Raw genomic sequence first — 57,671 nt, 5'->3', positions numbered from 1 at the left:
CTCCTCTTCGGCGCAAAGCGGCTTCCCGAGATCGGGAGTTCTCTCGGCCGCGGGATCCGTGAGTTCAAGGGCTCGATCAAGGAGGTCGAGGGCGACGTGCGGGCCGAGATCACGGGGGACACCGCGCCTCCGTCGACTGCTGCCGCCAACCAGGAGACCGCGCAGGCTCGTCCCGCCAACACGGAGAGCTAGCCCGAACCGGGCGGGATCCGGGGGACCCGGGCGGCCGCAGCCCCGCGCCGGGCAGTGGCCCGGCGGGTCTTTCTGCGGCTCGGGATCAGCGGCTCGGGCTCAGAAGCCCGGAATCATCGGCTGGGCGTCCTGCTGCAGGAGGAGCCTCGCGCGGTGATCCTCGACCACCGTGTCTTCGCGAAGCGCAACCAGCCACTTCTGCACGTACTGCTGGGAACGCTCGAAGCTCAATTGCCCCAGCACGGCATCCCTGACCTCGTCGAACCCCTCCCGCGTGGTCTCTTCACGCTCCAGTACCTCCACGACGACCACCGCATCACCGGCGTCGAGGACGCCGCTGAACTCGCCGACCTCGGCCCCGAATCCGAATCCGACCGCCTCGGTGCCCTGGCCGAGTCCCGGGACGAAGTCGCCCCGGCGGAATAACCCGGTCTCCTCGACCGACCACCCGAGTTCCTCCGCCGCCTCGTCGAGAGAACTTCCCGCCGCGACTGCGGCGAGCAGACCGCCGGCCACTTCCGCGGCACGTTCCTTCTTCTTCTCCACGAGCAGTTCCGCGCGAATCCCGACCCCGGCTTCCTCGAACGGAATCGTGCTCTCGTCCCGCCGTCCGAGAAGCTCGAGCAGATGGAACCCCGACGGGTTCTCGAACGAGTCGGACAGATCCCCGATCTCGCTCTCGGGACCGAGGGCCCACTCCCTCGCCACCCCCAGCTGGCCGGCGCCCGGAATGAAGTCCACGCCGTCCAGGAGTTGTACGTCGGTGCGGATCGTCACTCCCAGGGAATCGCCGGCGGTCAGGAGGTCCGTGCGCAGCGCAAGATCCTCCAGGTCGTCGAGAAGCGTGAACACCGAGTCCTCGGTGGCGCCGGAAATCTCGAAGGGAACGTAGATCTGGCGTAGCGCCAGGGAGTCCGCGGTACGCTCGTCGACCTGCAGGACGTGCAGCCCGAACGGCGTCTCGACCGGGTCCGTGGCCTGTCCCAGCGGGGCGTCCGCGGCTACCTCGGCGAGCCGCGGGTCGAAGGCGCTCGTCGGACGCTTGCCCATGAAGCCGCCCTCGACGCCGGAGATCGAATCCGCGGACTCCGCCATCGCCACCTCGGCGAAATCCTCGCCCCCCCGCACACGGTCTGCGAGGGCGGCGGCCCGTTCGCGGGCGGCGAGCGAGTCGGCGACGGAGGGTCGGAGAGAGATGCTGACCAGGTTCACGCGGGCGCTGGCGGGTCGGATGAGCTCATCCACGCGTTCGTCATAAACCTGCCGGACTTCGTCCTCCGAAACGGAAACCTCGGAGTCCTCCACGGTCAGGGCCGGGTCTACCCGCACGAAACGGACGCGGGCCCGCTCGTTCGTGTCCCGATAGAATCGCCACGCTTCCTCCTCGGACACGTAGATGCCGCTCTGGACGAGCGTCTGCAGCTTCGCGCGCGGAAGGATGGAGCGGTAGTAACCCTCGATCTGCAGCAGTTGCGTCTCGTCCGTCGCGGGGTCCGTGAAGAACCGGCGGTACTTGTCGATGTCGAACTGCCCGTCCGTCTGGAACCCAGGATAACTCAACATCTCCTGCGGTGGCTGCGTCAAGAACGCCTGGCGCACCTCCGCGTCGGAGACGCTGACGCCGAGCCGGTCCAGCTCCGCCTGAATCAGCGTCGCGCTGATCAGGCTCTCCCAGGCCCGTTCGGTCACGACGCGTACGTCCTCATCCGTCATGCCGCGATCGGCCGCGCGGCTCACCGCGAGCTGGTTCTGGAGGAAGATGTTCCACTCGTTGTAGCGAATGTCCTGTCCTCCGACCTGCCCCACGACGGGGTTGATCTGCCCGCCGAGGTTCCCTCCCTGCATCGCGTTGATACCGTCGAACACCAGCCAGCCCACGAAGGCCGCGGCCATGATGCCCATCACGAGGCTCGCGCTGCCGCGCATCTTCCGCATGAACATGAGACGCCGAACCCACCTTGTCGTCTTGAATCGAGTCGCCCGAGCGCGGCCGCGCCGGGGCCGGAAACGCGACCGAACGCGTCGGTCCCGTGATCGGTCGAAAACGTACGCCGGCCCGGCGTTCCGGGCAACGAAAGACAGGAGCCCCACCGCATTCCCGCGACGTTCGTTGACAACCAAAAAAAACGGTCGGTATGTTGCCGGGGACTGGGTCGGAAGGCCCGAACCTGCCGCTTTTCTCCCTGCGAAGCCTGTGGCCGCCGACGACCAGACCGTGGAGATCGAACAGCTCCTGCGCCGCGGAGAATCGGAGCCGCGGACCCACACGTTCGCGCGCCTCGCCGATCTCTACCGGCAAGCGGGGGAGCGCGAACGCGCCCTGGCCGTGATCCGGGATGGCTTGAGGGAACACCCCTACTATCTGGACGCGCGCCTGCTCCACGCCCGCGTGCTGCTCGAACTCGGTGACGAGGAGGCCGCGCGGATCGAATTCGAGCACATCCTGACGCTCGATCCCGCGAACCCGCTCGCCTGCATCGCGCTGGGCGTCGAGCGCGTCGAGACGAAGGCGGACGGTTCCGGCGGCTCCTCGACGGACGACTGGCTGGAGGTGCTCGAGGAAACGTGGCGGGGCGCTGAAGCCGCTGGGCGGGCCGCGCCGATGGGCGATGCGGCGGGCGCCGCACCCGTTCCGACGAAGAGCATCGAAACCTCGACGCTCGCCGGACTGTACGCGAGCCAGGGTCTCTTCGACCGCGCCATTGTCGTGTACGAGCAGATGCTCTCCCGCAACCCGGACGACGCCGAACTCATCGCTGCGATCGCCGAGATGCGCCGCCGCGCGGGGGAGGCAGGGGAGCCTCGGGAGGTTCCGCCCGCGCCCGAGGCGACGGAGGCAGCGGATCCGGCCGTCCCGGAGTCGATCGGCGAGCAGCTACGCCGAATCCTCGACGGCGAAGCTCCCGCGGGATCGGACTGAGCGGGTGCGCGAATCCATCCGCATCGGCGTGTTGAACGGACCGAACCTCAATCTCCTGGGGCGCCGCGAGCCCCACCACTACGGAACGCGGACACTGGCCGAGATCGAGTCGCTCCTGCGCGAGCGCGCGGACGCGGGCGGCGCCTCGCTCATCTTCCTCCAGTCCAATGACGAAGGCGAGATCGTTGACTGGGTGCAGGCGAACACCGGCGCGGTGGATGCGTGGCTCGTCAACGCCGCCGCCCTGACCCACACGAGCGTGGCGCTCCGCGACGCCCTCGCCGGCTCCGGTCGTCCCTTCGTCGAGGTCCACCTGTCCAATGTGTTCGCTCGCGAGCCGTTCCGGCACACGTCGCTCCTCTCCGACCTCGCGATCGGCGTCATCACGGGATTCCGGGTCTCCAGCTACCTGTTCGGTCTCGAGGCGCTCATCCAGCATCTCCGCGGGAGCGCCGAGGCGGAAGCGGAGTGACGCCGCCGGGAGCCCGGCGCCTTCGGCTCGAAGCGACGACGAGGGCCGCCGATCGCCGGTCGGTCCTCGTGACCGCCCGATCCAGCGTACGTTACCTCAGCGGCTTCACGGGCTCCGCCGGGGCTCTGTGGATCCCCCTCGAGAGTCCGCCGGTGCTCGTCACGGACTTTCGCTACGAGGAGCAGGTCGACATCGAGGTGGCGGACTCGATCCGCACCCACATCAGCCGCGAGGGGTGGATCCGCGGCGTCGCCGAAGTCGCGGCGGACGCCGCGGGCCCCATCGCGTTCGAGGCCGAGGGGCTCACGGTCGCCGACTACGAGTCTCTCCGCGGCATGCTCCCCGATATCGCCTTCGTTCCGCTGCGAAATCTCATCCGGACGTTGCGGCAGGTGAAGACCGCCGACGAAGTCGATGCCATCGAACGGGCGATTGCGGTGGCGGAGAGCGCGTTCAACCGGTTGCTGTCGACCATGGAATGGTCCGCCTCACCGAGCGAACGCGAGATCGCGACCGCGCTCGAGATGGAACTCCGCCGCGGAGGCTCGGGTCCGCTGCCGTTCGACCCCATCGTCGCGGCGGGCGAACGCTCCGCGCTTCCCCACGCGACGCCCACGGACCGACGCGTCGAGCCCGGGGATCTCCTCCTCATCGACTTCGGCGCCCGCGTGGACGGCTACTGCAGCGATCTCACGCGCACCTTCGTGAGGGGGACACCCGAACCCTGGCAGGCGACCCTTCACGAGCAGGTGCTCGAAGCTCAGAGGAGGGCGCTCGAGGTGATCGGCGACGGGGTCGCGTGCCGCAAGGTGGACGAGGTCGTACGGGGGACGTTCGCGCGCCACGACATGGACGGCTTCTTCGGTCACAGCACGGGACACGGGATCGGACTCGACGTGCACGAGGGCCCAAGCCTCTCGTCCCGCTCCGACGATGTTCTCGAGCGGGGAAACGTGGTGACAGTGGAACCGGGCTTGTATCTTCCCGGACGCGGCGGCGTGCGCATCGAGGACGATGTGCGGATCGGGGAGGCCGGTGCCCGCACGCTGACCCGCCTTCCACGCGCCCTCGTCCGGCTCTAGCAGGATACCTGGCAGATACCATGGCAGATACTTCGGATTTTCGTCGAGGGATGGTGATCGAACTCAACGGCACCCTCTACTCGATCACGTACTTCCAGCACGTCAAGCCGGGAAAGGGCGGCGCCTTCGTCCGCACGAAACTCAAGGACGTGATGGAGGGAGGAGTGATCGACAAGACCTTCCGCGCCGGCGAGAAGGTCCGGGAGGTGCGTCTGGAACGGCGACCCGTGCAGTACACGTACACGGACGGCCACCTGTACTACTTCATGAACATGGAGACCTTCGAACAGATTCCGATGTCGGGAGACCAGATCGGAGAGGACCAGCTCCAGTATCTGGAGGAGAACATGGAGTGTCAGAGCCTCAACCGTGACGGCGTCGTGCTCGCGGTCGAACTGCCGCAATTCGTCGAGCTGGAGATCGTCGAGACGGACCCCGGAGTGCGGGGGGACACGGCCCAGGGCGGAACGAAGCCGGCCCGGCTGGCGGCCGGCGCCGTGATCCAGGTGCCGCTCTTCCTCGAAACCGGCGACGTGGTGCGCGTCGACAGGACGGAAAACAAGTACATCACGCGGGTGACCTGACCATGGACCTGGATTGGCTGAAGGGACTCATCGAGTTGGTCGAGGACTCGGGCGTGGACGGCCTCGACGTCGAGCTTGTGGGTTCGGAGACGGGCGACCCGACCCGAGTCAGGATCAGAAAGTCCCCGCGCGTGGCGGCGGCCGTGCCCGCAGCGGCCGTGCCGGCGGCGGCGGTCGGCAGCGGGGAGGTCGCGCCGACGCCGGCGGCCGCGCCCGACTCCCTGCCGGCCGAGGCGGCGCCCGCGTCCGGGCTGTTCGAGGTGCTGTCTCCCATGGTCGGCACCTTCTACCGGGCGCCGGCAGCCGACGCCGACCCCTTCGTATCCGTGGGGGACCGGGTAGAGGCCGGCCAGACCCTCTGCATCCTCGAAGCGATGAAGCTCATGAACGAGCTGCAATCGGACGTCGCGGGCGTCGTGCGGGAGATCGCGGTCGAGAACGCCGAGCCGGTGGAGTACGGCGCGCTGCTCTTCCGCATCGAGCCCGACTGAAGCCGCGGCCGGGCCCATGTTCCGCAAGATCCTGATCGCCAACCGCGGCGAGATCGCGCTCCGCATCCTGCGCGCGTGCCGTGAACTCGATATCCGGACGGTCGCCGTGTATTCGGAGGCCGACCACGACTCGCTCCATGTCCGCTTTTCCGACGAGGACATCTGTATCGGTCCGCCGGTGGGGCGCGAGAGCTATCTGAACGTCCCGCAGATCCTCGCCGCGGCCGAGATCACGGGCGCCGACGCCATCCACCCCGGCTACGGCTTCCTGGCGGAGAACGCCGAGTTCGCGGAGATCTGCGGGCGGAGCGGTCTCGTGTTCATCGGGCCCACGCCGGAACAGATCCGCCGCATGGGGGACAAGGCGGAGGCGCGAAAGACGATGATCGCCGCGGGCGTTCCCGTCGTCCCGGGCTCGCCGGAGCCTCTCGACGATGAGAACGAGGCTCTGGAGGAAGCCCGCCGCATCGGGTTCCCCGTCATGATCAAGGCGGCCGCCGGCGGCGGGGGGAAGGGCATGCGCGCCGCATTCGAGGAAGCGGAGTTCCAGAACCTCTTCGCCATGGCGCGAAACGAGGCCGAGGCCAACTTCGGCGACCCGACCGTGTATCTCGAGAAACTCATCGAGCGGCCCCGTCACGTGGAGATCCAGGTCGTCGGCGACCGTCACGGGCGCGTGATGCACCTCGGGGAACGCGACTGTTCGAGCCAGCGGCGGCACCAGAAGCTCGTCGAGGAAGCGCCGAGTCCGGCCGTCACGCCGGAGCTCCGCGAGGCGATGGGAGAGGCGGCGATCCTGGGGGCGAAAGCCATCGGATACCAAAGCACCGGGACGGTGGAGTTTCTGCTCGCGCCGGACGACCAGTTCTATTTCATGGAGATGAACACGCGGATCCAGGTCGAGCACCCCGTAACCGAACTCGTGACGTCGGTCGACCTCATCAAGGAACAGATCCGGATCGCGGCGGGGGAAAAGCTGGCCATCCCTCAGCCCATCGAGTTCCAGGGGCACGCGATCGAGTGCCGAATCAACGCGGAGGATCCCGAGCAGGGCTTCCGTCCGTCGCCCGGCACCGTCACGGCGTTTCACGCGCCGGGGGGGCCCGGCGTACGCGTGGACACGCACATCTACGGCGGCTACGTCGTTCCGCCGTTCTACGACTCGCTGCTCGCCAAGCTCATTGTTTGGGGCCGGACGCGCGAAGAGGCCCGGATCCGCGCCTACCATGCGCTCGAGGAGTTCATCCTCGAAGGCGTTCACACGACGGTTCCCTTCCTCCGCAAGGTGCTCGCCCACCCCGATTTCATCTCGGGGAGCATCGACACGGGGTTCGTCGAGCGGTTCCTGACCCGCTCGTGAGCGGCGATCGCCCGTGAGCGCGATCGATGTGCTGTGGCTTCCCGAAGAACTCGAGATCGGCCCCCCGCGCGGACGAGTGACGATCGTCGTCGATGTGATCCGGGCGACGACGAGCATCGCAACCGCCTTTGCGGCCGGAGCGGCGCGCGTGATTCCCGTGCGGACCGTCGAGGAGGCTCGCGCGGAAGCGGCCCGGGATGGAGGGGCGCTCCTGTGCGGGGAACGCCGTGGCCTCCCGCCGCGCGGCTTCGATCTCGGGAACGCGCCCGGCGAGTTCGAACGCGGATCGGTGGCCGGCCGTACGCTGGTGTTCACGACGACGAACGGGACGGCGGCGATCGAAGCGGCGCGCGCCGCCGGCGTCGGCTCGCTCCGGTTGGGCTGCTTCCGGAACGCCGGCGCCGTGTCGCGCCGGGTTGCGGCGGACGCGAACGCGGCCGGGCGCGACGTCGCGATCGTGTGCGCCGGGCGGCGAGGGCGCGTGAGCATGGACGACGCGTGGTGCGCGGGCCATCTTGTAGAGCGGCTGGTCCGGACAGTGACGGAGGCCGAACTGACCGATGGCGCACGGGCCGCGCAGGCCCTCTCCGCCCGCCTGGGACCGCCGACAGCGACCGGTCTCGCCGGTACCGCGGCCGGCCGGCTGCTGCACGCGATTGGCCGGAGCGCGGATCTTGCGGTTTGCGCGGGGCTGGATGATCTCGAGGTCGTGCCGATCTGGCGGGACGGTGCCCTCGTTGGCAGTCGGGGCGGGGAGGATGCGTGATGGTGGATGAACGGCAACGGCGCGAGGTGCTCGGCGTCGCGCTGATCTTGCTCGGCCTCCTGGTGGCCTTCGCGCTGCTGTCTCCCCTGGTCGCCGGGAGGGCCAACTGGATCGGGCCGGCCGGGGAACTGCTTCACGACAACCTCGAGAGGGCCGTCGGAGTCCTTTCGCCGCTCGTCGCGGTCCCGGCGTTCATGTGGGGCCTGCATTTCCTCGGATGGGGCGATCCGACCCGGGCCCTCCGCTGGTCCGTCCTCTCGGTCGTTCTGCTTGCGGTCCTCCCGTCGCTCTACCGGCTCATCGCGGGGCCGGGACCCGGGAGCGCGGGCGATATCGGCTGGCTGGGCGCGACCGCCGGGGACGGCCTCGCGCAGGTGTTCGGCCGCGTCGGCGGGGTGCTCCTCGCCGCGGGCGTCCTCGTGCTCACGCTCTTCGTCACCATGCGGTGGTCGCTGACGAGCGCCGTGACGGCGGGAGGGCGCTCGCTCCGCCGCGGCGTCGCGGCCGCCGGCGGCGCGGTCCTCGGGCTCGGCCGCTCCTTCGCCGGCCGCGCGCGGCCTTCTCGTTCTCCCCGGCCGCCCGCAAAGCCCGATCCGCCGAACGAAGCGAAGGTGAAGGCGGCGACCGGACGCGGCCGCGCCGCGAAGAAACGGAAGCCTGCGAAACCGGCGAGCGCGCCGCCCGAGCCGGATCCGGCACCGGAGGATGAGACGCCTCCCGTCCCGGAACTGAAGGAAGCCGGCGATCCGGGCTCCTCGGAGGTCCCGCCGATACAGCTGTTCGATGAGCCGACGGGGCGGGGCAGCGGCCTCGGCGTGCGCGATCTCGACCGCCTCGGCGAGATCCTCATCGAGAAGCTCGCGACCTTCCGCGTGGCCGGTGAGATCGGCGGCTGGACTACGGGCCCCGTCGTGACGCAGTTCGAGGTCGTCCCGGCGCCGGGCGTGAAGGTGGGACAGATCTCCGCTCGCGCTGATGACATCGCGCTCGCCCTCAAGGCGCCGTCCGTCCGGATCGTGGCGCCGATCCCCGGCAAGGGCGCCGTCGGCGTCGAGGTGCCGAACCCCGCGTCGGAGATCGTGCTCGTGCGCGAGATCCTCGAGAGCCCGTCCTATCGCAGGGGACGCCATGCTCTCCCGCTCGCGCTCGGCCGCGACCTCTCCGGCAAGCCGACGTGCGCGGATCTGACACGGATGCCGCACCTTCTCATCGCGGGCCAGACCGGGTCGGGGAAGTCGGTGTGCATCAACGCCCTCATCACGAGTCTCGTGTGCCGGTACACGCCCGCCGAACTCCGGCTCCTGATGGTGGATCCGAAGATGGTGGAGCTGTCCGTCTACGGAGACCTCCCGCACCTCCGCCACCCCGTCATCACGGACAACGAAGAGGCGGCGTCCGTCCTGAAGTGGTCCGTCTACGAGATGAAGCGCCGTTTCGGACTGCTCTCGGCGAACGGATGCCGGAATGTCGCGGAGTTCAACGGCCGGATCGCGGGCGGGCGCGAGGTGTTCCTCCCGAAGCGCGGCGTCATGGATGACCCGGCGCTCTACGACGAGGGGCCGCTCCCCTACATCGTCCTCATCATCGACGAACTGGCGGACTTGATGATGACGGTGCAGTCCGAGGTCGAGACGCCGCTCGCGATGCTGGCCCAGAAGGCCCGGGCGGTCGGGATCCACCTCGTGCTCGCGACGCAGCGCCCCTCGGTCAACGTCCTCACCGGCCTCATCAAGGCGAACATCCCGAGCCGAATCGCGTTCCGCGTCGCGTCGAAGATCGACAGCCGCACGATCCTCGACCAGAACGGAGCGGAGAGCCTGCTCGGGAACGGGGACATGCTCTTCCTGCCGCCGGGCGAATCCGATCCTGTCCGCATCCAGGGCGCCTACATCTCCTCCAAGGAGACGGAACGCCTCCTCGACTGGTACCGGGAGCAGGCGAAGGCGCGTGCGGAGGCCGAGAGAGCCGAGGAGGAGGCCGCTTCGGAGCGCGACATCCTCGACCTGCTGAAGGAACTGGAGGAGGAAGAGGGTGGATCGGGGGTCTCGGACGAGGGTGCGGAGGACCGGGACCCGTTGTTCCGGCAGGCCGCCGAGATCGTGATCTCGCACGCGGCGGGTTCGACAAGCCTGCTTCAGCGCCGGCTCAAGATCGGGTACGGACGGGCGGCGCGCATCATCGACCAGCTGCACGCGGCGGGGATCGTGGGACCCGCGGAGGGATCGAAGCCGCGGGAGGTGCTCGCGACGCTGGGCGATCTGGACGCCGGGAACGTCGACGAACCATGAGACCCTTCCGTTCGCCGCCGTCCGGTTCGCGGGGCGCCGGCTTCCTCGCGGCCGGATTCCTCGCGAGTGCGTTCACGCTGGCGTGCTCCGATGCGGATTCCGCGGAGGTCGCGGAGGCACGTGCACGGATCGAGGCGGAGTTCGGCCCGCGCGACGCGCCGGCGCGACCTGCGGCCACGGGGGATGCCGCGACCGGGCAGAGCGAGCCCCGGGTCGAGGAGCCGGAAGAGGCCGACGGCGCGGCGCCGAGTGAAGACGCACCCGTTCCGGCCCCGGAGCTTCCCGACCCGGAGCTTCCCGACCCGGAGGGCACGGGGCCGGTGGATGTGGCTGACGGGCCCGCGCCGGCGGACGACGACCCCGGACCGGTGGACGACGAGGCTGGCCAGGTGGGCGTCGACTCGCTCCTCGCCCTTGCGAATTCGGCCTACGCTTCGCTCGACCGGCTCAAGGCGGCCTTCGCCCAGCGTATCGAGAACCCGCTTCTCGGCCGCACCCGCGAGGGCCGCGGAACCTGGTACCAGGCGGGACGGAACCGGTTCCGGATGGACTTCGACGAACCGGCCGGCGACATCTACGTGGCGGACGGATCCTGTCTCTGGCTCTACGAACCCTCGCTCCACGATCAGGTCATGGTCTCATCCCTGGAGGAGGGCGTGGAAATCGGCACCGTCGACATCCTCGGACGTCTGCTCTCGCAGGCGCGGACGACCTACGACGCGGTCGATGAAGGTACCGGGGAGATCGATGGAGTGGAGACGCGAATCGTGTCGCTCACGCCGCGGGAACTCCCGGCGAGATACGTGGAGGTCCGCCTGTGGATCGGTGTGTCCGATCGCTACGTGCGCCGCTTTCGCATTCGCGAGGAGAACCAGACCCTCCGCACGGTGACGCTGAGCCCCCTCGAACCGCAGGCCCGGATCGACCCCGGCGTCTTCGAGTACGCGCCCCCGGAGGGGGTGCCCGTCTTTCCCGACGACGTGCGATGCGACTAGGGCTCATCAGCCTCGGCTGCGACAAGAACACCGTCGACTCCGAGCGCATGCTTGCCGAACTCGTCGGCCACGGAGCCGAGCGCACCGGTGTGGAGGAAGCGGAGGTCATCCTCGTCAACACGTGCGGGTTCATCGACGCCGCGAAGGAAGAGTCGATCGAGACGATCCTCGAGGCGGAGCGGCTGAAGCGCGAAGGGGCGTGCCGCAGCGTCGTGGCGGTCGGGTGCATGGTGGAGCGGTATCGGGAGGAAATGGAGGCGTCGCTGCCTGAGGTCGACCTCCTGCTTGGGCTGCGAGACCTCGACCGCCTCGTGCCGGAGTTGCGCGAGCGCGGACTCCTTCAAGGACCGGCGCCGGCCGGGGGCGCGCACCCGGGGGAACGGATCCCTGTCGCGGCGCGCCATGTCCGCTACCTGAAGGTGAGCGAAGGGTGCAGCCACGCGTGCGCCTTCTGCGCGATCCCCCTCTGGCGGGGGAAGCACCGCTCCTTCGAACTGGAGCGTATCGTCACCGAGGCGCAGCGCCTCGAGGCGCAGGGGGCCGTGGAGGTGAACCTGGTGGCCCAGGACCTTGCGCACTGGGGGCGGGAGCAACGGGACGGGACGGACATCGCGACGCTCGTGGAGGCGCTGCTGCGCGAGACATCGATCCCCTGGTTCCGTCTCCTGTACATCTACTCCGCGGGCCTGCGCGAACCGCTCGTCGAATTGATGGCGTCCGAGACGCGGCTCCTCTCGTACATCGACATGCCGATCCAGCACGCGAGCGACACCGTGCTCCATCGCATGCGCCGGCCGGAGCGGGCCGCGACGCTGCGATCGAAGGTCGCCCGGCTGCGGGAGGCGATCCCCGAACTCACGCTGAGGACGACGGTGCTCGTCGGGTTCCCGGGCGAGACGGACGCGGAGTTCCGCGAACTCGTGGATTTTCTCGATGAGGTGCCGTTCGACCGGCTCGGTGCCTTCGCGTTCTCGCCGCAGGAAGGGACGCGCGCGGCCGACATGGAGGAGAGCTTCGTTCCGGCGGAGGTGGCACGGGACCGTCTCGAGGAGGTGCTCGAGGTCCAGCGCGCCGTGAGCCGCGAGCGGCTTGCGGCGGAGGTCGGCCGCGAACGCGTCGCCGTCGTGGACGCGCCCGCGGCCCCGGACGAGCCGACGCTCGAACTCCTCTATGACGACCCTCCGGGCGCGGCGCATCTCGGCCGCATCGAGAGCCAGGCGGACGACGTGGACGGCGTGACCGTGCTCGTGGGCGGAAACGGCCTCGCCCCCGGTTCGCTGGTGCGGGTCGAGATCCAGCGGGCCGCCGACTTCGACCTCGCGGGGCGCGTCCGTGAAGTCGTGCGCCGGGCGTCCGAGCGGGGAAGGGCCGCGCCGTCTGCGGCCGCGCAGCCGGGGCGGGGGCTTCCCGTCCTGGGACTCGACAGCGCCTGGGGCCGGTGAGCCGCGGGCCTCGCCGGCCGGCCGTCGCCTCCGACTGGATTCGGCGGGCGCGCAGCGTCATGCCGGGCGGCGTGAGTTCGCCCGTGCGGGCGTTCCGCGCCGTCGGGATGGAGCCGCTGTTCGCCGTCCGCGGCGAGGGCGCGAGGATCTTCGACGAGGCGGGGCGCGGCTATCTCGACTACGTCCTCTCATGGGGTCCGCTCATCCTCGGCCACGCCGCGCCGCCGGTCGTGGAGGCCGTGGCGCGCGCGGCCCGCGACGGCATGAGCTTCGGGGCCTGCCAGGCACGCGAGGTCGAACTCGCGGAACGCGTCGCCGCCCGGGTACCCGGCGTGGAGATGGTGCGCTTCGTGAACAGCGGGACCGAGGCCACGATGTCCGCCGTGCGGCTCGCCCGCGCCGCGACCGGCCGTGAGCTGATCCTGAAGTTCGAGGGTTGCTATCACGGCCACGCGGACGCTTTTCTCGTCGTGGCCGGATCGGGCGTCGCCACGCTGTCGCTCCCCGATTCGCCGGGCGTGCCGGCGGCGACCTCCGGCCTGACGCTGACGGCGCCCTACAACGACCTCGGGGCGGTGGCGGCGATGTTCGCGGAACACGGCTCGCGGCTCGCGGCCGTCATCGTCGAGCCGGTCGCGGGCAACGCGGGCCTCATCCCGCCGCGCGAGGGTTTTCTGGAGGGTCTCCGCGAGAGCTGCGACCGCGCCGGAACGCTCCTCATCTTCGATGAAGTCATGACCGGGTTCCGGGTCGCGCGGGGTGGCGCACAGGAGCGCTACGGGGTCGCCGCGGACCTCGTCACGCTCGGAAAGGTCCTCGGCGCGGGGTTGCCGGTCGCGGCCTACGCGGGTCCCCGCGAGCTGATGCGGCGGATGGCTCCGGAAGGGGACGTGTACCAGGCCGGGACGCTGTCGGGGAACCCGCTCGGCATGGCCGCGGGGATCGCCCAACTCGACGAACTCGAGCGGACGGACCCTTTCGACGGTCTGGAGCGGCGCGCCGCGACGCTCGTGGACGGCATCCTGGCGGCGGCGAGCGCCCGGGGCATCCCTGCCTGCGGGACCGCGCTCGGCTCGATGTGGGGCGTCTTCTTCGCCGAGGGTCCGATATTCGACTTCGATGGCGCGCGGCGCGCGGACACGGACTTCTTCGCCCGCTACTACCGGGCGTGCTTCGAGCGGGGCGTCTTCTTCGCCCCCTCCGCCTTCGAGGCGGGTTTCCTCTCCACTGCGCATACCGACGCGGACGTGGCGGCAACGCTCACGGTCGTGGGCGAGGCGCTGGACGTGGCACTGGACGCGGCGCCGGAGGGCACGGGTTGAACTGGCGCGCGCGGATCGTCCCCGAGCGGGCCGGTCCCCTCCTCCTCGGCGGGGTGTTGATGGGGCTCGCCCACCCGCCCTTCCACCTTCTCGTGACGTCCTTCGTCGCGCTCGTCCCCTTCATCGTCTGGCTCGAGGGACTCCCGGCGACGGCGGAGGGCCGCAAGCAGGCCCGCAAGGGGGGATTTCTCTTCGGGCTCGTCTACTACACGCTCGTCCTGTACTGGCTCCTCGTGGCGCTCATCTTCTACACGTGGTGGGCGTTCTTCGCCTTCCTCGCCCCGATCCTCATCCTCGCAACCTTCATGTCGTGGGTGGCGGGAGGGATCCACCTGGTACGGATGCGCTTCCGGTGGCCGCTCCAGGTCGTCTTCCCCGTCTTCTGGACCGCCGGGGAGGTGCTGCGGGCCCATCTGCTGGACGTCTCCTTTCCCTGGATGCAGTTCGGCGACACGCTCTCGGCCTATCCCATCCTCGTGGGCGCGGCCGACCTCGTGGGCTCGCGGGGGCTCTCCTTCTGGCTCGCGCTCGCGAACGCCCTCGTCGCGTCGGGGTTCCTGGCGTACCGGTCCGGGGGGCGGCGTGCGCTGCGGCGGCCGGCGGCCGGACTCCTGCTCGTGCTCGCCCTCCCGATCGCCTATTCGGTCGTGCGCTGGCAGACGCTGGACGTGCGTCCGGTGGCCCGGGTGGGGGTCGTGCAGCCCAACGTCCCGCAGCACCTGCGCAACACGGATCGCGCCGCGTCGGCCGACAGCGCCTTCCGGTCGGCCGCGACGCTGATCTCCGAATGGCCGGGCCGGGAACGCATGGACCTCGTGCTCTTCCCGGAGACGATGCTCGGGGCCGGCATCTTGGATTCGCTCCCCTCCTATCCCTATTCCGGGTGGCAGCAGGCGCGCGTCTGGGCGGAGGGGATGGCCGAGGCACTCGACGCCGAGGTGGCGGTCGGGGGGCGCGGGGCGGACGATCTCGGGGATGGGGAGTACGAGCCGTTCAACTCCGCCTTCCATCTCCGCCCCGGAGAGGGCGTCGTCAACCGCTATGACAAGCGCTTTCTCGTGCCCTTCGTGGAGCGGGTGCCGTTCATGCCTCCCGAGTGGTTCCAGGCCATCCCCTATGCGGGTGGCAACTTCGGGATCGGCGAGTGGCAGGCCCCGATCGAGATCGCCACGGAGGATGGGAGCGCAGCGTACGGGACGATGATCTGCTACGAGTCCATCTTCTCGCCGCTGGCGCGGCACTACCGGCGCAACGGCGCGGACTTCCTCGTCAACATCACGAACGACTCGTGGTTCGGGCGCGACGCCTGGTGGAGCCGCTCGAGCGCGCTGTGGCAGCACCCGGCGCACCTCGTCATGCGTGCCATCGAGACGCGGATGGGAGCGGCGCGCTCCGGGAACACGGGGATCTCCAAGGTCGTGGATCCGCTGGGGAGAGTGTCGCACCGCACCGAACTCTTCGATCCGGCGTCCTTCGTGGCGGATGTGTCGACGACGGACGGGTTAACCGTGTACGTGCGCTTCGGCGACGTCGTGGGGACGCTGGCCGCCCTGGCAGCGCTTCTTGCTCTCTGCGCGTCTTTCCTGAAGGATCGCAACCCGCGCGGCCGGGCGCCGCGCGGTGATTCGGGAGAGACGGTGGAGCCGGCGAGCGGGAGCGCATGACTCGAAGGATGGACCGGAAGGTCGAACGACGCATCGCCCGGCGTGGCGCGTGGCCGCTTCTCGCCGCACTCGCGAGTCTCGCGGGGGTGGAGAGCGTGGCGGCGCAGGTGCCGGATACCGTGTCCCGGGATACGGTCTCCTTCCGGCTCCGCGAACTCCGAATCGAGGCGCTGCGACCCGTCGCCAGCGTCTCGGGCGCGAGCGCCGTGCGCCTCAGCCTTCAGTCCCCGCGCGTGGCCGCGGTCCCCCTGCTCGAGGAGGCGTTGCGGGAGATTCCGTTCCTGCAGGTGCGCGAGAACTCGCGCGGCGAGGCCCAGCCGACGCTGCGGGGGACCGAGGCGCGTCAACTCGCCGTGCTCGTCGACGGCGTGCCGCTGACCCTCGGCTGGGACGCGCGCACGGACCTTTCGCTCATTCCGGTCGACGCGGCGCGCGAGATCCAGCTCTTCCGGGGCATCTCCTCGGTTCTCCACGGTCCCAACGTGCTCGGCGGCGTGGTCTCGATCGAGATCGGACACGGGAGCGTGGACCCGGACCGGCGGCTCAACGGGATGCAGGGCGGCATGGACGCCACCGGCGCGGCGTTCGGTGGCGTGCGCCTCGGACGCACGTGGAGCTCGGGGGAGGGCGGCGTCTCCGTGCAGGCGGGCGGCGCCTATCGGACGCGCGACGGCGTGCCCCTTCCCGGCGGCGTCGTGCAGCCGGCCGCGACCGACCCGAACCGGCGTCTGAACAGCGATCTCGATCACGCGAGCGCCTTCTTCACGGGCCGGGCCGAATCCGAAGGGGGTGCGTGGGTCTCCACCTCCGCCTTCGGGTATCGCGCGGCGAGGGGGGTTCCGCCGGAACTCCACACGACGAATCCGCGCCGCTGGAGGATGCCCGAGACGAAACGGGTCGTGAGCACGGTCTCGGCGGGTACCGGGTGGGGTCGCACGCCCTTCGGCACGGGAGATTTCGAGGTCAGCATCGGAATCGACACCGGCGACGCGCAGATCGACGAGTTCGAGACGCTGGCCTATGAGGATATCGCGGGGCAGGAGTTCGCGGACGACCGCACTCTCACCTTCCGCGGCCTGTCCGACCATGAACTCGGCGACGGGGTCCTGCGGACGGCGCTTACGGTGGCCGAGACCCGCCACGTGGAGCGCATCGCGCCCGGCGGGGAGTCCACCTTTCGCCAGCGCCTGTTCAGTCTCGGCGGCGAGGTCGAGTTGCCGCTCGCGAGTGCGGGCGCGGGGTTCTGGTCCGGCGCCCGCGTCAGCCTGGGGGCGAGCTGGGACCGCGGCAGCACGCCGGAGACCGGCGGGCGCGAAGCGCGCGAGACGATCGACGACTGGGGCGCGCGCGTCGGAGGATCCGCGCAGATCGGACGGCGCGTTCGCTTCCACATGGGGGCGAGCCGCCGCGTCCGCTTCCCGTCGCTGCGGGAACTGTATTCGGGCGCGCTCGGTCGCTTCGAACCCAACCACGAACTCGCGCCGGAGGTCCTCCGCGCGGCAGAGGGGGGCGTCACCGGGACGGTGGAGGCGTTCGGGGCGGAGGTCGAGGCTCAGGCCGTGCTTTTCGTCCAGAGTTTTTCGAACGCGATCGTGCGTACGGGGCTCGGAGATGGGAGGTTCCGGCGAGAGAACCGGCGGCGCGTGGACGCGGCGGGGATCGAGCTTCTCGGCGACGCGCGGTGGGGCGGGGTCTCCGTCGGCGGCGACCTGACGTGGCAGCATGTGGAGGTCACGGACCGGCGGCTCGAGGGCCGCACGCTGCGTGCGGAGTACCAGCCCGGGATCGCCGTGGGAGCGCACATGGAGGGCCCACTCCCCGCGGGTCTCCGGGCGCGGGCCGCGGTGGAGGCGATCGGACGCCAGTACTGCGTCGATCCGGATCTCGACGCCGATGTCGCCCTCGATCCGACGGCCCGCGTCGACCTCGTCGTGAGTCGGGAGTTTGCGGTCGGCGGGCCCTTCCGGACGCTTCAGACCTCTCTGTCGCTGGACAACCTCGCGGACGCGACGGTCTTCGATCAGTGCGGACTGCCGCAGCCCGGCCGCCTGCTGCGGCTCCAGTTCCGGCTCTTCTAGTGCCGAGGCTCCGCGTCGCCTACAGCGCCGGGTACACGGTGCCGCTGCCCGCGGGCCACCGCTTCCCGATGGGGAAGTTTCTCGCGCTGCGGCAGATCCTCGAACGCGACGGGATCATCGGGCCGAAGGACATCGTCGAGCCGGAGGAGGCCCCGTGGGAGGACTTGGCGCTCGTGCACACGCCGGAGTACCTCTACAAGCTCCGGCACGGCGCCCTCAGCCGCGCGGAGGAGCGACGCCTCGGGCTCCCGTGGTCGCCCGCGCTCGTGCGCCGGTCGCGACTTGCCGTCCGGGGCACCGTCAATGCCGCGTGGATGGCGCTGGAAGATGGCGTGGCGGCGAATCTGGCCGGAGGGACGCACCATGCGTTCCCGGATCACGGAGAGGGATTCTGCGTCTTGAACGATGTGGGCGTCGCCGTCAGAGTGCTTCGCCGCGGCGGGTGGATTCGCCGCGCGCTCGTCGTGGATCTCGACGTCCATCAGGGGAACGGCACCGCCGCCGTGTTCGCCGATGACCCCGAGACCTTCACCTTCTCCATGCACGGGGCGGGGAACTACCCGTTCAGGCCCACTTCGTCGGATCTCGATGTGGCCCTGCCCGATGGCGCGGGAGACGAGGAATACGAGGAGGCGCTGCGACGATTCCTGCCCGAGGCCGTAACCCGGTCGCGTCCCGACCTCGTGTTCTACCTCGCGGGCGTGGATGTCGTCGCCGGCGACCGTTTCGGGCGTCTCGCGCTCACGCGCGCCGGTCTGGAGCGAAGGGATCGGTGGGTCATCGGCACGTTGCGCGGGGAGGGGCTCCCGCTAACGCTCCTCCTGTCGGGCGGGTATGCGGCCACGCCCCGACAGACGGCCGAACTGCACGCGATCGCGCACAGGACGGTGCGCGAGATCGAAGGGCGACGGCATGAGGGCGACGGCATGAGGGCGACGGCATGAAGGCGTCGCGGCCCTCCCGCGAGAAGCGGGCGGAGGAGGCGGTCGAGGCCGCGCGCGGGGCGGGGTATTTTGCCAGCGTGACGCTGCGTTTGCCGAGCATCGAGCCCGAGGCCGTGCTCGCCTCGCCGACGGTCGGCGTCCGCGGCTTCTGGCAGAGCGGCCCGCACTGGATCGCGCACGCGGGCTCCACCGCGGAGATCGACAGCCGGGAGGGCGTGCCGGGACCCCCGCCCGCAGATCTCATCGCCTGGACGCGGGAGCGCGCGGCGACACTGTTTTCTGAACCGTGGGTCCTCGACCTGGACGGGGAGGCGCGGCGGCCGCGCATGCACGGCGGCTTCGCCTTCGACCCCGCGCGCCGTGCGGATCGGGAGCCGGGTTTCTGGGAGGCGTTCCCGGGTGCGCGATTCGTGCTGCCGGCCTACGAGGTCGAGGCGGACGAACGTGGTGCGTGGCTGACGGTGACGCGCCGCTTCGCGGCCGGCACCTCCGGCGATCAGGCCATCGATCGGCTCCGCCGGCGCGCGACGCGCACGCGCGAGCAACTGGCCGGGCTCGAGCGCCGCGGGGCGACGCCGGGGCCCGTCCCGTCCGCGACCGCGATCGAGGAACTTGTGGATCGCCGGCAATGGCAGCGCGCCGTGAACGAGATCCTCGACGAGATCCGGTCCGGCCGCGTGCGAAAGGTTGTGCTCGCGCGCTCGATCGACATCACGCTCGGGAGACCGCCGGACTCCGCCGCGGTTCTCACCGCTCTGCGCACAGCGAACCCGCTCGCGCACCTCTACCTGATGCAGTTCGCGCGCGACCGCTTCCTCGTCGGCGCCGCCCCCGAACTGATCGGTTCGCTGCGCGGCCGGCGTTTTCGCACGATGGCGGTCGGGGGGTCGACGCCGCGCGGCTCGGATCCGGCATCGGATGCCTGGCTTGGGCGCCAGCTGCTCGATAGCCGCAAGAACCGGGAGGAACACCTCGTCGTTGTCGAGGACATCGTCGAACGGCTGCGCCACGGCGGCGTCCGGATCGGGGCGATCCCGGAGCCCGCCCTCCTGCGCCTGCCGCGGATCCAGCACCTGCGCACGGATCTGGAGGCGGAGACGCGACCCGGGACGCACATCCTGTCGCTTGTGGAGAAGCTCCATCCGACCGCGGCCGTGTGCGGCGATCCGCGCGCCAACGCCCTCGAAATGATCCGCGCGCGCGAGACGGAGAGTCGCGGCTGGTACGCGGGTCCCGTTGGCTGGTTCGACGAAGAAGGTGACGGGGAGTTCGCTCCGGCGTTGCGCGGCGGGGTCGCCAGGGGCCCGCTCTTTCGGCTCTACGCTGCCGCGGGCCTCGTGAGCAACTCCCGGGCTCGGGCGGAATGGGACGAGACCCGGGTGAAGCTGCAGACGATGCTCGCGGCGCTCGGTGTCGCGCGGATGCGGTGAGCCGGACGCCGGCCGCGCCCAATCGGAACGCACTGTGGGCGCGGGCGCTCGTCGACGGGCTCGGCCGCCGCGGAGTGTCGCACGCCTGCATCGGTTCCGGGTCCCGCTCGGCCCCCCTCGTGGAGGCGCTGGCTGCGGACGACCGGTTCACCCTTCACGCGCACGTGGATGAACGGAGCGCCGCCTTCTTCGCTCTGGGCGTGGGCGCGGCGAGCGGCCGGCCGGCTGTGGTCGTCACCACCTCCGGCACCGCTGCGGCCAACCTCTTCCCGGCAGTGGTGGAAGGGAGCCGGAGCGAGATCCCGTTCCTCGCGCTGACGGCGGACCGGCCCGCGGCGCTGAGGGGCACCGACGCGAACCAGACGATCGACCAGCGGGATCTCTTCGGCCGCTACGCCCGGCGATCCATTGACGTCGCGCTTCCGGAACCGACCGCCGCAGGGCTCGCCCGGCTCGGGACCGCGGTGGAGGCGGCGTGGCGCGCGGCGCTGGGGCCCCCTGCGGGGCCGGCGCATCTGAACGTTCAGTTCGCGAAGCCGCTCGAGCCGGTCCACGTCCCGGGCGATGTCCCCCCCGGTCTGGAGCCGCGTCTCCCCGGCTCCGCGACGCTCGGCGAGGCGCCCGGAGTTTCGCCGCCGGATGCCGGTGGCGAACTCGCCCCCCTGCTGCAAGGCGCTCGCCGACCGCTCCTCGTCTGCGGTCCCAACCAGCGGTCCGGGATCGGCCGCGCCGCCCTGGCGCTGGCGGCCCGGGTTCGCGCTCCGCTCATTGCCGATCCGCTCTCCGGCGCCCGTTTCGGCGCCGGCGCGGAGCGCTGGACGATGAGCGGCGCCGATCTCTCGCTCCGGGCCGATGACGTCGCCGCGGCGCTGCGCCCCGATCTGATCGTTCGCGTCGGACGCGCGCCGACCTCGGCGGTGGTCTGTCGCTACCTGGAGCGGCACGCGGACGTGCCCCAGTTCGTACTCGACGCGACGCACGGCTGGCGGGATCATCTCGCCACGGGCGCGAGACCGCTGACCGGCGATCCCGTCGCGACCCTCGAGCGTGCGGCCGCGGCCGACTCCGGGGAAGCGGAAGGGGCCTGGGTCGAGCGATGGCGGGCAGTGGACCGCGCGGCGCGCCTCGCGGTGGACCCGTCGCTGGCGGAGACGTGGTTCGAGGGCGCCGTCGCCTACACCATGGCGCGCAGTCTCCCGGAGGGGACGCCCTGGTTCATCGGCAACTCGATGCCCATTCGCGACGTGGACGCCTTCGCGCGTGCGACGGATCGACCGCTGCACGCCCTCGGTCTTCGAGGCGCGAGCGGGATCGATGGCAACGTGAGCGCGGCACTCGGTGCCGCGGCCGCCTCGGGACGGCCCGCAGCGGCCCTCATCGGCGATCTCACACTGCTCCACGATGTGGGGGCGCTGCTGGTGGATCGCCCGCCCGGCATCTCGCTCCACCTCGTGGTCATCCAGAACCGCGGCGGCGGCATCTTCCACATGCTGCCGATCCGCGAGCATGACCCGCCCTTCACCCCGTACGTCGTCATGCCCCAATCCGTGGATCTGGGCGCGGTTGCCGCCGCAGCCGGAATCCCGCACCGTCCCGTCTCGTCGGTCGCCGAATTGCGGGAGGCGGTGCAGGCACCGGGTCCGGAGTCGGAGGGCCGCGGCCTTCGCCTCACGGAGGCGCGCGTCGAGCGTGAACACAACTGGCAGCAGCGCACCGCCGCGATCGAAAGCGCGAAGGAGGCGGCGCGCCGCGAGATCTGAGGGAGACCCCGAGATGGCAGAGACCTTTTCCCCTCCGGAAAGCGGCGTCGACTGGAAGCCGGCCGGCGAATACGGCGACATCACCTATCACAAGAGCGACGGGATCGCCCGCATCGCCTTCAACCGGCCCGAGGTTCGCAACGCGTTCCGTCCCGACACGCTGTTCGAGATGTACGAGGCGTTTCAGGACGCGAGGGATGACGAGGAGATCGGCGTCGTTCTCCTCACCGGCAACGGACCTTCGAGGGACGGGAAATGGGCCTTCTGCTCCGGCGGCGACCAGAGGGTGCGCGGTACGGCCGGGTACGTGGGGAAGGATGGGGTCGCGCGCCTCAACGTCCTCGATCTCCAGCGCCTCATCCGCTCGATGCCGAAGCCGGTCATCGCGCTCGTCGCCGGATATGCGATCGGCGGAGGGCATGTGCTGCACGTCGTGTGCGACCTCACGATCGCTGCGGACAACGCCGTGTTCGGACAGACGGGGCCGAAGGTGGGAAGCTTCGACGGGGGGTTCGGTTCCTCGTACCTGGCGCGGTCGGTGGGCCAGAAGAAGGCACGGGAGATCTGGTACCTGTGCCGGCAGTACGGAGCGGAGGAAGCCGAGCGGATGGGGCTCGTGAACAAGGTCGTGCCGCTCGCGCGGATGGAAGCGGAGGGGGTCGACTGGGCGCGCGAAATCCTCGGGAAAAGCCCGCTCGCGATCCGGTGCCTGAAGGCGGCGATGAACGCGGATTGCGACGGGCAGGCCGGGCTCCAGGAACTCGCGGGTCACGCGACGATGCTCTTCTACATGACGGAGGAGGGCCAGGAAGGGAAGAACGCGTTCCTCGAGAAGCGCGCGCCGAACTTCCGACAGTACCCTTGGCGTCCGTAACGCCCGGCAGCCCGGGCGCGTGGATCGCCGGCGCGCGCCTGCGCACGCTTCCGGCCGCGGCAGGGCCCGTGCTCGCGGGCGGCGGGCTGGCGTGGAAGGACGGCGGTTTCGCCGTCGCGCCCTTTCTGGCGGCGCTCGGCGCCGCGCTGCTGATTCAGATCGGCACGAACTTCGCGAACGACTACTCCGACTTCGCGCGCGGGGCGGACACGGCCGACCGGCTCGGCACTCCGCGGGTCACGCAGGCCGGCCTCCTGACCGCGTCCGCCGTCCGGCTCGGAGCGGCGGTCTCGTTCGCACTCGCCTTCGCGGTGGGCATCTATCTCGCGATCGTGGGTGGATGGCCGGTCGTGTGGATCGGCGTGGGCTCGATCCTTCTGGCTGTCAGCTACACGGGTGGGCCGTGGCCGTACGGCTACCACGGGCTGGGCGATCTCGCCGTGTGGATCCTGTTCGGTCCCGTCGCCGTGACCGGCACGTATTACGTGCAGCTCCTCCGCTGGGTGCCCGAGGCGCTGATCGCGGGACTCGGCGCGGGGGCGCTCGCCACGGCGGTCCTGGTGGTGAACAACCTGCGCGACATCACGACGGATGCGGCGGCGGGAAAGCGCACGCTGGCGGTGCGGATCGGCCCGGCCGCGACGCGGGTCCAATATTCGCTGCTCATCACGGTCGCCGCGGCCGTGCCGCCCGTCGGCGTCATGGCGGGATGGTGGCCTGCGGGGACGCTGCTCGCGTCGGGCGCGGTTCTGTTCGCGGCCGCGCCGCTACGGGTCGTGTGGACGTACGAGAACCCGCGGGCGCTTAACGCCGCCCTCGCCGCCACGGCGCGGACGACCGGGGCCTGGGGTCTCCTGTTCGCGGTGGGCTGCCTGTGGTGAACGAACCCGCGACTTCCGTCCCGGCCCTGTCCTACGCGCTCGTGTCGCGAGACCGGGCGTGGCCGGCCGCCGAGATCCGCGCCGCGGGCGACACGGTGGCCGGGGTACTGCAAGAAGAGGGGGTGGAGGCGGGGGCTGTCGTCGCTCACCAGTTCCCGCTGGATCCGGCCGGCGCGGCCGCCCTTGCCGCGGTCGCGCCGCAAGCCGCGCCCGGGGGCGCCCGGGTGCTCGCGCCCGCACACGGGGAGTGGACGTCGTATGAGCGGGACGCTTTTGTCGCGGCGCTCCAGCCGGACGCCGCCCTCACCGGGAAGGCTGCGGCGTGGCCGACCGCCGGGTGGAGGTCCCGGCCGCTCGCGGTCCCCGGGATCGGTGAGATCGCCCTGCATCTGCGGGATTCCGTTCCGACGCATCGCCGCGCTCCAGCCGCGCCTTCGGCACGGGCGGGTCTCCCCGGAGCCGGCGTCATTCTCCCCACCTCCGGCACCGAAGGCCTGCCTCGCTTCGTCGCCCACGAATGGCGGTCGCTGCGCGCGAACGCCATCGCCTCGAACGAGCGCCTCGGGTTCGGCGCGGGCGACCGGTGGCTCGCGACGCTCGCCTGGGCGCATATCGGAGGGCTCGCCGTGCCGCTGAGGGCCGCGGCCGCGGGCGCCACGGTCGCGCTGGCGGGGCCGCGGTTCGACGCCGCCTCCGTCGCCCGGGCGCTCGGCGAACTCGCCGTGACGCACCTCTCGCTCGTGCCGGCCATGCTGCACGGGCTGCTGGCCGCCGGCGCCCGGCCGCCGGGCTCTCTGCGCGCCGTCCTGCTCGGCGGCGCGGCGACCCCGCCGGATCTGGCGGAGCGGGCGCTGTCCGCCGGGTGGCCGATCGCGCTGACGTACGGATTGACCGAGGCGGGGTCGCAGGTCACCACGGCGACTCCGGCGGAGGTGCGCGCCGGCGACCGGTCGGCCGGCGTCCCGCTGACCGGCGTCGAAGTGCGGATCCGCCCGCCCGGCGACGCGGGCGAAGGGCCGGACGTCGCGCCCGCCGCGGGGCACATCGAGGTGCGCGGCGACCCACTGTTCCGGGGATACGTCGGAGAGCCCGTGCGGCCCACTGGCGAATGGTTCGCGACGGGCGACCTCGGCCGTCTCGACGAGAAGGGTCGCCTGGAGGTGACGGGGCGGCTGCGCGACCGGATCGTGAGCGGAGGAGCGAACGTCGACCCGGCCCACGTCGAGGCCGTGCTCGCCGCCCACCCGGAAGTGCGGGAAACCGCCGTCGTCGGCGTGCCGGATCCCCGGTGGGGGCAGGTCGTCGTCGCTGTCGTCGTCGGCGAAGAGCCCGACCTCCCCGCCCGGCTCGATCCGTGGTGCCGCGAACGGCTGTCGGGTCCGCGCGTGCCCCGCCGCTGGGAGGTGCTCGACCGTCTCCCCCGGACGGCGACGGGCAAGGTGGACCGCGCCAGACTGAGAGGGCTCCTCGCCGAGTCGGCGCCTTCTTTGACATCCAGTGGCGCCGGCGAGGATCTTGAAGTCGGACCCCCAGCGGGAGCTGCTCCTTCATGACGAAGCTTGAACGGTCACGACGCCGAACGCGTCGGGGCCAATGAGACGCACAGCCGGGTGAGTATCGCGGTCGAGTCCACGCTTGCGTGCCAGAAGCGTCTCTTTCAACTCGAAGAGGGCGCACACTTCCTCAACTGCGCCTATCTCGGACCCCTGCCGCGCTCGGTCGCTGAGGCCGGGATGGAGGGAATCCGCCGCAAGTGCTCGCCCACGCCCTTCCCGAGCGAGGCGTTCTTCACGGACTGCGGCCGTGCCCGAGAACGCTTCGGGCGCCTCGTCAACGCTCCGCCGGAGCGGATCGCGCTCGCACCCTCCGCGTCCTACGGCATCGAGGTCGCGGCCCGAAATCTTCCACTCGAACCGGGGCAGAACATCGTCGTCCTCGGCGAACAATTCCCCAGCAACGTCTACGCCTGGCAGCGCCAGGCGGCGGCCCACGGGTGCGACGTCCGAACGGTCGATCGCCCCGGCCCGCCTCCGTCCGCCGCGCTCTGGAACGAGCGCCTGCTGGAAGCGATCGGGCCGGGCACCGCCGTCGTGGCGCTGCCTCACTGCCACTGGACGGACGGCACCCGGATCGACCTTGAAGCGGCGGGGGAACGGGCGCGCGAAGTCGGCGCCGCGCTCGTCGTCGACGGCTCACAGTCCGTCGGCGCCGTGCCGTTCGACGTGGAAAACATTCGTCCGGACGCGTTGATCACCGTCGGGTACAAGTGGCTCCTCGGGCCCTATTCGACCGCGTTCGGGTACTACGGTGCTCGCTTCGACGACGGTGTGCCGCTCGAGGAAACGTGGATTTCGCGCCGCGGTTCCGAGGACTTTCAGGGTCTCGTGGACTACACCGACGAATACAGGGAAGGGGCCGCCCGATACGACGTTGGCCAGACATCCAACTTCATCCTCATCCCCATGTTGATCGAAGCGCTGGACCTCATCCTCGCATGGCGCCCGGCGAACATCCTCGAGTACTGCCGTGCGCTCCTCGCCGGGCTGGCGGACGAACTGCGGGTCCGCGGCTGGGCGATCGAGGACGACGAATGGCGCACCGGAAACATCCTCGGCGTCCGCCTCCCCGTCGGCTGCGACCTTGCCGAGGTGGACGCCCGCCTCGCCGAGGCCCGCGTCTATGCCTCGCTGCGTGGAGATGCCCTGCGCGTCTCGCCTAACGTCTACAACGAACCGCGCGACATCGACGCGCTGCGGCAGGTCCTCGCAATCCTCGCGTAGTCCTCGGCACGGCGCCTGCCTTCGGACGTAACGCATTGATTTCATGCGTTTGCTTCGTCACAGTCCGCGATGCGCCGGAAAAGCAGCGGGTCCAACCCTTCGATGCCGAGGCGCCACGGCGCGGCGCCGTCTCCGCAGCGGGCGGGCCGGGTACGGCCATGAATCGGTAGGGCGGTCGGGAGCAAACGGCCCATCAGAGCCTGGACAGTGTTCGGTAGCCTCAGTCTGGATGGCGGGGGAGCCCGCGCAGGGTTCGAACCCTCGTTCCCGCCGTCGCCCCCGCCGTGCCGGGCAAGTGTCGGAGGATGCTGCGGACGCGTCCAGTCATCTCGTCCACGAGCACTGCCGCGCGGCCACCCCGGGAGCGGTCCACTGTCGTGGAACCTTCAGGGCCCCGCAGCGTCAAGCGGTCGAGGGTCTCGGTCCACGCGGGATCGAAGGGGATCGCGAAGGCGAATGCGCGGTTCTCATCATGCGTCCCGTGGGCGAGCGAAGTCGGTGCAAAGCTGAGCGAGAAGAGGATCCGTCCCGCCGCATCGCGGCCCGACAGGCGGTACGGACCCGCCGACGAGGGAAGACGTGCGGTCGTCGGGTACACGAAGGCGGGTTCGAGCCGCAGTTCGCCGGCGTCCACCCCGCCCCAGAGCAGGAGCATGTCGCTCCGCGCACTTCCCCGATCCGCGGCGCGTGCGGACGCCGAGCCCCCGGCACGGCCGGCGTCCTCGAGGCGGAACTCCAGCATCCTCGTGAAACTGTAGTCGCTGATCCACTGCGGGTAGCAGTAGGACATCAGGTCGTGGTAGCCCTCCGGATTGAACAGATGCCCGAGGCCCGATCCGTCACCGCCACCGTCGCCGCCGCCGTCCCCGAAATCGTGTCCCCACACTCCGATCCGGCCATCCGGCCAGGGATAGTCGGGATCCACCGTCCCGGGATCGGTGACGGGGGCGTTACAGGGGGTGTGCGGGCGCCCCAGATTGTGCCCCAGCTCGTGCGCGAACACGAGGCGGAGGCGACCCGTCCTCTGCAGCAGGCCGTCCGGACCGTGCGAGCCCGTGAGAGAGCTTCGCCCGCCCAGCATCCCGAGCCCGTCGGTCCAGTAGGCGTCAGGGTGCCGCGAGAGCGGTTTCGGGACTCCGAAGATGCCGCTGTAGTACGCCCGGTGGTCTTCCGCCTCCATCATCCGGAGCAGTTCGATCTCGCCGATGAGGCCGACGATCCCGGCCTCGGAGGTGTCCGCCCACGTGTGGTAGGGTTCGCGGAGCGCCACGTGCAGGTCGCCGGCCGGCAGCACCGTGCGGGCGTGACGCAGCACGCTCCGGGCGATGGCCGATCCCCCGTCCGTCGCCGCCGTCGCGAGTTCGCTCGCGAACGCCGCCACGCCCGGATTCACGTCCCGGTTCTCCTCCGAATGATACTGCACGGGAACGAGTGTCACGCGCAGCGGGGGCAGCTGTCGAACGTCGAGATCGTGCCGGCCCTCGGCCGGGAACCGGGAACGGCTCGAGGAGGTCAGGGGGAGCGTGTCGTCCGGATCGAGTTCCACGACCATGCTCACGCCCGGCTGCAGCACCCGGCTCGGTATGACGGCGTTGAAGGACCTCTCGAGCCGGCTCTCGTCGACCGCGAGAGGGATCCCTCCCCCGGGGGGCACAAGCTCGGTTCGATACGTCTCCACTCCGTCGAGGAAGAAGGTCGCCGCGGCTCCCGGCAGGAAGCCGTTGACCTCATCGGCCGTTGCAAAGACGCGAAGCAGGGCGCGACGGTTCGCGACCAACGGCACGCCGCCCTCCCGGTCCTGGGCCGCCTGCGTGAGATACGCACGGGGCACGGACATCGTGACCGACGCAGGATTGGACACGACGAGCGGATCCCCCGCGACGAGATCGAAACCGTCGCACCGGTCGGCGCAGGCTTCGGCAAGCGCCTCTTCCGTGCCGATGGTGACGGAGACCGGTGAACCGGCGGCGCTGCCGGGAGTGAGCGTGACGGCGGCGCTCGCCGTGGTGCCCGCCCGCACCAGGACCGAGTCGACCGAGAGCGTCCCCCCATGGGCGACAAGCGGGAGCCGGACATCGAAGGGCGCGCCCTCCAGTATCCGCGCCTCGATCGTGGCGGGGCCCGGAGCCGTCGGGTCCTCGTCGTCCGTTCGCACGAGCCGCACGGGGAAGGCGAAGGCGGTTTCGTTCCCGCCCAGGGTCAGCCGTTCCAGGCTACGAAGGCCGGTCAGCGCGCCGGGGGGCAGGGCGCGCAGTTCGTTGTCCTGCAGAAAAAGTTCCCGCAGGCCGGCGAGGTCGCCGAAGAGGCCCGCCGGGAGCGTCTGCAGCCGATTGTCGACCAGGGAGAGCCATTCGAGCCTGCGGAGGCCCGCGAATACGCCCGGCGGCAGGTCGGCGATGAGGTTTCCCGCGAGATTGAGCACCTCCAGACTGGAGAGATCGGAGAACGCACCGGGGGGAAGGACTCCGAGCCGGTAGTCTTGGAGCGAGAGCCATTCCAGGCCGGGGAGGGCGCTCAGATCCGCCGGGTGCAGTCCGCCGAGGGTCGTCCCGGGGCCGGCCTCGAGGCCCGGCTCCGTCGGCCTGATCCTCAGTGTGCGGAGTTCGGCCAGCGCCTGGCCGTCGGGCGCGGTGCAGTCGTCGGCCCGGAGCCCGCGCACGATGGCGTCGCGCACGGCGGCCGTCCGGTCGCACACTCCCTCCCGGATGACGACCGCAGCGCTTGAAGGAGGGGCGAGCACGAAGCCGCTCCCGGCCGCGGGCCGGTCGAGCGTGAGCGTGAGGACCTCCCGGGGCGGCTCGATCTCATCGTCGTCGGCGATCCGGATCTCGATGACGGCGCCGGCCGCTCCCGCGGGGACTTCCACCTCGCCCTCGCCCTGGTCCACGACGTCCGCCGAATCGGCGTCATCCGTCAGCCGCGCGTCATCGACGCCCAGCGAATAGCGCAGGGTCAGCGGCGCTCTCGCAGCCTCGTCGAGCACGACTTCGATTCGCGCGGCGCCGCCCTCCCGCGCCTGCGCGACGCCGAAAGAGAGTGCGATCCCGGCCCCGACCGTCGCCTCGAAGCGCTGCGCCGCCGAGAGCCCGCCGCCATCGCGGGCCGTGACCTCCACCGTCGCGGACCCCGGTCCGATCCCTTCCACCGTCACTTGACTCCCGGCGGCCGTCGCGCGGGCCACGCCGGCGTCGAGGGATCGCGCGGCGAACGTCAGCGCATCGCCGTCCGGGTCGCGGAACCAGGCGGCGGCGTCGATGACGGCCGGATGTCCGAGCCGCACGTCGAGGTCGGGAAGGGCGTCCACCGCCACCGGACTCCGGTTTTGCGGAGGCTCCGCCGGCGTGACCTCCGTTCCGCACGCGCCGACCCACACGGCGGCGCCTGTGAGCGCGACCGCGGCGGCGCGCGTTCCCAACCAGGGCCGGCGACGAGCCACGGGTCGCTAACCGCCCCCGGACGCAGACTCCGGCTGGCGGACGGGCCCTTCCTGGCGTCGCACCATCACCGCCCCGCCGCTCTCGCCCCGTGCGGTGAACCCCATGAGGTGGAGGAGCCCGATCACCCAACGGTTGCGGGCCCAGCGCGCCACGACGACGGCGTCGCCCCGCGCGGGATGCGGCCGCACCCCGGGAAGCCAGGGGGCGACGCGATCCGCGCCCGCCACCCGCAGCAGCCGCGAGACGACGAGCCACGCGGGAGCGAGTTGACGGACGATGAAGAACCCGTCGTCGCCCTGTCGCTGGTAGAGAGGAAGAAAGAGGCGCCCGGCGAACCCCGCACACACCGGTCCGCGCCGATCGACGGCCAGTTCCTGCCCCGCCTCGACAAGGTCGAAGTTCCTGAAACCCGGGTGCATCCGGAATTCGTCCTCTTCCGACACCACGTGGCGATAGCGCACATCCAGCACGCGTGGCAGACCCTCCGCCCGGTGGGCGAGGCGAGCCCGCCGGTCCTCTCCGCCGGGGGCGTCTCCTGTCTCGATCAGCCCGAGGGCCTCGAGCAGGATCCACACGGCCTCCTCATGCACGTCGACGGATGACGCGACCGTGTGCTGCCCCGCCTCGATGCCGATGTTCGCCCAGCCCAGGCGGTCGAAGTAGTGAAGCATGGCCCCGTCGATCTGCTCTTCCAGTCCCAGGACCACGGGGACGGGCAGGCGGAGCGCGAGCGCCCGGTTCCGAAGCGTGTCCCCGAGCGTCGTGAAGGGCGCGCTTTCCGACGATGTCGTATGCAGGTCGAGTACATGGATGGGCCCCCGCGCGCGCCGGTGCTCCGACTGGAAGGCCGCCAGCAGCTCCCGTTGCTCCGCCAACTCGGCGCTCCCGACCATCGGCGCTCCGTCGCCGTCCCGCGCCGATCCTCCGTCACGCAACGATTCCAGCACCGCGTCCACGCGGTCGTGCTGCCACACGCGGTTGAGGTCCTCATCGATGAACCTCGTGCCCGCGTTGTGGGCCTGCAGATTGCCGCGAAGGCCCACCAGGTCCCCACACATCCGAAGCCGGTTCATCGAGAGAACGCGCAGTACCCGCTCCAGCGCCTCGATGCCCGCCGGCTCGTTCCCGTGCAGGGATGCGATGCAGATGACGAGCGGCCCGGGCTCCGCGCCCCTGTACGCGCCGATCCGTCGTCCCTGGCCGCCGGACTCCTCGATGGCCGTCGGGGATGTCGTGTGGTTCACGCCCGCGGTCGGTGCAGCGTTTCCGCCTTCGCGGCGAACACGAAATCACTCTCCGTCAGCCCGTCGATCTTGTGCGTCCAGATCCGGACGACGACCCGCCCCCACGCGAGGAACAGGTCCGGGTGATGGTTCTGCTCCTCCGCCATCCCGCCCACGCGATTCACGAAGTCGAGCGCCGTCACGAAGTCCGGGAAGCGGTACTCCTTCTCGAGGTGGTGGCCGTCCACGACGCGCCAGTCGGCCCCGAGTTCCTTCGCAAGCGCGTCGAGGGCCTCTCCCTCCAGGGGTGGGACCCCGCCTCGACAGGGAATGCACTGCTGCTGCGCGAGCGGTATCGACATCGGATCATCTCCGTGGCTGCTGTTTGTCTCTGTGCTCAGGGTGCGTCGGCAACCGCTTGCAGGAGTTCCTCATAGTCCGGTTCGACGCCCGCGTCCTCGGACACCCACGCGTACGCCACGGTGCCGTCCGTCCCGATCACGAAAGCCGACCGCTTGGAGACGCCCCGGAACCCGTGAAACTCCTCGTACAGCACGCCCCAGTCACGTGAAACCGTGCGGTTGAAATCGGAGAGGATGGGGAAGGGGATGTTCTCCTCGGCCCTGAATCGCGAGGTGACGAACGGGCTGTCCACGGAGATCGCGAACACGGCGGCGTCGAGCGACGCGTAGGCGCTCCACTCATCGCGGAGCCGGCACATCTCCGCCGTGCAGACCGAGGTGAAGGCGAGAGGGAAGAAGAGGAGTACGATCCGGTCGCGGCCGAGGTAGTCCCCCAGATCGACCGTTCCTCCGGCTTCGTAGGGCAGCGTGAACGGCTCCACGCGGTCTCCGACCGAGATCTTCATGCTGGTAGCCACGTCAGAATGCGCCTCCTCCACCTCCGCCGAAGCCGCCGCCCGAGAAGCCGCCTCCCGAGATCCCGCCACTCGAGAAGCTCGACCCCTGGGCACTGCGCGGCGCGGACTGCATCACGCTGTGCGTCTCCGCGGACATGCTGTTCAGGTTCGAGACCAGGATGTGAGAGTTGAAGGTCGAAAGAGCGTGCCCATGATACCAGTCCGGGGGTTCGCGATACAGGTCCCCGAACGCCTGCGCCCACTGCGTCCCGACGCCCAGCGCCATGGCGTACGGAAGACACCTCTCGAACATCTCCGGACCTGCGATCTTCCGCCTGTAGCGGTCGGACTCGACACGCGTGAGGAACTCCTCGAACCCTTTCACCTGCCGCAGCAGTTCCGTGCCCTTCCTTGTGCGGGCCGGCATGAAGAATCCGAATATCATGATGATGAGCGCCGAGGTGATGGCCGCCAGCAGGACGGCCGGCATCGCGAGCGGGAGCGCCAACTGGGTCTGAGCGAGCTGGCCGCCGAAAAGGATCACGATTCCGACCAGGAACCCCAAACCGACGTACTTTCCGGCGACGATGGTCGGTGATGCCGTGTAGACGCCGTGCTCGATGAGCGTCGCGAGCAACGTCGACTTCAGTTCCGGCAGGTCCTTGTAGAAGCGGTCCCTGAGGTCGGAGAGCCGGCGGGTCCCGCGCCCCCCGAAGACCGCCCGCAGCAGCGCGCCTTCGTGTGGAGCCAGATCGTCTCCCGGGAGATCGCGTCGCTCGAAGACGTAGTCCTTCCCCGACGCGAGACCCGGGAGGCGCTTCTCCTCGCGTTCCTCGATCGTGAGGTGCCCCCGGACGGCGAGGTCGACGAGCGTCGCGGTGATGTCACGCAGGTCGGCCCGGTTGTCGACGATGACGCCGACCTCGGCGGGCGTCAGGTCGCCGGGCGGTTCGTAGCGTGGCTCGATCGACCCGATCTCCGGGTCGCGACCCCGCTCGTTCCAGCGCCGGTACATGAAGGCGAAGGCGAAGAAGGGCAGGAAGAGCGGCCAGTTCGCGAACAGGTACATGGCGGCGAGGTCGATCGCCGTGGGCCGCCGGACGACGCCGGCATTCCATCCGATCCCGATGGTCAGGCTCTCGCGAAAGCCGAGCGGCCGGTCGGTTCGCACGTCGACCCGCGTTCCCGCGACATCGACCACCGCGTCCTGTCCCGTCGCGCCGTAGCCCCCCGTGAAGGCGTGGGCGCGCACGCCCGCGACCGCCTGCGGGAGCCGCACGGTCGCGCTCGCCGACTCGATCGGGACGGGCCATTCGGTCCCCGTCACGTTCCAGTAGAGTTCGTCGTACGCCTCGACGATGCCGTCTTCTCCTTCATCCGCCTCGAAGAAGCGGAGCCCGTGCGTCACGCCGTAGGAGAGTCGGACCGTGCGGACCGTGTCGACCGCGCCGGGCACCCAGATCTTTGTGTTCAGGTCGTCCCCATCGCGCCTCGACTCGTAGCGCAGGGGATTGCCGTCCGCGTCCGTGACCTCGTTCACGGAAAGGCGCAGCCTGTAGCGGAATCCGTTGATTCGGTACTCGACGCGAATCGCCCGGTAGATCCCGTTGTAGCTTCCATCGAACCGCGGCCGGATCGTTTCGGTCACCTCGATGGACCCGTTCTCCAGCACCCGGATGTCGGCGTGGAAGCTCTCGATGTGCCAGGAGCGCTCCTGCGCGCCCGCCGGGGAAGCGGAAAGACAGAGGGCGCCTGCCGTGGCGCCCGCCAGCATGGCGGCTCGGATCGCCGCTCCGGCGGCTCGTCGCGGACGCCGGCGCTTCACGAGAACGTCACCTGCACGAGACAGTTGGACATCCCGATGCCCTATTCTCCGCGCCCCAGACGGAGGATGATCCCGAACTCCTCCTCCGTCACCGGCATGACCGAGAGTCGCATGCCGCGTTTCATCACATTAATGGTCTCGAGGCCGGCCGTTTCCTTCATCATCTGCCGGGTCACCGGCGTCCCGAAGGTTTCCAGGTAGCGGAAATCGGGGCACCACCAGCGGGGATTCTCCCGGCTCGACTTCGGGTCGAAGTAGTGGCTGTCGGGATCGAACTGGGTGGAGTCCGGGTGCGCCGGACCCGCGACTTCCGCCACGCCGTACACGCCGAGCACCCGGGTGTTGGAATGATAGATGAGGATCTTCTCTCCCGGGTTCATCCGGTCGCGCATGAAGTTGCGGACCTGGTAGTTCCGCACGCCGTCCCATTCCGTCTCGCCGTCGCGGGCGAAGTCGTCGATCGAGTACACGTGAGGCTCGGTCTTGGCGAGCCAGTATCCGGTGATTTCAACCGGCATGTGACGCCTTCCTTGCTCGTTTCTTCCGCATCCCGCTGGTGCGCGGCCGATCCGCGCGGGTGGGTCGAATCTACCCGCACCGCTCCGCAGGGTGAACCCCGGCGGGGTGGTTCGCCGCTCGAACACGGCAGGGCTTTTGCCGCGGGCCGCCAACTCGCGAATCTCAGCCGCACGACGCTATTTTACCACGGGCAGCCACCCGGAACCGGTGCGCAGCCGCCTCGAGATGCCACGCCACACGGAGACCGCATGAAGATCCCGCTGTATCAGCTCGACGCCTTCTCGGACCGCCCCTTCGAGGGCAATCCGGCCGCCGTCTGCCCGCTCGAGGCGTGGCTCGACGACGACGTTCTGCAGAAGATCGCGGCGGAGAACAACCTCTCGGAGACCGCTTTCTTCGTTCGGGACGACGGGGGCGACGGGAGCGGGGAGGGCGGGTTCGGGCTCCGCTGGTTCACGCCCGTGTCCGAGGTCGACCTGTGCGGACACGCAACGCTGGCCTCCGCCTGGGTCATTCTCGAGCGGCTGGCGCCCGGCCGCGAGAGCGTGAGTTTCGAGACGAGAAGCGGCGAACTCATCGTGGAGCGGGGCGAGGGAGATCTCCTCGTGATGGATTTTCCGGCGCGCCCGGCGGTGTCGCGCGAAGCTCCCCGCGCCCTCGTGGAGGGTTTGGGAGCGGCACCCGCGGAGGTACTGGCGTCGGACCGGGATTATCTCGTCCTCCTCGATGCCGAAGACGACGTCCGGAAGCTGAAGCCGGATTTCAGCCGACTGCGCGGACTGGATCGCCTCGGGATCATCGTGAGCGCGCCGGGCGTGAGCGCGGATTTCGTGTCCCGCTTCTTTGCGCCCAGCGTCGGCGTGCCGGAGGATCCGGTCACGGGCTCCGCGCACTGCACGCTGGCGCCCTACTGGGCCGAGCGGCTGGATCGCGGCGAGGCGCCGCTTGAGGCACGGCAGATCAGTGCCCGCGGCGGCACCCTCATCTGTCGCCACCTCGGGGACCGCGTGACGATCGCCGGCCGTGCGGCGCTCTACCTTACCGGCGAGATTACGCTGTGACGGATTCCCGCGTGCGGCCGTCTACGGGACGGTGGGTGACGGCGGGCGCCGGGTCGGACGCCACGCGGACGCGAGAGGGAGCGGGACAGATGATGCGTACACGGATGGGGAGCCGGAGGGTGCTCGGGGCCGGGCTCGTCGCGCTGACGGCGCTTGGGGCGCTGGCGGCGCTCGCGCCTGCGGACGCGGCGGCGCAGGTTCCCGGCGGACGCCTTCCCGGCCAACCGCCCGGGGAGTCGTCTTCGGGCGGAAACGGCACGCAGTGGGATCTGGGCGCCACCGTCTCCCTGATGGCGCCGCATGGGCAGTTCAGTTCGTTCGTCAACGAAGGTTTCGGGGGGGCGCTCACCGCCCTGCTCGGCTTCGAGGACTCCCCCGCCTTCCGGGTTCGGTTCGATGCCGGATACGTAAACTACGGATCGGAGACGCTCGGCGTCCCCGTATTCTCGGTGACGGACCGGATCCTGACCGACATCGTCACGCGCAACAACGTGGGCTACCTCGGACTCGGCCCCGAGATCCGGCTTCCGTACGGCCCCGTCCAGCCCTTCGTGAACGGCTTCGCCGGGCTCGGCTATTTCTTCACGGTCAGCTCCGTCGAGCACGGCTGGGACCTCTACGATTCTCCCTACGACGGCACGACGGTGAACTTCGATGACGTGCGCGCCGCGTACGGCTTCGGCGGCGGGCTCTCGATCCCCTTCAACTGGTCCGCCAAACCGGTCCTGCTGAGGCTGGAAGCCCAGTACCGAAGGCATGGCCGCACGGAGTATCTCGTGCCCGGGAGCATCGTCGAGGACGGCTTCGGCGGAAGTTCGTTCTCGCCCATCGCCTCCGATGTCGACTTCGTGCTCTTCCAGCTGGGGCTGACGTTCAGAGTCTAGCGTGTCCCGATTCCGGGGTCGGGCGGGTGCCGCGGCCCGAACCGGACGGCTAAGGCTGGCGGCGTTCCAGTCGGGACACGGAGCCGGTGAGGTTCACGACGTAGAGTTCGCCGGAGCCGTCGACGCCGAAGGAGGACACCGCGCCGAGGCTTCCCACGTTCCAGCGTCTCGCGTCCGTCGCCTGACTGCCGTCGAAGCGGAAACTCCGCAGAAAGCCGGTGCAGAAATCCGAGTAGAAGTAGTGCCCCGCAATCTCGGGGAGCTGTGATCCGCGGTACACGTATCCTCCGGTCACCGAGCAGACGCTGCCGTCGTGGACGTACTCGACGACGGGCAGCGTGAGACCCGACATGTCGCACTCGGAACTCTCGTAACAGGCCGACCCCTCCATCGTGTTCCAGCCGTAGTTCACGCCCGCCTCGCCCGCCGGCACCGCGTTGATTTCCTCGCGTTCGTTCTGGCCCACGTCCGCCACGTAGAGGACGTGGTCCGCAAAGTCGAAGGTCGAGCGCCACGGATTCCGGACGCCGATGGCCCAGATCTCGCCCCGCCCGCCCTCCTCTCCTGCGAAGGGGTTGTCGTCCGGGATCGCGTACGGGTCGCCCCCATCGACGTCGATGCGAAGGATCGAACCGTGCAGCGTCTCCGGATTCTGCCCGTTGCCGAATGGGTCGCCCGCCCCGCCCTCGTCGCCGAGAAAGATGTACAGCATCCCGTCGGGTCCGAACTGCAGCATGCCGCCGTTGTGGTTCCGCCGACGCTGGGTGAGCGCGAGGATCCGCTTCGCGGAGCCCGGATCGAGACGGTCGGGATCCCCCGAGACGGTGTAGCGCTCGACCACAGTGTCGTCTCCCGTATCGGTGTAGTAGACGAAGACCTGGCCGTTGTCCGCGTACCGCGGATGGAAGGCCATCGTGAGGAGGCCGCCTTCGGGGGCCGTGCCCACGCGGGCCGAGAGGTCGAGGAAGGGATCCCCGAGGAGTCCGCCATCCGCGTTCGCGATGCGGATGCGACCTGTCTGCTCGACGACGAAGAGTCTCGAGTCGCCCGGCGGGGCGGCGAGAAAGACCGGCTGGGAGAGTCCGGTCAGCACTTCGTTCGCCGTCAGTTCGAAAGCGACGGGTTCCGGCGCCGGGGGAGGCGGCGGTGGCGGAGCCGGGGTGGGGCCCGTGCCATCCGAGCATCCCCAGCCCGCCACCCCCGCGAGGAGCGCGAGCGCCGGCGCCGTCAGTAGCCGGGTGGCCACTGACGGCAGGCGACCCGAGCGCCTCAGGGCACGAGTTCCGGACGGCGGTACTTGAGGAAGAACACGCCTTCCTTGCCGCTCGACACGACGATCGTCCCGCTCGCGAAGAACGGGTAGTTCGACCACGAGCCGTCGAAAGTGACGGACTCGTCCCACGGCACCGTGTCGAAGAAGCCGACCTCGCGCGGGTTCTCGCGGTCGCTGATGTCGAGTACGCGAAGCCCGCTCACGTAGTTCGACTGGTACATGAGATCGCCGACGATGTAGAGGTTGTGGTCGATCGTGAACGTCTCCCCGAAGTGTTCGCCGACCAGCACCGGGTCATCGAGATCCGACACGTCCCAGACGAGCGTGCGCGTGCCCCGCATGTCCGGCTCGGTCCCGGCCTGTTGTGCCGCGTTGACCGACGCCATCTCGTCGCCTTCGTCGTTCTGGTAGAAGTATCGGTGGTCTTCGGTGAGCCAGCCCTGATGCGCGTATGCGACGGCCGCGTAGTTCTGGGTCGCGAGCGAGACCGGATTCTCGGGATCGGTCACGTCGGCGATGGAGAGATAGCTCTCGTTGGCTCCGAAGCAGATCTCCTTGCCCAGGTGCTCCGCATCGGGTCCCCGGTAGTTCACGCACTGCGCGTCGTGCGTGTACCCCCGGCCCTGGTATCGCGACCCGTCGTCGGCGAAGCAGCCGATGAAGCGGGGATCCTTCGGTTCGCGGACGTCGATCATGTGAAGACCGCCGCCGCACGTCTCGCCGCCCCCGTTCGACCCCACGCTGTACGCGGTTCCGGTCTCCTCGTTGATCACGATGTTGTGGGAACTCGCGATCCCGTCGTACAGGGCATCGGCGTCGAACTCGACGGGCGCGTTGCGCACGTCGCGGAGCCGCGTGAGATCGAACACCTGCATCCCGTGCCGGCCCGCGCCGTCGGCGACGACGAACGCGTGGTCCGCGTACACCTTGATGTCGCGCCACGAATTGGTGATCGACCCGGGCGTCTTCGGCAGACTGCCCAGATACGCGGGCGCTTCCGGGTTGGAGATGTCGATGAACGCCGTGCCGTCCGTGCGGCCGACGATCGCGTACTCGCGGCCCGTCACGGGATCGGTCCAGCCCCAGACGTCGTTCGTCTCGATGCCGCGGTCCGTTCCCCCGATCCGGTCGAGAGGCAGAAACGAGATCACGTCGACCTGGTCGCAGGTGAACTGGTCGGCCATGCCGTCCTCGCCGCACTCCACCTCGGCGAGCGTCGCCAGCGGACGGCGTTCCTCGGGGATGAAGATCTTCGCCGTCTCGGCCCAGCGCCCGTCCCGGCGCTCGAGCACGACCGCCGACCCCATCGACCCGTCGTCCCACGGCTGTCCGACGACCGCCAGGTCACCCGCCGCGGAGACGGAGATTCCGAACCCGTCGCCCGCATCGGTGCTCGCGCCCGCGTTGATCTTGCTCGCGGAGCCGAAACGCCTCGCCTCGGCATCCCAGTCGAAGGCGTAGATGGCGCCGAACAGGTCCGCGCCGGGGGCGGCGACCCAGAGTTCCCCGTCGTGCGCCGTGAAGGTTGCGCCGAACCCGGCGCCGGGCTGGCGGTCGAACGCCGCCAGCGATCCGTTCCGCACCCAGTCGCCCGAGGAGCGCCGCTCGTAGAGGAGGACCGCGCCCGCCCCCTCGTCCAGCCCGGGGAGGCCCAGCATCGCGTGGTCTCCATCGACGCCGACCGAGATCGTGGGGGCGCGGTCGAGTGCGATCGCGGCGCCGGGCTGGGCCTCGTCCCCTGTGAGCCCGAGCCGAGCCTCCTGCACCCACGCGCCGCCCGCGTCGCGCCCGAACACGTACGCGGCGCCGGGAAGCTGCGGGCCGGCGAAGGCGCCGACGATGACGCGCTCTCCGTCGGTGTGCGCGCCCCAGCCGAAAAACTCCTGCTGCGGATCGGGATCCGACGGCGTCAGGATCCCCTGCTCGACCCAATCGCCGCCGGCGCCGCGTTCGAATACCCAGGCGCCGCCGGTCCCCTCGTAGCCGAGGGCCGTCACCACGAGAAGGTCGCCCGCCAGCGCCGCGAAGCGACCGAAGGAAGACCCGAGCGGCACGCTTGCGGGGCGCAGGTAGCGCTCGAATTCCCAACCGTCCCCGGTCTTGCTGAAGACGAGCACGCTGCCGTCGCTCTCGCCGTCGCCGTCCTCGTCGAGCGCCGTCGCCCCCACGAGCAGCCGGTCGCCGTCGGCGACGACGAAGCGGCCGAAGTAGTCGGGACCGTCGTGCTCGGGGGCGCGAAGCGTCCCGGTCTGCGCCCAGCCACCGTCGCCGCGTTCGTAGACGTACAGCGAGCGCGGCGTCGACTCGGCGGGTGCCGCACTCGGATCGATGGGCTCGCTGACGATGATCCGGCTCTCGCTGAGCACGACGGTCTCGCCGAACTGCTGCGCGTCGGCCGCGGGCACGAACAGCAGTCCGCAGACGGCCGTGGCGAAGAAGCTCCGTGTTCTATTCATCAGGTACATCCTTTCCTGCGGGATTCAACGTCGTTCGAAGTAATAGATGCCGCCCCCGGCGGCGCCGACGACGAGGTCGAGGTCGCCGTCCCCGTCCAGATCCCCGAACTCCGGCGTCGCGAACAGCGGCAGATCCTCGGCGGCGGGGAAGCCGCCGTCGGCTTCGACAAAGTTCGGGGCCGCGGGACTCCCATCGTTCCGGAAGTAGCGGATCCCGTCGGACTCCGTACCGACGACGAGGTCGAGGTCGCCGTCCCCGTCGTGGTCGAGGAGCTTGGGGAAGCTCCGCCGGCCGATGTCGATCTCCGCGTATTCGTCGCTCACGAATTCGAAGCTCGGCTCCGAGGCGGAGCCGACGTTCTCGTAGTAGTTCAGCGCTCCCGAGGACTCCCCGATCATGAGGTCGAGATCTCCATCGCCATCGAGGTCGCCGAGCGCGGGCGTCGCGTTGCTCCCGCGCGTGATCTCGACGAACGCCGAGTCCACCAGCGTGAGGCGGGGCTCCGTGGCCGAGCCCTCGTTCCGCACGTAGCGGATCTCGTCGCGCCAGGTGCCGAGCAGCAGGTCGAGGTCGCCATCCGCGTCCAGGTCGCCGAAGGCCGGCGCGTTGTGGTAGGCGCCCGGCAGCTCGAACTCGCCCGTCCGGCGGAAGGCCGGCCGCGTCGCGCTTCCCTCGTTCTCGAACAGGAAGACGCGCGAGTTCGACAGATCCCCGGGGTCGATCTTGTTGCCGAGCAGGAGGTCGAGGTCGCCGTCCCCGTCGAGATCCACAAGCGAGGCCACGCTCTCGCTGCCCACATCGATCTGCGAGATGAAGCGGCGCGTGCGAAGCTCGAAGCCGCCATCGGACTCCTGCGAGAAGAGCATGAGGTTGTCGGCGGTCGTCGTGTTCGCGTTGTAGGCGCCGCCGAGCACGCCCATGAGCAGGTCGAGGTCGCCGTCGCCGTCGTAGTCGCCGAAGGTCGGGGCATTGTAGCCGCTCGTCCGGATCGGATCGTCGAGGGGGAAGGGACGCGGCTCCACGCGGAGGTTCGGAGCCTCGCACGAGCCCGCGTTCTCGATCAGGAGGAGCCCGGCCTCGAAAAAGTCGCCCCAGAACATGTCCGTGTCGCCGTCCGCGTCGTAGTCGGCGAGCGCCATCGTGTTCGCCCCGTGCAGGGTGGGGAAGGGCCCGCCCGCGTCCGGGCCATCGAAGGGCGGCACGCCCCCGGCCGCCGCCGGGTCGGCGACGATCTCGATGTCCTCGAAGCGGTCCGTGATGTGCCGGAAGGGCGAGGCGTTCGCGCCGATCGCGCCCGTCGCCTCGTAGCGCGTGACCGTCCCCACCAGGCGGCCGATGAAGAGGTCGAGGCGGCCGTCGCAGTCGATGTCCGCCGCATTGGGGATGTTCTGTCGATCAGAGAAGATCGCCTCCCCGCGCGTGTCGCGAAGCGTGTCCGCGATGAGTTCGAATACGGCCCCGCCGGCGGTGCCCGTGTTCCTGTACAGCTTCATGTAGCTGAAGGGGGACTCCGCGAGGAGGTCCCGGTCGCCGTCGGCGTCGACATCCACGAAGCGGAACCACTCTCCGACCTCGAGATCCGAGTACGCAGCCGGCCGCCAGGTATGGCGCCGTCCGTCCGGCGTGTCTTCGCGCTCGAAGAACAGCAGACGGTCCGTCGTCTCCTGCACGAAGAGGTCGAGGTCTCCATCTCCGTCGATATCCACCCACTGCGGGCGGGGGACGTTGAAGCCGCCGAGGAAGGGGATTTCGTACGCGTTCCCCGACTGGTCGAACACCGGAAAGGGGGTGACGGTGCGGACGAATCCGCTTTCGTCGTCGGCTGCGCGCTCCGGCGCCAGCTCGCCCGGGCCGACGCCGCCCGAGGCGCATCCCGCCGCGAGGAGCGCCGCCGTCAGCGCGGCCGGCGCGGCCTGCCGGTTCCGGGGTGCGGCCATGCGGCTCACGTCGCCGGGGCTCTCAGCGCGGGCTGGAGGCGAGACCGATGCCCGACGCGTAGGGCGGTGTCTCGATGACGTCGACGATCTCCCGGGTCGCGGTGTCGATGACGACGACCGTGCCGCCGGGAGCGTCGTATCCCATCCGGTCCGACGACTCGTAGGACCCGGTCTCGTTCCGGTTCGCCACGTACAGTCGGGATCCGTCCGGCGAGAGCACGCTGCCGTGCGGTTCGGCGAGGCCTTCGCCCCGAATCACGGCGGCCACGGACCAGTCGGACGTGTCGACCAGCGTGACCTCGTTCGCGCCCAGGTTGCCGAACCAGATCCAGCGCCCGTCCGCCGACCAGCTCGGGTGCCACGGCCGCGCACCGACGTCCAGCTCCCCCACGAGCTTCGGCGCCGCCGGCTCCGTGACGTCGAATACGAGGAGCTTGGCGGTCATCTCGGCGGTTGCGACGAGCGTCTCGCCGTCCGGGGAGATCGCGTATTGCACGAGGACGTGGGGCATCGCCCCGGAACCGGGAAGCCTGAGCAACTCCGCCTCGCCGCTCTCCGCTTCGACCGTGACGACGGAGTTCTCTCCCAGGCTGCCCGCGTAGACCCACCCGCCGTCGGGGCTCGCCAGCAGCGCGTGCGGACGCGGGATGAAGACGTCGTATTCCTCGACCTCCATCGACATCCGGTCGATGCGGCCGATGCGCTGCGGCGGGTTCACCGCGGCCATCGACCGCCCCACGAAGAGCCACGGCTCCGAGGGGTGGAGCGCGAGGAGGCCCGGCCGCTCGAACTCGACGGAGGCGACGAGTTCGTTGTCGCGGTCGAACTTGAGCACCTGATTGGCCGCGATGAGCGACACATACCAGAACGATCCGTCCGGCTCGACCGCAACGTGGTGCGGCTTCGCGTTCGCCCCGTACCCCATGGCCTCCAGGTCGATGACCTCGACGACCTCGTGCGTCTCGAGGTCGATAACGGTCACGGCGGCCGCCTCCTGGTTCGCCACGTAGAGGAACGGGCCTTCGGCGGAGGCGGCGGTCACGTCCGCCGCCGCGGCGGCCCGCACCGCCACGAGTCCGACCAGTCCCAGGGCGAGGAGGCCGGACCGCGCGGCGGCGGCTACTCGTGGCAAGAGCGCTGCGATCTCCATTACGGAACGAGCTCCGGCTTCTGGTACTTCACCATGAACAGGCCTTCGCTCCCGCTCGTCACGATGATCGTCCCGCTCGCGAAGTACGGATAGTTGCTCCACGAGCCGCCCATCGCGGGGCCCTCCGCATGGGGCACGGTGTCGAGGAAGCCGACTTCGATCGGATTCTCCGGGTCGCTCACGTTCAGGATCCGGAGTCCGCTGTTGTAGTTCGACTGATAGAGCAGGTCGCCGAGCACGTACATGTTGTGGTCGCTCGCCGTCGACTCGCCGAAGTGCTCCTTCACGAGGACGGGGTCGTCGAGGTCGGTGATGTCGAAGATCATCGTCCGCGTACCCGAGAACTGCGTCCTCAGTTCGTCGAGTTCGTCTCCCAGGTAGAAGAAACGGTGATCTTCCGTCACCCAGCCCTGGTGGGCGTAGGCGACGTTCGCGTACGTGGCCGTCGACAGGGGGATCGGATTGTCCTTGTCGGTGACGTCGGCGATCGAGACGTCCGTCTCGTTCGATCCGAAGCAGATCTCCTTGCCGGCGTGCTCGCGGTCCGGGCCGTCATAGATGAGGCAGAGCGCGTCGTGCGAGTACCCGGTGCCGCGACGCCCCGTGCCCTCGTGCCCGAAGCAGCCTGCGAAGTTCGGCTCCGTCGGCTCGCTGATATCGATCATGTGGAGGCCGCCGCCGCACGTCTCACCGCCGCCGCTCGATCCCACGCTGTAGGCGAAGCCCGTCTCCTCGTTGATCACGATGTTGTGCGCGGACGCGATCCCATCGTAGTGGGCGTCCGCCTCGAAGGTGACCGGCTCGCTCCCCACGTCGCGCAGGCGCGAGAGGTCGAACACCTGCATCCCGTGGTCGCCCGCCCCATCGGAAACGATGAAGGCATGATCCCTGAAGACCTTGATGTCGCGCCACACGCTGCCCCGCGCGCCCTCCGTCATCGGAAGACGCCCGATGTAGCGCGGGTTCTGCGAGTCGGTGATGTCGATGAACGAAGCCTGGTCGGTGAGCCCAACGAGGGCGTACTCGCGACCGGTCTGCGGATCGGTCCATCCCCACACGTCGTTGACGCGGACGCCGCGGTTCGCCCCGAGCGACTGCACCGGCATGAAGGAGAGGATGTTCACCTCGCTGCAGTCGAAGTCGGCCGACACCCCTTCCTCGCAGCCCACCTCGTGACCGTTGATCGCCGCGTAGTTCGTCGCGTCGCTCCACACCTCGGCGGTTTCGACCCACTCGTCGCCCTGCCGCTCGAAGATGTAGGCGGTCCCCATCCCGTAGTCCTTGCGGCTCGCCGCGACGACCGCGACGCCGCCCTCCGCGGCGAGGCTGCCGCCGAAGCCGTCGCCCGCGGCCCGGTTCGAGGCGGAGACCGCGCCGGCGAGCTCCACGCCGCCAGCCGGGTCGGTCGAGTAGCGAAGCACCCGCCCCTCGCGGCCCGCGCCGGAGCCGGACCCGCCGATCCAGATCTCTCCGCCCACGGCCGCGAAGGCGTTGGCGAAGTTCCCGCCGAAGGACCGGCCGTCCCCGGCTACGACCGGCGGATAGAGCCGGCCTTCGGGCCTCCAGGCATCGCCATCGGGAGTGAAGGTGTAGGCGATGCCCACGCCCCCGGCACCGGGGGCTCCGACGACGAGCCGGAAGCCGTCCTCGGTGTCCTCGCCGTGCAGGACGCCTCCGAAGCCCGCGTTCGCGCCCGCTTCCGGGGCCGTGAGCGGTTCCGGCGCCGCCGTCCACGTCCCGTCATCGGCCCGGGTGAAGAAGAAGACCGCACCGGCGCCGTTCGTATTGCCCACGGCGGTCCCGGGAGCACCGATCGCCGCCACCCGGCCATCGGTGATCATCGCGGCGCCGAAGCCGTCCCCGGCGGCCGCCTCGGGGGATTCGACGATTCCGGCTTCATTCCAGGCGGAGCCGTCCCACTCGAAGAAATGGACGCGGCCGGCGACACCGGGTCTCCCGCGGCCCCCCTGACCGGTCGCGGCCACCATCGCAAGGTCGCCCGCGATCGCCCCGCCGGCACCGAAGACGTTGCCTTCCGGCAGGTCGGCCGGCGTCAGCGTCGCGACTTCCTCCCAACCTCCATCGCTCCGCTCGAACACGTGGGCCGCGCCGGGTGAGCCGACGAGCATGCGGTCGCCGTCGACCGCGAGCGAAATCCCGAACCGGCCGCCCTCTTCCGCCGCGTAGGGCGCAAGTTCCGCGGAGACGGCCCATCCATCCGGACCTCGCTCGTACACGTAGACGGCTCCCGTCGAAGTCGGGCCGCCGCTCTCGGCGATGAGGACCTGGCCGGAGGAGACCGCGACGGCGGGGCCGCGTCCGAAACCCTGTCCCGTGACTGGCGTGGCCAGGCAGGCGAAGGCGGCCCCAAGGGCCGCGACTCGTGAAAATCCGCGCATGAAATGACTCCCATCCTGAAGGCTGCGGACAATAGTCGTACAAACCATCTAAAACACTCCGGAATCCGGATGCGTTGCCCGGTGCGTGGCCCGCGAGATATAGCGGGAAACCGTCTCCTCCAGCCAGCCGGTCCGTGCGCCGGCCCGCCCCTCTCCGCGTCCCCGCGCGACGAACCCGAGATGCCCTCCTCGCTCCGTGAGTTCAAGGGAGAGGTTCGAGCGTCTCCGGATCGTTTCGACGGGTACCGAACTCGCGGGGGCGAGCGGATCATCGCGCGCGTGGACGAGAAGCATGGGAAGGTCCACGGGGTCCACGAAACGCTTCGCGCTGCAGCGCGCATAGTAGTCGGCGGCGTCGCGAAAGCCGTGAATCGGTGCCGTGAGCCGGTCGTCGAACTCGCGAATCGTGCGCGCCCTTGCCGCCCCGGGCGCCACCACATCCGGAAACCTCGCCGCCTTCTCGCGCGCCTTCTCCCGCAGGCTGCGGAGGAAACGGCGGCCGTACACGCGCCCCATCCCGCGCTGCAGGGCGTCGGCGCTGGACTCGAGGTCGTACGGAACCGACACGGCGGCCGCGGCGACGAGACCCCGGCCGCCGCCCTTCCGCCCCAGCAGGTTGAGGAGCGCGTTCCCGCCCAGCGAGAACCCCACCGCGGTTCGCGGGAGACCCGGGAAACGGACCGCCATCCAGTCCAGGGCGCGCTCGATGTCATCCGTCCGACCCGAGTGGTAGGCGCCCGGCAGACGGTTCGGCTCCCCGCTGCACGAACGGAAGTTGAGCGCCACCGCCTGGATGCCGGAGGCCGCCAGCGCCTCGCTCGTCGTCACCATGTAGCCGGAGCGCGCGCTGCCCTCGAGTCCGTGGAGAAGGAGGCACAGGCCCGTGGGGGTCTCCGGTCCCCGCCACAGGTCGAGATCGATGAAATCTCCGTCGTCCGTGTCGAGCCGAACCCGCTCGTACCGCGGCTCGAATCGCCGGCGCACCATCCGCCCCACCACCGTCTGCAGGTGAGCGTTCCGGAGCCCCGGCGCCGGCTCGAACGCCGACGGATTCTTCAAGATCCGTTACCTTTCGTTCCGTGTCTCGACCATTCCTGCATCAGTACACCGTCGCGGAGGCGGGTTCCCGGCGCTGGCTCTACGTGCTGCACGGCATCTACGGCACGGGCCGCAACTGGGCTTCATTCGCCCGCCGGCTCGTCGCCCGGCGCCCCGAGTGGGGAGCTGTGCTCGTGGACCTGCGGCTGCACGGGCACTCTCCGCACTTCGAGCCGCCGCACACGCTGTCCGCGTGCGTGCAGGACGTGCTCGAACTCTCGGAGTCGCTCGAGCGGCCCGTGGACGCGGTCCTCGGGCACTCCTTCGGCGGCAAGGCGGCGCTGATGGTGGCCGCAGCCGCGGCGCCGGGCCAGACATGGGTGATCGACGCGACCCCCTCCCGCCGCTCGCCCGGCGGCGGAGCCGCCCGGCTGCTGGACGTGATTCGCCGGCACCCGGGGCCCTTCGCGAAGCGACTTCACGCCGTGTCCGCGGTGGAGGCCGAGGGTTTCGCCTCGCCCGTCGCGCACTGGCTGGCGACGAACCTCGTCCTCGTCGAAGCCGGCTATCGGTGGCGCCTGGATCCCGACGCGGCCGAAGAACTGCTTGCCGACTACTTCAGGCGCGACCTCTGGGACGTCATCGAGACGCCCGTCCCCCCGTCGGAAATCCACGTCGTGCGAGCCGCCCAGTCGGACATCCTCTCGGCGGACGATCGCGCGCGATTGCGGGCGGCGACCCTCAATGGCCGGGTACACCTTCACGAACTCGCCGGCGGCCACTGGCTGCACGTGGACAACCCCGATGGCCTCCCGGACCTCGTCGCCGAGCATCTCTGAGAGGCCACGGCCTGCCAGGGCTACCAGACTTCGTACCACGTGCCGGGGATGGCCGCGGCCGGCGCGGTGAGTCGCTCCGCGGCCGCCGCAACGGCGCAGGCGCTGAAGCGCAGATCGACGCGGTGGCCGCCGAAGTCCGCCGCCACCCCCACGCCGCCCGCGAGCCCGCTTGCCACGCTCCCCTGAATCGAGATGTCCCCGTTCAGGAGCAGGGCGCCGCCCACGAGGATGAGCCCCCGCCAGGCGAAACCGTCGTCGAGCGTCAGGTCGCCCTCCACCACGAGGGCGCCGCGCCCGCTGGAGCCCGGACCGAGCGTCCCCGATCCCGAAATCCGCGTATAGGACGAATCGGCTCCCGGAGACGGCCACGGATCGGGCGGTACTACCGCGTCGGGACGCGGGCCCCAGTCCGCGAGCAGTTCCGTCCAGCGGATCCCCGTTTCCGCCGTGACGGACACATCGGCCGGCATCGATCGTGCCGTTGGCGACCCCGAGATCATCAACGCCGAATCGGGCGCCGGCGCCGGCCCGCCCCAGTACGCGACGCCCGCGATCGGCGAGGGCTGTTGCGGACAGGCACTCCCGAACGCATCGAGCCCCGAGATCGTCCCCTTCGGGGGGATGGCGCCCGCGCTCCCGACGAGGACGAGCGCGCCGGGCACCCGTGGCGGTCCGGCCACCCAGAGGAGCTGTCCCACGGACCGTGCGAAGGTGGCGTCGCCGGACGCCACCTGTCCCCGGGACTCGACGCGGTACACGGTCTCCCCGCGCCGAAGTTCGAGGAGCGGCTCGAAGGAGACCGTCGCGGTTCCAACGCCCAGCGTGAGGGGCGGCACGGAAGGGTTCGGCATCTCGGCGAGCGCGAGCGCCGTCGCGAGTCCGCTCTCGGCCACGTAGAAGGCCTCGGTGGAACGCGCGAAGGCGCGGGCGGACTGTCCGTCGATCCAGGTCAGGAGAAAGCCGCCCGCCGCCATGAGCGATACGAGCAGAAGCGTGAGCATGGCCGAGGGCAGCGCGAAGCCGCCGGGCTCCGCTCCGGGGCGCAGGAAGGCCCGGAGCCGCGGGGTCTTGCCGGGAGAACACATGTCCCGAACCTGCCGGGCCGGATCAACGTCCCCTCAACGCGGCGGCCGAACTCCGGGCGCTAGCTGGCGGTCTCCTCAAGCCAGCTCTCGATCGCGTCGCCGAGTGCGGGGAGGCTCAGCGCGCCGTTCTCCAGCACCCGGTCGTGGAACTCCGCGATGGAGAATGCCTCCCCGAGCCTGGCCTCAGCCTCCCGGCGCAGCCGCGAGATCTCGAGCTGCCCCAGCTTGTAGGTGAGCGCCTGGGCGGGCGAAGTGATGTAACGGTCCACCTCGTTCTCGATGTTCACTTCGGCGAGCAGCGTGTTCTCGCGGACGAAGTCGATCGCCTCCTCCCGCGTCCAGCCGAAGGCGTGGATGCCGGTGTCGACGACGAGCCGGCTGGCCCGCCAGGCATCGTACGAGGCGAGGCCGATGCGGCTCAGGTCGTCCACGTAGAGACCCATTTCATCGGCGAGCCGCTCCGCGTACAGCCCCCATCCCTCGACGAAGGCGACCGATCCGAGGTGCTTTCGGAACTCGGGCAGACCCTCGACCTCCTGGGCGATCGCGGTCTGGAGGTGGTGCCCCGGAATCGCCTCGTGAAAGCTCAGGACGTCGGCCTGATACCTGGGCCGGATCTCGGGCCGGTACGTGTTCACGTAGTACGTGCCGGGACGCGACCCATCCGGCGCGGGCTCGCGGTAGTATGCGAGCTGGCTCTGCGGCGCTTCGTACAGCGGGATCGGACGGATCACCATCTCCGTCCGGGGCGGCGTGCCGAACCAGTCGGGCATGATGAGGGCCGCCCGCGCGTAGGCCTCCTCCGCCTGCTGCACGATCTCGCCCGGCCAGCGGAAGTACATCTCCGGGTCCGACCGCAGCCGCTGCTGAAGCTCTTTCAGATCGGCCGCGCCGAGAGCTTCCCGCCCAAGGGTCCGCAGCTCCTCGTGGACCCTCTCCAGCTCCGCCAGGCCGCGCGCGTGGATCTCCGCCGGCGTCAGTTCGAGCGTCGTGAAGGTGCGGATCATCGCCTCGTAGCAGTCGCTGCCGCCCGGCAGGCTGGAGAGTCCGACCTCCGCGCCCGTGCGCGAGTGTGGATAGAGTTCGTCGCGCAGGAAGTCACGGAGTCTCACATACGCCGGCTGAATGCGCTCGGAGGCGGCCTCGCGGATCCCGGCCCGGAAGTCGTGGCGCGTTCCCTCGGGCCATGCATCGAGCCGCGTCCCCGCCGGGGCGTAAATGGGCCATTCCTCCACGGGTCGTTCGAGGAGGGCTTCGAGCTGTACGATCGTGCGGTTCACCGACGGGCGTGCCGCGACCCGTCCCGTCTCGAGACCGGTGCGGAGGTTCGAGATGTAGTCGTCGATATAGTCCGCGAACGCATTCCAGCGCCGGATCATGCGCTCGCCGTCGACCGGCGTTTCGAGCGGCTGGGCGCCCACGATGTTGAGGAAGTCGAGCTGGAACCCCTCGCGGTGGTCCACCACCCACACCTCCAGGTCGCACGTCTGCTCGGCAACTTCCGCCGAGAGCTGATGGTCAAGTGCGAGAAATGTCAGCCGCTCCTCGGGGGGCAGCGACGGACGGTCGATGGCTGCGAGGGCATCCGTGAGGGCACGAACCTCGCGGCGGCGATTGTTGCGGCCCGACGGCGAGATGTCGCGAACGCGGTCGCTGAGGCGGTGTTCTCCCAGGTAGGTTGCCTGCAGCGGGTTCCAGGAGAGGTAGGCGTCCCAGAAGCGGTCGCTGAGCGCCGAGAGGTCGCTGGGCGGGGCCGTGTCCGCCGTCTCGGCCGAACCCCGCCCGCAGGCCGCGATCCCGCCTGCCAGGAGGATCACGGCCACGATGCGGCCCGCCGCTCCTCCCGGAAGGCGGTTCCTGTCGCGGGTTGACGTCATGCTGGTTGCTCTTGATCGTTCCGTTTGCGCGTCCCGCCCGAATCTCGCCGCCCGAAAATGCGACAGGGAAGGCGGCTTCGTAAAGGAGAGCACATCATGTCCGAACCGTTCTACACTGCCCGCGCGCGTCTCGAAAAGATCGGAGGCGTGCATCGCCGGGCCCGCCTCGAAGAGGGGACCGAGATCGACTTCGGCGTCCACGGACCCATCAAGTCCCACTACCGGATCGACGCGAAAGATCTGCCGCTCCCCGTCGACTACCAGGTGGCCGCGACCGGCGCCTGAATGCTGGGCACGCTCAACGGCGCACTGGAAGTGCGCGGCATCCGCCTGGCCCCCGACGACATCGCCGCCGAAGTGGAGGGGATCAACCGCCTCCGCGACCGCATGCCCACGCTGGAGGAGATCATCGTCCACTACCGGCTCCGAATCCCCGCCGAGGCCCGGGAGACGGTGGAGCGCGCGCTCGCCAGCCACGGCGCGAAGTGCCCCACCGCCCGCTCGCTCGAGGGCGCGATCAAGGTGACCTGGACCGCCGACATCGAAGAGATCCCTGCTTCATCATGATGGGGGCGACGTGACACGGAGCGAGGACATGGTCCGCGTGTTCGAGGCGTGGGATGAGAGCGAATTCCTCGCGGCGCGGCTCGCCCTCGAGGCGGACGACATCCCCTTCAGGGTCGAAGGGGAGTTCGCACCCGTGTCCTGGGGCCCGACGGCGGCCGCAAAAGTCCTCCGCGTGCCCGCCAGCCGGCACGAAGAAGCGAGGCAGACCCTCCGCGACGCGATGACGTGAGACAAGTGTGAACTTTCGGCCGCTCGACGTTGCGGCGTTCGCGGGCTTTCTGTTGCTGGTCGTGGGGGTGTCGCTGTATGCCTCGCGGGGGCGGCGGGACGCGGCCGGGTACTTCCTCGCCGGGCGCAACCTGCCGTGGTGGCTGATCGGCTTCTCGCTCATCGCCTCGAACATTTCCACCGAGCATTTCGTGGGGATGGCGGGGCGGGGCTACGACATCGGGCTTGCGATCGCGAGCTACGAGTGGATGGCGGCCGTCACCCTCGTCCTCGTCGGACTCTTCTTCCTGCCCCGGTTCCTCGCGGCGGGGATCTACACCATCCCGGAATATCTCGAGTTCCGGTACGACGTGCGTACGCGCACGCTGATGGCGGCGTTCATCCTCGCGGCGTACGTGCTCGTGGCCCTCGCGACCGTGCTGTACTCGGGCGCGCTCGCCCTGGAGTCGATCTTCGGCCTCGACACGGGGACCGGCACCTGGCTCATCGGCGTGCTCGCGGGCGGGTACACGATCTACGGGGGACTGAAAGCGGTCGTGTGGTCCGACCTCCTCCAGGGCGTGGCGCTCCTCCTCGGCGGCGTGCTCGTGACCGTGCTGGGGTTCCGGGCCATGGGCGGCATCGGCCCCTTCCTCGAGGCGGCGGACGGAAAGCTCCACACCGTCCTCCCGTGGAACCACCCGGAGATGCCTTGGGTCGCCGTCTTCATCGGCGGCCTGTGGATCCCCAACATCTTCTACTGGGGACTGAACCAGTTCATCACGCAGCGCACGCTGGCGGCGCGCAGCCTGGCGGACGGGCAGCGGGGGCTCTTCCTGGCGGGCTTCATCAAGCTGTTCATCCCGTTCATCATCATCTTTCCCGGGATCATGGCGGCGGAGCTGTTCGCGGATCAGGTGACGAACCCGGACCAGGCCTATCCCGTGATGATGCGGGAACTCCTCCCCGCCGGGCTGACGGGCCTCATGTTCGCGGCGCTGTTCGGGGCCGTGATGAGTTCGCTCGACTCGATGCTGAACTCGGCGGCGACGATCTTCAGCGTGGACCTCTACAAGCGGCACCTGCGGCCCGAGGCGTCATCGCGGCGCCTCATGGTGGTGGGACGGGTGACGACGGGGGTGCTCGTCGTGGTGGCGTGCCTGTGGGCGCCGGTCGTGGCCCGCGCGCCGAGCGTGTTCGAGTACATCCAGATGTTCTGGGGGTTCATCTCACCGGGGATCGTGGCCGCGTTCCTGTTCGGCATCTTCGCGCCGCGCACGCCGCCCGCCGCGGCCTTCGGCGGCATGTTGCTCGGGATCCCCGTCTACGGCCTCCTCCTGTGGCTGCTGCCGGAGGTCGCGTTCCTCCACCACATGGCGATCACCTTCCTCGCGATCGGCGCCTACATCGTCCTCGTGACGCGCGCGCGCCCGCTCGATGCCCCGCGCCGGCTGCCCCGGGCCGCGGACGGAGTGGATCTGACGCCCGCTCCCCGCGCAGGACTCTGGGCCGGAGGCGTTATCGCGGGCGCCGCCGTCCTCTACATCATCTTCTGGTAATCCGGTGATTCGTTGCCCGGCGCTCGCCAGACAGGCGCAGAGCGATCGGGCCGCGGTCAGCCGGCGGCGCCGTTGTGGGCGAGGAAGCGTTCGGCGTCGAGGGCGGCCATGCAGCCGGTGCCCGCCGCCGAGACGGCCTGCCGGTAGTAGTCGTCCATGACGTCGCCGGCCGCGAACACTCCGGGCACGTTCGTGTCCGTGCGCCACGGCGTGGGCATGTCGACGTAGCCGTTCTCCTTGAGGTCGACCTGGCCCTGCAGGAACGCCGTGTTGGGGATGTGGCCGATGGCCACGAACATCCCGCCCACCTCGACCTCCGACGCCTCGCCCGTCACCGTGTCGCGAAGGCGGAGGCCGGTGATCGCGTCGTCCCCGAACACCTCCTCCACAGTCCGGTTCCAGAGAAAGCGGATCTTGTCGCTGGCGAGGGCCCGCTCCTGCATGATCTGCGACGCCCGCAGTTCGTCGCGCCGGTGGATGAGCAGCACCTCGCTCGCGAACTTCGTGAGGTAGAGCGCCTCCTCCATCGCGCTGTCGCCGCCTCCCACGACGGCGAGGACCTGGTCCCGGAAGACGGGCAGGGCGCCGTCGCACACCGCGCACGCGGACACCCCGCCGCCGCTCTGCGCGAGCCGCTCCTCGCCCGGCACGCCGAGCCAGCGCGCGTTGGCACCCGTGGCCACGATCACGGTCTCCGCGAGCACCTCCTGCTTCCCGGACGAGCGCAGGCGGAAGGGTCGGCTCGAGAAGTCGACCTCCACGATGTCCTCGGTGAACACGCGCGTGTCGAAACGTAGCGCCTGCTTCTTGAAGTCCAACATCATGTCGATGCCGCTAACCCCTTCGGGGAAACCGGGATAGTTCTCCACATCAGTTGTGAACATAAGCTGCCCACCCGGGATCATCGTGCGGCTCCCCGCACCTTCGAACACGAGCGGATTCAGGTTCGCCCGGGCCGCATAAATTGCCGCCGTCCAGGCGGCGGGGCCCGAGCCGATGATGACAACGTTTTCTGTACTCATCGCTCCATATCAGTTCTCGGCGGTGGATGTCGCATTCTCGGCCCGCGCGGCCTCGGCTTCCCCTCGCCTAACGGCTGCCGCGCGCGCCAGCGCGTCGTCCCGCGCCTGTCTCAAGGCGATCATCACGTTCTGTATCGAAGGCTCTCCCTCCGGGAATCTGTCCGGAGCCTGCTTCTTGTCCTCCGTCATGGCGCTTCTCCTTGTGGGATCGTCCGAGAGGTCCCGCCGGTCTGCGTCCACCGCGGTCGGCAACTCTCGGATGCGCCAGCCGCTGGGAAGGAGCGGCAGGATGTCGTTACGCTCCGAGGCGGCGACCAGGATTGGGGACCGGCTCGAAGTGTCGTAGACCTGCCATTCGTCTGCAATGGGGCGGTACAACGAGACGAAATTGTCCCAGCTTCGCTCGAACCGACGACGGGCAACTGGCTCCGGGATGTCGTGTCCCCCTTCGCTGACGCGCTGCGCCACCCTCCGATGGTTCGCCGCCCAGTCGGTGAGCATCTCGTCGGCCGCCGCGATCGTCAGCGCTCCGTGCTGGATCAGTTCCGTCACGATGTCTTCCGTGCGGACGAAACGGAGTTCCCGCGAGGCCACGGCCGCCTCCCGCGCCGCCCGCTTGATGGCCTTGTTGTCGTCCGTTGCGAGACGGTAGCCGCGATTCAGGGCGACCGCGATGGCAGATCGTTCTCCTGCGCCGAGGCGTCCTGAACCTTCGAGACGAAGGAAGATCTCCAGCTCGGCCGGGTGGGTGACGTGCTCTTCCGCGACGAAACCCGCTCGGCGGGCCTCTTCGTAGCGCTCGAGCTGCGCGAGGTCTGTGATCTCGGCTGCCACATGGTCCGTGGCCATGAACGCATCCGGATGGGCTCCGATCAGGTCCATACGGTCGATCTGGAGGAAGTTCAGCAGCACGCATGTGTCCGCCACAACGACGCCCCGCAGCGGGCGCTCTCGAATCAGCAAGGCCGGGCGGCCATCGCGACGTCGAGCATGTCGTCGCCGGCGATGTCGAGTCTCCGACCGATCTCGAGCAGCCGTCCGCGCGAGATCGCTTCCCGGCGGAACGCCTCGATTGCGAGGCGGAGGAGTTGGCCGCGCAGCTCCCGGTCGTGACCGGCCCCCACGCCGCGGGCGGAGACGCCTTCGGGCGCGTCCGGGTCCCAAGCCCCGTCGTGCGGGCTCCGGTCCAGCATCCGGATGTACCGATTTCCAATGTTCTTCTGCTCGATCAGAGCGGCGGATTCGGATGCGGACGTGTGTTTCAGACTCTTGAGCCGCCAAACCGCCGCCTCGAAGCTGACGCCGAAATGTCGCGCCAGGACGGCCACGTCCGCGTACGTGAGCTCCTGGGATCCCGGCCGGGTGCGGATCTCCGCCGTGATCGCGGAATCGTTGGCGACATCGAAGATGGCCTGGGCGTTCCGGCTCGGGCGTCCCTTGCCCATTCGTTCGAGCTGCTCGGCGACACCGCCCGGCGGCATGAGAAATGCCGCCGCGAAGGCGTTGGCTCTCGTCTCCAGACGCCCGGAGGCGTTGTCACGGCGCGACGTTGTGATCGTACGGTCGCGGTCGAACAGGACGTGTGCGTACTCGTGCGCGTAGGAGAATCGCCGTCGAGCTTCGCCATGCCGCCGGTTGACCAGAACGGCGAAACCGACATCCGGGTGGTTCACGAACAGCCCGGACAGGCCGTCGGGCAATCCGGTGGCCGCGGCCCAGATACCTTGATCACTGATGAGTCCGGCCACGCTCCGGATTGGAACATCGCCGAGTCCGAGGCGGCGCCGCTCCTCCCGGGCGACGGCCTCTCCCTGCCGAATCGCATCGCTCGTGGATCCGGTCCGTGCGGCGTAACTGGGGACCGTCGGTTCAACGGCCCGACCCAGAAGTCGCCGAAGCGAGGCACCCTCCCGGCACAGCAACACGCTGGAGCGCACGGCGTGCGCGACTTGCGGATCCTCTCGGGTTTCGGGAAGGGCCCGCAGGAGGACATGGGCCAGGTCTTCGCTCCGCCGTTCCCCCTCGTCCGAGAGGAAGAACGAGGCGGAGAGGGCGTACAGGTCAGCCATTCTCGTGAGTTCCAACGTCGAGACGGCGCGTCGGCCGCTCTCGATCTTGCTCACCGCCGAGCGGGGCACGTCCAGCGCCTCGGCGACTTCCTTCTGGCTCAAGCCGTGCGCCTCGCGCGCCTCGCGGAGTCGCTCCGCCAATCGCACCGGGTCGATCATGCGCGTCACCCCTCGTCAGTAATCCCTCTCTTCACCCTTGCCGTCTCCGTTCAAATCTACCGTGCTGTTATCGAACATTCAAGCACGATAACGACTAGGATGTGCGGGTCGATCCAAGCGAAACTCGAGGCGTCCGAGTTGTGCGACGGAATATGCGGAACGGCCGGTGTTGGTTGCGCGGGCGTGGCGGTTGCGGTTTCGTTCGGGGCATGAATGGACGCGGGCGAGAGACGGAGGAGGGGGCGCGGAACGCGGCCCGATCCGGTGCGGCGGACGACGCCGGCGGAGTCGACGAGGCCGGTGTGCCGGGCGACTCGGGGGCGGACGCGCGGCGCACTCGGCCGGTGCTGCGCTCCATCCTGGCGACGGGGCAGCGGCGCTGGCTGCGGTTCGGGCTCGGGGTCGCGGTGTTCATGCTGGCGAACACGCTGTACCTGCTCGCGAACCGGCTTGCGGACGGGCTGGGGCTCGAGTTCTTCGCGGTGGGGGAGAACTCGCTCCCGCAGCTCTTCCAGGCGATGGTGCTCACGCACACCGGCGTGGGGCTGCTGCTCGCCGCAGTCATGTTCGGGTTCCTCGCGGCGCACCTTCCCACGGTGTGGAAGCGGAAGCACCGCGCCTCGATTCTCACGGGGATCGGGATGGGGCTCGTGGGCGGCGTCCTCGTCCTCACGGGACTCTTCATCCTCACCGCGGCGGCGAGCCGCGAGAACAGCTGGGCGTGGTGGGCGCACGTGGGGAGCGCCGTCCTCATCGTCTCCGCCTACGCCGGGCACCGGCTCGTGAGCTACGCGCGTCCGCCGGGCGTGCGGGCGCGCCGCTTCGCGCTCGCCACCGGAGCCGTCCTCGTCGTCCTCGTCGCGTGGCACAGCCTCACCCACCGCGGGCTGCAGCTCACCCCGGAGGCCGAGGCCGCCCTCGCCCAGGGTCTGAACGAGGGACCCGGAGGCCGCGACCGCGACGTGTCGCGCTTCGTCGATGCGGACTTCGTCCCGACCGGCCTGGTGCCGCCCGAGAGTCCGTTCTTCCCGGCCGCGACCACGACGAGCACCGGGACCTACCTGCCCTCCCGCATCATCACCCGCACCGAGGCGGGAGAACTCGCCGCGCAGGCGGCCCGGGAGCGCGCGGCCCGCGTCCGCTCCGAGGTGGAACGGCGGGGGTTCGCGGCGGACGAACTCATCGGCGCCACCCAGTGCGTGCGCTGCCACCCGGATGTGACGGCCCAGTGGGCGACCTCCGCGCACCGCTTCGCGTCCTTCAACAACCCCTTCTACACCGCGACGATCGAGGACATGCGGGAGGGGTCGCTGGAGGCGGGGCCGGAAGTGATCGCGCACCTGCGGGAGTTCGGGCTCGAGCCGGACGCGGCCGGGCGGGTGAAGAGCAAGTGGTGCAGCGGGTGCCACGATCCGGCGCTCATGCTCGCCGGCGCCATGGACGCACCGATCGACCCGGCCACGGTCGAGGCGCAGGCAGGACTCACCTGCCTCGCCTGCCACGCGATCGACCGCATCCACGACAACACCGGCAACGGCAACTACAACATCGCCGACGAGCAGGAGGACCCCTACCTGTTCGCCGACGCGGAGGCGGGCACGCTCGGCGCCTACCTGCACGACGCGGCGCTCAAGGCAAAGCCCTCCGTCCACATGGCGCAACTGCTGAAGCCGGTCCATTCGACGTCGGAGTTCTGCGCCACCTGCCACAAGGTGAGCCTCACGGAGCCCGTGAATAACTACCGCTGGCTGCGGGGGCAGAACGAGTACGACGCGTGGCACGACAGCGGGGTGGCGCGGAACGCGTCCCGCACCTTCTACCTCCCCGCGGCCGCGCGCGTGTGCCAGGACTGTCACATGCCGCCGGAGGAGGCGCCGCTCGGCGACGTCTCGGCCGAGGA

Annotated in this window: 47 protein-coding genes (2 of these 47 cut by a window edge); 29 read left to right on the top strand and 18 right to left on the bottom strand. The window is 69.9% G+C overall.

The window, feature by feature from the left end; all coding sequences use genetic code 11:
• A protein-coding gene (locus RN729_RS13995) for a twin-arginine translocase TatA/TatE family subunit (protein WP_343218917.1) crosses the window boundary here: on the top strand, nt 1-192 show its 3' portion. 51 nt of this gene lie to the left of the window's left edge; only the last 192 of its 243 coding nucleotides appear in the window; its start codon lies beyond the left edge, outside the window; it ends in the stop codon at nt 190-192.
• Between the two features lie 99 nt (nt 193-291).
• Here the strand turns inward: RN729_RS13995 and RN729_RS10380 are convergent, their stop codons facing one another.
• A complete protein-coding gene (locus RN729_RS10380) occupies nt 292-2,127 on the bottom strand; it encodes a peptidyl-prolyl cis-trans isomerase (protein ID WP_310784504.1) in 1,836 nt (611 codons plus the stop codon).
• 259 nt (nt 2,128-2,386) lie between these two features.
• Here RN729_RS10380 and RN729_RS10375 point away from each other — a divergent pair, with 259 nt between their 5' ends.
• Genes RN729_RS10375 through RN729_RS10280 form a run of 20 tightly spaced genes read left to right on the top strand, consistent with a single transcriptional unit; the run spans nt 2,387 to nt 26,325 of the window.
• Nucleotides 2,387-3,112, top strand: a complete 726-nt coding sequence (locus RN729_RS10375) for a tetratricopeptide repeat protein (RefSeq protein ID WP_310784502.1) — start codon at nt 2,387-2,389, stop codon at nt 3,110-3,112.
• 4 nt (nt 3,113-3,116) lie between these two features.
• The gene (aroQ, locus tag RN729_RS10370; RefSeq protein WP_310784500.1) at nt 3,117-3,584 is read left to right on the top strand and encodes a type II 3-dehydroquinate dehydratase; all 468 of its coding nucleotides are present in this window, start codon (nt 3,117-3,119) and stop codon (nt 3,582-3,584) included.
• Nucleotides 3,581-4,666 carry a Xaa-Pro peptidase family protein gene (locus RN729_RS10365; protein WP_310784498.1) on the top strand — a complete coding sequence of 362 codons (1,086 nt, stop codon included), beginning with the start codon at nt 3,581-3,583 and terminating at the stop codon, nt 4,664-4,666. The genes aroQ and RN729_RS10365 overlap by 4 nt, the downstream gene beginning before the upstream one ends.
• A 20-nt stretch (nt 4,667-4,686) precedes the next feature.
• On the top strand, nt 4,687-5,250 hold the full coding sequence (gene efp, locus RN729_RS10360; RefSeq protein ID WP_310784497.1) for an elongation factor P: 564 nt from the start codon (nt 4,687-4,689) through the stop codon (nt 5,248-5,250).
• Between the two features lie 2 nt (nt 5,251-5,252).
• The gene (gene accB, locus RN729_RS10355; protein ID WP_310784495.1) at nt 5,253-5,741 is read left to right on the top strand and encodes an acetyl-CoA carboxylase biotin carboxyl carrier protein; all 489 of its coding nucleotides are present in this window, start codon (nt 5,253-5,255) and stop codon (nt 5,739-5,741) included.
• A 16-nt stretch (nt 5,742-5,757) separates the two neighbouring features.
• Nucleotides 5,758-7,101 carry an acetyl-CoA carboxylase biotin carboxylase subunit gene (gene accC / locus RN729_RS10350; protein ID WP_310784493.1) on the top strand — a complete coding sequence of 448 codons (1,344 nt, stop codon included), beginning with the start codon at nt 5,758-5,760 and terminating at the stop codon, nt 7,099-7,101.
• A gap of 13 nt (nt 7,102-7,114) precedes the next feature.
• A complete protein-coding gene (locus tag RN729_RS10345) occupies nt 7,115-7,867 on the top strand; it encodes a 2-phosphosulfolactate phosphatase (protein WP_310784491.1) in 753 nt (250 codons plus the stop codon).
• Nucleotides 7,867-10,155 (top strand): DNA translocase FtsK 4TM domain-containing protein, encoded by a 2,289-nt coding sequence (locus RN729_RS10340; RefSeq protein WP_310784490.1) that lies wholly within the window; start codon nt 7,867-7,869, stop codon nt 10,153-10,155. The genes RN729_RS10345 and RN729_RS10340 overlap by 1 nt, the downstream gene beginning before the upstream one ends.
• Nucleotides 10,152-11,150 carry an outer-membrane lipoprotein carrier protein LolA gene (locus tag RN729_RS10335; protein WP_310784488.1) on the top strand — a complete coding sequence of 333 codons (999 nt, stop codon included), beginning with the start codon at nt 10,152-10,154 and terminating at the stop codon, nt 11,148-11,150. Before RN729_RS10340 ends, RN729_RS10335 begins: the two co-directional genes overlap by 4 nt.
• Nucleotides 11,141-12,592, top strand: coding sequence for a 30S ribosomal protein S12 methylthiotransferase RimO (gene rimO / locus RN729_RS10330; RefSeq protein WP_310784485.1), 1,452 nt, complete (start codon nt 11,141-11,143; stop codon nt 12,590-12,592). Before RN729_RS10335 ends, rimO begins: the two co-directional genes overlap by 10 nt.
• Nucleotides 12,589-13,914: a glutamate-1-semialdehyde 2,1-aminomutase gene (hemL, locus tag RN729_RS10325; protein WP_310784484.1), complete on the top strand. Its 1,326-nt coding sequence runs from the start codon at nt 12,589-12,591 to the stop codon at nt 13,912-13,914. Before rimO ends, hemL begins: the two co-directional genes overlap by 4 nt.
• Nucleotides 13,911-15,578: an apolipoprotein N-acyltransferase gene (gene lnt, locus RN729_RS10320; RefSeq protein WP_310784482.1), complete on the top strand. Its 1,668-nt coding sequence runs from the start codon at nt 13,911-13,913 to the stop codon at nt 15,576-15,578. The genes hemL and lnt overlap by 4 nt, the downstream gene beginning before the upstream one ends.
• Nucleotides 15,575-17,656, top strand: a complete 2,082-nt coding sequence (locus RN729_RS10315; protein ID WP_310784480.1) for a TonB-dependent receptor — start codon at nt 15,575-15,577, stop codon at nt 17,654-17,656. The genes lnt and RN729_RS10315 overlap by 4 nt, the downstream gene beginning before the upstream one ends.
• Complete coding sequence (locus RN729_RS10310; RefSeq protein WP_310784479.1) at nt 17,656-18,600, top strand: histone deacetylase; 945 nt, start codon at nt 17,656-17,658, stop codon at nt 18,598-18,600. The genes RN729_RS10315 and RN729_RS10310 overlap by 1 nt, the downstream gene beginning before the upstream one ends.
• Nucleotides 18,597-20,030, top strand: coding sequence for an isochorismate synthase (locus tag RN729_RS10305; RefSeq protein ID WP_310784478.1), 1,434 nt, complete (start codon nt 18,597-18,599; stop codon nt 20,028-20,030). Before RN729_RS10310 ends, RN729_RS10305 begins: the two co-directional genes overlap by 4 nt.
• Complete coding sequence (menD, locus tag RN729_RS10300) at nt 20,027-21,790, top strand: 2-succinyl-5-enolpyruvyl-6-hydroxy-3-cyclohexene-1-carboxylic-acid synthase (RefSeq protein WP_310784476.1); 1,764 nt, start codon at nt 20,027-20,029, stop codon at nt 21,788-21,790. The genes RN729_RS10305 and menD overlap by 4 nt, the downstream gene beginning before the upstream one ends.
• A gap of 13 nt (nt 21,791-21,803) precedes the next feature.
• Nucleotides 21,804-22,664 carry a 1,4-dihydroxy-2-naphthoyl-CoA synthase gene (gene menB / locus RN729_RS10295; protein ID WP_310784474.1) on the top strand — a complete coding sequence of 287 codons (861 nt, stop codon included), beginning with the start codon at nt 21,804-21,806 and terminating at the stop codon, nt 22,662-22,664.
• The gene (locus RN729_RS10290) at nt 22,652-23,545 is read left to right on the top strand and encodes a 1,4-dihydroxy-2-naphthoate polyprenyltransferase (protein WP_310784472.1); all 894 of its coding nucleotides are present in this window, start codon (nt 22,652-22,654) and stop codon (nt 23,543-23,545) included. Before menB ends, RN729_RS10290 begins: the two co-directional genes overlap by 13 nt.
• Nucleotides 23,542-25,098: an AMP-binding protein gene (locus tag RN729_RS10285; protein ID WP_310784470.1), complete on the top strand. Its 1,557-nt coding sequence runs from the start codon at nt 23,542-23,544 to the stop codon at nt 25,096-25,098. The genes RN729_RS10290 and RN729_RS10285 overlap by 4 nt, the downstream gene beginning before the upstream one ends.
• 57 nt (nt 25,099-25,155) lie before the next feature.
• Nucleotides 25,156-26,325 carry an aminotransferase class V-fold PLP-dependent enzyme gene (locus RN729_RS10280; RefSeq protein ID WP_310784468.1) on the top strand — a complete coding sequence of 390 codons (1,170 nt, stop codon included), beginning with the start codon at nt 25,156-25,158 and terminating at the stop codon, nt 26,323-26,325.
• Between the two features lie 220 nt (nt 26,326-26,545).
• Here RN729_RS10280 and RN729_RS10275 read toward each other — a convergent pair whose 3' ends face one another.
• The 6 genes from RN729_RS10275 to RN729_RS10250 are packed head-to-tail and all read right to left on the bottom strand — an operon-like array spanning nt 26,546 to nt 34,187.
• Nucleotides 26,546-29,761 carry a hypothetical protein gene (locus RN729_RS10275; RefSeq protein WP_310784466.1) on the bottom strand — a complete coding sequence of 1,072 codons (3,216 nt, stop codon included), beginning with the start codon at nt 29,759-29,761 and terminating at the stop codon, nt 26,546-26,548.
• Nucleotides 29,762-29,767: 6 nt separating this feature from the next.
• Nucleotides 29,768-31,006 carry a succinylglutamate desuccinylase/aspartoacylase family protein gene (locus RN729_RS10270; RefSeq protein WP_310784465.1) on the bottom strand — a complete coding sequence of 413 codons (1,239 nt, stop codon included), beginning with the start codon at nt 31,004-31,006 and terminating at the stop codon, nt 29,768-29,770.
• A complete protein-coding gene (locus tag RN729_RS10265) occupies nt 31,003-31,347 on the bottom strand; it encodes a 4a-hydroxytetrahydrobiopterin dehydratase (protein WP_310784464.1) in 345 nt (114 codons plus the stop codon). Before RN729_RS10265 ends, RN729_RS10270 begins: the two co-directional genes overlap by 4 nt.
• 35 nt (nt 31,348-31,382) lie before the next feature.
• A complete protein-coding gene (locus RN729_RS10260) occupies nt 31,383-31,853 on the bottom strand; it encodes a redoxin domain-containing protein (protein WP_310784463.1) in 471 nt (156 codons plus the stop codon).
• 13 nt (nt 31,854-31,866) lie between these two features.
• On the bottom strand, nt 31,867-33,669 hold the full coding sequence (locus tag RN729_RS10255; protein ID WP_310784462.1) for a DUF2207 domain-containing protein: 1,803 nt from the start codon (nt 33,667-33,669) through the stop codon (nt 31,867-31,869).
• 41 nt (nt 33,670-33,710) lie between these two features.
• Complete coding sequence (locus RN729_RS10250) at nt 33,711-34,187, bottom strand: EVE domain-containing protein (protein WP_310784461.1); 477 nt, start codon at nt 34,185-34,187, stop codon at nt 33,711-33,713.
• 249 nt (nt 34,188-34,436) lie between these two features.
• Between RN729_RS10250 and RN729_RS10245 the strand changes: the two genes are divergently transcribed.
• A complete protein-coding gene (locus tag RN729_RS10245; protein WP_310784459.1) occupies nt 34,437-35,249 on the top strand; it encodes a PhzF family phenazine biosynthesis protein in 813 nt (270 codons plus the stop codon).
• A gap of 89 nt (nt 35,250-35,338) precedes the next feature.
• Nucleotides 35,339-36,133: a hypothetical protein gene (locus RN729_RS10240; protein ID WP_310784457.1), complete on the top strand. Its 795-nt coding sequence runs from the start codon at nt 35,339-35,341 to the stop codon at nt 36,131-36,133.
• 49 nt (nt 36,134-36,182) lie between these two features.
• Here RN729_RS10240 and RN729_RS10235 read toward each other — a convergent pair whose 3' ends face one another.
• The 6 genes from RN729_RS10235 to RN729_RS10210 form a co-directional block, all read right to left on the bottom strand.
• The gene (locus tag RN729_RS10235) at nt 36,183-37,226 is read right to left on the bottom strand and encodes a PQQ-dependent sugar dehydrogenase (RefSeq protein ID WP_310784455.1); all 1,044 of its coding nucleotides are present in this window, start codon (nt 37,224-37,226) and stop codon (nt 36,183-36,185) included.
• Nucleotides 37,227-37,402: 176 nt separating this feature from the next.
• Nucleotides 37,403-39,862 (bottom strand): choice-of-anchor B family protein, encoded by a 2,460-nt coding sequence (locus RN729_RS10230; protein WP_310784453.1) that lies wholly within the window; start codon nt 39,860-39,862, stop codon nt 37,403-37,405.
• A gap of 24 nt (nt 39,863-39,886) precedes the next feature.
• Nucleotides 39,887-41,800: a VCBS repeat-containing protein gene (locus RN729_RS10225; RefSeq protein WP_310784551.1), complete on the bottom strand. Its 1,914-nt coding sequence runs from the start codon at nt 41,798-41,800 to the stop codon at nt 39,887-39,889.
• Between the two features lie 22 nt (nt 41,801-41,822).
• Nucleotides 41,823-42,932 (bottom strand): YncE family protein, encoded by a 1,110-nt coding sequence (locus RN729_RS10220; protein WP_310784451.1) that lies wholly within the window; start codon nt 42,930-42,932, stop codon nt 41,823-41,825.
• A 17-nt stretch (nt 42,933-42,949) separates the two neighbouring features.
• Nucleotides 42,950-45,349 carry a choice-of-anchor B family protein gene (locus tag RN729_RS10215; protein ID WP_310784449.1) on the bottom strand — a complete coding sequence of 800 codons (2,400 nt, stop codon included), beginning with the start codon at nt 45,347-45,349 and terminating at the stop codon, nt 42,950-42,952.
• Nucleotides 45,350-45,397: 48 nt separating this feature from the next.
• On the bottom strand, nt 45,398-46,408 hold the full coding sequence (locus RN729_RS10210) for an alpha/beta fold hydrolase (RefSeq protein WP_310784447.1): 1,011 nt from the start codon (nt 46,406-46,408) through the stop codon (nt 45,398-45,400).
• 20 nt (nt 46,409-46,428) lie between these two features.
• Here RN729_RS10210 and RN729_RS10205 point away from each other — a divergent pair, with 20 nt between their 5' ends.
• The gene (locus RN729_RS10205; RefSeq protein WP_310784445.1) at nt 46,429-47,226 is read left to right on the top strand and encodes an alpha/beta fold hydrolase; all 798 of its coding nucleotides are present in this window, start codon (nt 46,429-46,431) and stop codon (nt 47,224-47,226) included.
• A gap of 20 nt (nt 47,227-47,246) precedes the next feature.
• On the opposite strand, the gene RN729_RS10200 is transcribed toward RN729_RS10205, so the two are convergent.
• Both RN729_RS10200 and RN729_RS10195 read right to left on the bottom strand, forming a co-directional pair.
• Nucleotides 47,247-48,311, bottom strand: a complete 1,065-nt coding sequence (locus RN729_RS10200; RefSeq protein ID WP_310784444.1) for a hypothetical protein — start codon at nt 48,309-48,311, stop codon at nt 47,247-47,249.
• 59 nt (nt 48,312-48,370) lie between these two features.
• The gene (locus RN729_RS10195) at nt 48,371-50,188 is read right to left on the bottom strand and encodes a DUF885 domain-containing protein (protein WP_310784442.1); all 1,818 of its coding nucleotides are present in this window, start codon (nt 50,186-50,188) and stop codon (nt 48,371-48,373) included.
• A 96-nt stretch (nt 50,189-50,284) separates the two neighbouring features.
• Here RN729_RS10195 and RN729_RS10190 point away from each other — a divergent pair, with 96 nt between their 5' ends.
• Genes RN729_RS10190 through RN729_RS10175 form a run of 4 tightly spaced genes read left to right on the top strand, consistent with a single transcriptional unit; the run spans nt 50,285 to nt 52,521 of the window.
• Entirely contained in the window at nt 50,285-50,473 is a 189-nt protein-coding gene (locus tag RN729_RS10190) for a hypothetical protein (protein WP_310784440.1), read from the top strand.
• Nucleotides 50,474-50,755, top strand: a complete 282-nt coding sequence (locus RN729_RS10185; RefSeq protein ID WP_310784438.1) for an OsmC family protein — start codon at nt 50,474-50,476, stop codon at nt 50,753-50,755. It abuts the gene before it with no gap.
• A gap of 10 nt (nt 50,756-50,765) precedes the next feature.
• A complete protein-coding gene (locus RN729_RS10180) occupies nt 50,766-50,984 on the top strand; it encodes a hypothetical protein (protein ID WP_310784436.1) in 219 nt (72 codons plus the stop codon).
• A 7-nt stretch (nt 50,985-50,991) separates the two neighbouring features.
• On the top strand, nt 50,992-52,521 hold the full coding sequence (locus RN729_RS10175) for a solute:sodium symporter family transporter (RefSeq protein ID WP_310784434.1): 1,530 nt from the start codon (nt 50,992-50,994) through the stop codon (nt 52,519-52,521).
• Nucleotides 52,522-52,577: 56 nt separating this feature from the next.
• On the opposite strand, the gene trxB is transcribed toward RN729_RS10175, so the two are convergent.
• From trxB to RN729_RS10160, 3 genes are read right to left on the bottom strand one after another with little or no spacing between them, the layout of a single operon-like run.
• Nucleotides 52,578-53,543: a thioredoxin-disulfide reductase gene (trxB, locus tag RN729_RS10170; protein WP_310784433.1), complete on the bottom strand. Its 966-nt coding sequence runs from the start codon at nt 53,541-53,543 to the stop codon at nt 52,578-52,580.
• Nucleotides 53,544-53,552: 9 nt separating this feature from the next.
• Entirely contained in the window at nt 53,553-54,506 is a 954-nt protein-coding gene (locus tag RN729_RS10165) for a hypothetical protein (RefSeq protein WP_310784431.1), read from the bottom strand.
• Complete coding sequence (locus RN729_RS10160) at nt 54,500-55,771, bottom strand: ImmA/IrrE family metallo-endopeptidase (RefSeq protein ID WP_310784549.1); 1,272 nt, start codon at nt 55,769-55,771, stop codon at nt 54,500-54,502. The genes RN729_RS10165 and RN729_RS10160 overlap by 7 nt, the downstream gene beginning before the upstream one ends.
• 209 nt (nt 55,772-55,980) lie before the next feature.
• On the opposite strand from RN729_RS10160, the gene RN729_RS10155 reads away from it, so the two are divergent.
• Nucleotides 55,981-57,671, top strand: partial view of a tetratricopeptide repeat protein gene (locus RN729_RS10155; RefSeq protein WP_310784430.1) — the 5' portion only. It continues 1,429 nt past the right edge of the window; only the first 1,691 of its 3,120 coding nucleotides appear in the window; its start codon is at nt 55,981-55,983; its stop codon lies beyond the right edge, outside the window.

The organism is Candidatus Palauibacter polyketidifaciens (assembly GCF_947581785.1).
GTDB classification, from domain to species: Bacteria; Gemmatimonadota; Gemmatimonadetes; order Palauibacterales; family Palauibacteraceae; genus Palauibacter; species Palauibacter polyketidifaciens.
The sequence above is the reverse complement of the archived record's forward strand: the minus strand, read 5'-3'. Positions and strand labels throughout refer to the sequence as shown.

Excerpts from the sequence above, each read along its gene's own strand:
- efp (WP_310784497.1), top strand. The coding sequence starts at position 4,687 with ATGGCAGATACTTCGGATTTTCGTCGAGGGATGGTGATCGAACTCAAC.
- accB (WP_310784495.1), top strand. The coding sequence starts at position 5,253 with ATGGACCTGGATTGGCTGAAGGGACTCATCGAGTTGGTCGAGGACTCG.
- RN729_RS10260 (WP_310784463.1), bottom strand. The coding sequence starts at position 31,853 with ATGAAGATCTCGGTCGGAGACCGCGTGGAGCCGTTCACGCTGCCCTAC.
- accC (WP_310784493.1), top strand. The coding sequence starts at position 5,758 with ATGTTCCGCAAGATCCTGATCGCCAACCGCGGCGAGATCGCGCTCCGC.
- RN729_RS10340 (WP_310784490.1), top strand. The coding sequence starts at position 7,867 with ATGGTGGATGAACGGCAACGGCGCGAGGTGCTCGGCGTCGCGCTGATC.
- RN729_RS10230 (WP_310784453.1), bottom strand. The coding sequence starts at position 39,862 with ATGAATAGAACACGGAGCTTCTTCGCCACGGCCGTCTGCGGACTGCTG.
- RN729_RS10240 (WP_310784457.1), top strand. The coding sequence starts at position 35,339 with ATGATGCGTACACGGATGGGGAGCCGGAGGGTGCTCGGGGCCGGGCTC.
- RN729_RS10190 (WP_310784440.1), top strand. The coding sequence starts at position 50,285 with ATGTCCGAACCGTTCTACACTGCCCGCGCGCGTCTCGAAAAGATCGGA.
- RN729_RS10335 (WP_310784488.1), top strand. The coding sequence starts at position 10,152 with ATGAGACCCTTCCGTTCGCCGCCGTCCGGTTCGCGGGGCGCCGGCTTC.
- RN729_RS10160 (WP_310784549.1), bottom strand. The coding sequence starts at position 55,771 with ATGATCGACCCGGTGCGATTGGCGGAGCGACTCCGCGAGGCGCGCGAG.
- RN729_RS10200 (WP_310784444.1), bottom strand. The coding sequence starts at position 48,311 with ATGTGTTCTCCCGGCAAGACCCCGCGGCTCCGGGCCTTCCTGCGCCCC.
- rimO (WP_310784485.1), top strand. The coding sequence starts at position 11,141 with ATGCGACTAGGGCTCATCAGCCTCGGCTGCGACAAGAACACCGTCGAC.
- RN729_RS10215 (WP_310784449.1), bottom strand. The coding sequence starts at position 45,349 with ATGCGCGGATTTTCACGAGTCGCGGCCCTTGGGGCCGCCTTCGCCTGC.
- RN729_RS10195 (WP_310784442.1), bottom strand. The coding sequence starts at position 50,188 with ATGACGTCAACCCGCGACAGGAACCGCCTTCCGGGAGGAGCGGCGGGC.
- RN729_RS10380 (WP_310784504.1), bottom strand. The coding sequence starts at position 2,127 with ATGCGGAAGATGCGCGGCAGCGCGAGCCTCGTGATGGGCATCATGGCC.
- RN729_RS10185 (WP_310784438.1), top strand. The coding sequence starts at position 50,474 with ATGCTGGGCACGCTCAACGGCGCACTGGAAGTGCGCGGCATCCGCCTG.
- RN729_RS10315 (WP_310784480.1), top strand. The coding sequence starts at position 15,575 with ATGACTCGAAGGATGGACCGGAAGGTCGAACGACGCATCGCCCGGCGT.
- RN729_RS10265 (WP_310784464.1), bottom strand. The coding sequence starts at position 31,347 with ATGTCGATACCGCTCGCGCAGCAGCAGTGCATTCCCTGTCGAGGCGGG.
- RN729_RS10305 (WP_310784478.1), top strand. The coding sequence starts at position 18,597 with ATGAAGGCGTCGCGGCCCTCCCGCGAGAAGCGGGCGGAGGAGGCGGTC.
- trxB (WP_310784433.1), bottom strand. The coding sequence starts at position 53,543 with ATGAGTACAGAAAACGTTGTCATCATCGGCTCGGGCCCCGCCGCCTGG.
- RN729_RS10245 (WP_310784459.1), top strand. The coding sequence starts at position 34,437 with ATGAAGATCCCGCTGTATCAGCTCGACGCCTTCTCGGACCGCCCCTTC.
- RN729_RS10225 (WP_310784551.1), bottom strand. The coding sequence starts at position 41,800 with ATGGCCGCACCCCGGAACCGGCAGGCCGCGCCGGCCGCGCTGACGGCG.
- menB (WP_310784474.1), top strand. The coding sequence starts at position 21,804 with ATGGCAGAGACCTTTTCCCCTCCGGAAAGCGGCGTCGACTGGAAGCCG.
- RN729_RS10250 (WP_310784461.1), bottom strand. The coding sequence starts at position 34,187 with ATGCCGGTTGAAATCACCGGATACTGGCTCGCCAAGACCGAGCCTCAC.